Genomic DNA, 42,296 nt, shown 5'->3' with positions numbered 1-42,296 from the left:
TTCCCTGCCTTCTCCTCTGAGAGGAGATGGAGCAAATCCAAAAAACCACCTGAAACGGCACGGTGTAAATGCCAGTAGGTCGCGTTCAGAAGTGACGCCGAATGAATGGTTCGAGACCAAAGGCTCGAAGCCTGAAATTCGGGAACCGCCTAAGCGGCGGCACTTCGCGACGATCACCGCGGCCACTGAAACACGTCCATTCCACCCCTGCGCAGCCTCGATCTTCCAACAGCAGAAAAACGCAGGATTCCAAAGGGTTTCGTTTAAAACCCTTTGGGCCAGTGTGGGCGGCGAGCCCACGGTTCTGACCTTAAGGCCGGTGTGGCGGCAGCGCACGGTTTTGACCTTAAGGGTCGCAACCCCAAGCGTCCCGTGAAGACGCCTCTTCACAAAATTTTCCTGATGCACATCACACAAATCTTAATTAGAATGCAAACCGTTATCATTTGCATTTCAGGGAAAATCACGTGTCTACTCATAAAAAGAACCACTTCGCTACGAGCGGATTCAAAAAATCCGTACTGGCGTTGGCAGTATTGCATTGCTCTCCGCTGCTGGCGGCGACTGACGGATCCGCGCCGAAAGAAGATACCCTCACCGTTACCGCCGATAATCCGGCCTACTCCACGAACTACAGTGCCAGTGATGCTTCTGTTGCTGGCAAAAGCAAAACGCCGATTAACGAAATTCCGCAATCGGTAAGCGTCGTCACGCCTTCGATGATTAACGATTACCAGATAACGTCACTGGACGAGGCGATGAAGTTCGTCAGCGGCGTAACTCAGGGCAACACGCTGGGCGGGATTGAAGACGGGTTTGTAAAACGCGGATTCGGTACCAACAGCGACGGTTCAATCTTCCTCGACGGCGTGCGCAGCAATCAGGGGCTGGGATTTAATGCCACCACAGACCATGTCGAAGTGCTGAAAGGCTCAGCCTCCCTGCTCTACGGCATCCAGAACCCCGGCGGGATCATTAACGTGGTCAGCAAAAAGCCACAATATGACTGGAATACGCGCCTCAGCGGCAGCACCGGCGGGTTTGGTGGCGGGACGGGCGGGATTGATGTCACGGGCCCGCTGGGCAACGGTTTTGCTTTCCGCATGATTGCCGAACGTCAGTCGGAAGACTACTGGCGTAACTTCGGCAAAGACCAGCATAGCCTGCTGGCCCCTTCCCTCAGCTGGTATGGCGAAAAAGCCAGCTTCAACATCAGCTATCAGCAGTACAAATATGACATTCCTTATGACCGTGGCACCGCCTTTATCAACGGCAAGCCGCTGGATATCCCCTATGAGCGCCGTCTGGACGAACTCGCCAACCACGCCTGGGGCACCAATAAACGCCTGAACACCACCTGGGAATATGAGCTGAATTCCGACTGGAAAACGCGCCTGACCTACGGCTGGATGCAGCGCCGCTACGACAGTAATGAGGTTCGTGCCACCGCCGTCAATGTCGACACCGGCATTGTGTCGCGTCGCGCCGACGCCAACCGCGGCTTCAACCATCAAACCGATTACACCGCGTGGGACTGGATTGGTACGCCAGAAATCTTCGGCATGACCCACGACGTGCTGCTCGGCGTGGATTACGAGAAAGACGAAACCTACAAACAGTACTCCTATCGCGGCAAGGGCAATAACCCGCTGAATATGTACGACCCGGTGTATGGCGTCGAACCTATCACCAACAGCACTACCTACAGCGACGCGCAAAGTAACCTGCGTAACACATTGTTTAACAAATCGGTCTACTTCAAAGACAGTATTCACCTGACTGACCAGTGGATCGGCGTGCTCGGCGGGCGCTACCAGCACTACAACCAGAAAGCCTCCAGCGGATTTATCAATCCGACCGAAACGCTGGATAACAGTGACAACAAATTCCTGCCGCAGTTGGGGTTGGTGTATAAGCTGACCGACGATTTATCTTTCTACGGCAGCTACAGTCGCTCCTTCACGCCGTCGACCGATACGGACGATGACGGCAATGTCGCCCAGCCGGAAACTGGCACCACCTATGAAGTCGGCACCAAGTGGCAGGTTTCACCACGGGTTGATGCCACGCTGGCGCTGTACCGTATTGATGAAAAAGACATGTCGGTGTTTATCAACGGCGTGACGCGCAGCATTCCAAAAGCGCGTTCTAGCGGCGTGGAGCTGGAAGTGAATGGCGAAGTGGCGAAAGACTGGAACCTCAGCGCCAACTACAGCTATGACAAAACGGAGATCACCGAAGACATCAACTCGGCGAACGTCGGCAATCGTCTGGTTAACGCCCCGACGCAAATGGGTGGGCTGTATTTGAGCCACACCCTGCGCTGGGTACCGTTACAAGGGGATGTTCGCGTGGGCGGCGGAGCGCGCTACGTGGGTAGCCGCGCGGGTGACCCGGAAAACAGCTTCACCATGCCGTCTTATACCGTGGCTGATGCCTTTGTCGCTTGGGATACCCCGCTGTTGGGTAAACATACTCAACTGAAGCTGAACGTTAATAACCTGTTTAATAAGGAATATTACACGTCCAGCGCGGGGAATTTACGGGTTATCGAGGGCGAACCGCGCAACGTGGTGCTGTCCGCGGTGGTCGATTTCTAAGGGTTATTTCTTCTTAGTTGCTGCAATTAAGGTGTCAGCGTTAGTGATGTGTACTTTATGTTCGCCAGTGCGCTCATAAAGACAGAGTTTTCGCTCACGCTGCACCTTATTGTTTTTACTCGGAATAGTTCCTTCCAGCAACAGCGCCGAACCGACGTTGTCCTCAAAAAGCACGATATCTCCCAAGGGTTTCGCATTCTTCAACCCGCTGGCTTTGATGCAGGCGGCTTTGACGTCGGCGTCATGCTGCGCCCATGCATCAGAGCTTGAGGCCATAGCCTGAGTTGAGAGTAAAAGTGCGCCGGTCACCAGCGCCAATGATAAAGACTTCATAGTTACTCCTTGTTAATTAACGTCTACTTGGCCGGAAGCTGGCTCCAGTAGGTGCCGCTAAATGGGATCGGCAAGAACTGATCATAGATGGCTTTGACGGTTTGTTGTGGATCTACGTCAGCAAAAAGTTGCGGATAGAGCGTTTTGGCGAACACTTCCACATCCACCATATGATAAGGGCTTAGGTAGAAGTTGTGCCAGACGCTGTAAGCGCGGCCATTCTTTACTGCCTGCAAATGGGAGAGCAGCGGCTGCTGGTCCATCACCTGCCGGAAGCTGCTCTCGGCCTGCTCTTTCGACACCAACGGTCCGAGCTGAATATTGCCTTCCGACTTGCCGTCCGGCGTGCCCATGCCGGTACTGATATAGACATCAGGATTTGCGGCGATCACCGCCTCCGGGTTCATCTGACCATAAACGCTTTTGAAAATTCCTCCGGCAATATTGTCGCCACCGGCGAAGGCCAGCAAATCAGCCAGATTGCCATGTGAAACCGTGGTGCAGCAGGTCTGGCGGCGGCCAAGCTGGAGCTGCAGCATCACCGTGGCTTTCTTGCCGTGATAGCCCGCGATGCGCTCTTTAATCCGGTTCATATGCTGCTGGTAGAAAGCGATAAAACGCGCCGCTTTCTGCGGGTTGTTCAGCACCTCGCCCAGCAGTTTGATGCTCGGAATAGTGTTGTTGAGCTGGTCGATGCGCAGGTCGACGTAAATCACCGGAATGCCTGCCTGTGTCAGGCGGCCAAGCATTTGATCTTCGTCAGTGGGCGTTTTGGCGTAGCGCGGCAAAATCACCAAGTCAGGCTTTAGCGCAATCACTTTTTCCGCGTTGAACTGGGTGAAATTGTTTTTGCCCATTTGTGGAATTTGGGCGATTTGCGGGAAAGCTTTGACATACAACTGCCAGCTTTGCGGGTCGAGGTTCTGCATATCCCCGGGCCAACCGATAATATTTTTAGCCGGATTGCCATCCTCGACCAGCGCCAGCGTATAGAGCATGCGGCTTTCCCCGACCACGATGCGCTGCGGGTTATCAGGCACTTCTACAGTTCGATTAGAGATATCTACAACAGTTTTAGCACTGGCCAGCGCCGGGGCTAACAGGCTGGCAAGCAACAACATTCGGCAGGTGATACGCATAACGTCTCGGGATCAAATGGGCAGGGAAAAGATGATAATGATTATCGTTAAATTCCGCAATTGACTCTCATCTTGGGGCATTTTCGGCATTTATTCCTGTGAGGAATAAATGCTATTGCGCCCCGCTACCTTGTGCTGGTATTAAGGTGCGGTAACTCTATTTCCTCGGCATTTGAACTGAAGGACAGCGGCGCAGTGGACAGATTAATTGAGATGGAAACCTACATTCGCGTGGTTGAAGCGGGGTCATTTTCCATGGCGGCCAAGCAGCTCAATCTTGGGCAACCGGCGATATCCAAAACCATTGCCCGATTGGAAGAGCGACTGGGCGTTCGCCTGCTGCTGCGCTCGACTCGCGGGCTGACACCCAGCGACGTCGGGCAGCGATTTTATGAGCACGCCAAGCGCGCGGTGATAGAAGCCGATGAGGCCGAACAGGCGGTGCGCGATGCCTCTGCCGGGCTGTCTGGCACTCTGCGCGTCAGCGCGGCGGTGACTTTCGCACGCATGCACATCCTGCCAAAGCTGCCCGGGTTTCTAGAGCAGCACCCCGATTTGGATATTGATCTGCGCCTGAGTGACAGCAACATTGATTTGATTGTCGAAGGGATGGACGTCGCACTGCGCATGGGCGCGTTGCAGGATTCCGGCATGACCGCGCGACGTATCGCGCAAAGTCCGCGTCGGGTGGTGGGTACTTCTACCTATTTCGCCCGCGCCGGAGTTCCGCAAACCCCGCAGGAACTCAGCCAGCATCAGGCCATTATCTATTCACAGCGCGGCGGTGGCGAAAACTGGCATTTTCGTCAGAAAGATCAGCATGTTGAAGTATCACTTTCGGGCCGAGTTCGGGTCAGCGCCGCCGAAGGAATGCGCACTACCCTGCTGGCTCATCTTGGGTTGGCAGTGACGTCAGAGTGGATGTTCTCGCCGGAATTGGCTCAGGGAGAGGTGCAAGCCGTGTTGAGCGACTGGCAGTTGCCGCCGGTTGATCTGTGGGCGGTTTTCCCCTCGGGCAGACTGGTTTCCGCTAAGGCCCGCGCCTTTGTGGCTTTCGTCGAAAGCGTGTTGAACCCACCCGACTAAACCAACTCCGGCGCGAGTTTTGTTATTTGGCAGCTTGCTTAAGCACCGGCAGAAGCTCGCTTGGGTCCGGGCGCTGGGTGTAATCCGGGTTCACCTCGGCATACAGCACCACGCCATCCTGCCCAATGACATAGCGCGCGGGCATCGGTAGCGTCCAACTTGGATCATCATTGATCAGTGGCAGATCGTTCTTCAGATTGGCGTAAAGCTCAATCAGGTAGTCCGGCAGGCGGAAACGCAGGCCAAATGCCGCAGCAATCTCGCCGTTAACGTCACTCAAAACGGGGAAACTCAGCTGGTTATTACGCACCGCCTTGCGGCTATTGGGCTGTGTCTGCGGCGAAATCGCCACCACGCTACCATTCAGCGCCTGAATCTCTGACAGCACCTCATTGATAGCCTGCAGCTCCATGTTGCAATACGGGCACCAGGCTCCGCGATAGAAGGTCACAATCAGCGGGCCTCTGGCCAGTAATTCGGCGGAAGAAACGGGCTGATTATTTTCGTCCTGCAACAAGAAAGTGGGAGCGCGATCGCCAACCTTAACAGCCCTTTCAGCTTGTCCGCTGGCGATCAGTTCCGCCGTCGCCCGCGCCATAATCGGGTGAATTTCCGGCGGCGCGTTGTAAGGCGGTTTTCCGGCAAGAAAATCTGCTTTAAAAGCGTCGAGTTTGTCTTGTAGTGACATGGGGTATCTCCAGTGATAACGAGTTCGAATCGACAAGATTCGTCTGGAGGAGATACTGAGCGATTGCGGCAAGGCGAGGTAGACGCCTGCGATGAATAAAACCTATTCTCCGCAGGCATGCATGAGTAGAAGGCGCCGTTGGCGATTCACGACTTCGAAGTTGGAAGCGTGACGTCGCCCTCCCCTAACGCCAACTGAAGCAGCACGGTGTCCACCCAGCGGCCGTGCTTAAAGCCGACGCTTTTTAATGTGCCGATGGTCTGGAATCCCAGCGATTTATGTAGGCCAATAGAGCCTAGATTCTCGCTATTGCCGACGTTGGCAATCATCTGTCGCCAGCCGCCTTCGGTGGCGCGGCGAATAGCTTCCTGCATCAGCCTTTTACCAATGCCCAGCCCCTGCTGCCCTTCGGCAATATAGACCGAACTTTCGCAGGTGAAACGGTAGGCATAGCGCGGGCGATAAGGTGCCAGATAGCAGTAACCCAAAACCTGTTTATCCCGTTTGGCGACCAGATAGCACATGTCTTCGCTCAACACTTTTTCGCGCCGAGTGAGCATTTCGTCAAGGGATGGCGGCTCAGTTTCAAAAGAGGCGATGCCGTGGATCACGTGGTGAGCGTAAATCGCCTGCACCTGAACCATATCGGCCATCGTTGCGTCATGCAGAGTGATGGTATCGCGCATTAAAACAGACATGTTTTGTTCTCTCAGAAGCTAACATTTTCATTGTTAAACAAAAGAATATGCCTGTCGTGGCGAATTGGATAATAAGTAAATCTTATAGATGAAAGGGGCCGAAAAGGCGCTACACTGAAGGTCACTTTCCTCACACGGATGCACCACAATGAAAAGACTGACCCAGCAAGACATGACGGAAAGCGAACAGCGTGAACTCAAAACGCTACTTGATCAGAGCCGTAAAGCTCAAGGTCGTGATCTGACCAATTCTGAAACCAACCGCATCAAAGATAATTACATTGATAAATTGATGGAAGAAAAAGAGAAAGTTGCCGCTAAGGCGCGCGCCGAGAAGCGCCGTTTAAAAGCAGTACCAAGCTCGACGGCAACCTACGACTGGACCGCCAGAACGCATCCGCGCGGTCGTCGTTGATTGATATGTTGTTCACAGGGCTCAGTTTTTGAGCCCTAACTCTTCCCCGCTAAGCCTGCAATAACTTAAAGCCGTGTGTCCCGTCCTTTTCCAACTGCGCCACTAAGCCATATTCCCAGTCGAGATAATCCTGCATCGCCTGCGGGCTGACGTCAGTGCCTTCATAAGGGCGACGGTAGCGGTCTTGCGCATTCTCAATCCATACAGAATCACCGTGCTCCAGCGGCAGTCCCGCGTCAATCCAGCCCACCGTGCCTTTTTGCAATAAATAGGCCGGAGAGCCAGTGAGCGCCGCCACTTCGGTGACAGCGTAACGTGCTAACAGCCCGCTGGTGCAGGTCACCACCCAGCGCGACACTGCCGGATGGCGACGCACGGCCTGCGCGATGTTGGCGCGTGTGGTCCATAGCGCCCCCGGAATGCGGCGATTGCGGAAATTGGCGCTGGTTGTCAGGTCAATCACGCCGGTACTCCCCTCCTCCAGCCACTGCTGTAGCTGGGCAGGAAGCACTTCTTCGACAGCCGGAGCCGCCGCCGTTTTCGCCTGCCAGTTCCCCTGCTCGGTGAAATCCACCGCCGCGGCGTCAAGCACCGCAACCTCCCAGTTCATCTGTGCCAGCCAAGAGGCTGCCAGCTCGGCGCGAACCTGCTGGTCATCGGCTAGCACAATCCTTGCACCGCGCACGCTGGCGTAGTGGTCAGTTTCTTGCACTAATTGGCCGCCGGGCACGTGGCGCGAGCCGGGGAAATGCCCCGCCGCGTACTCTTCTGCCGTGCGCACGTCGAACAGATACAGGGTGCGGGAGCTCTCTTGCTGCCACTCGGCCAGCGTTTCGGCTGAAATGTATTTCACCCCAGCGCGACGGGCGACGTTTTGCGCATTGTCTGCCGCCGCCTGTTTTGAAGAAGCACTGAGCGGCGGGAAGCTGGCCTGCTGCTGGTGTGCCAAAGTCTGCCCCGCCAGCGTCCAGCCAATAGTGCCGTTGCGCAGCGCCGCCACCGGATTGGGAATGCCCGCGTTGATCAGCGACTGCGTGCCAATAATGCTGCGGGTGCGCCCGGCGCAGTTGATAATCACCTGCGTTTGCGGGTTCGGCACTGCGTCACGCAGACGCAGAACCAGCTCGCCGCCCGGCACGCTGACGCCGTCGGGAATGCTCATGGTGTTGAATTCGTCGAAACGGCGGACATCCAAAATTGCGATGTCAGCCCCTTGCTGTTGCAGCGCCTGCACCTGTTCGGCGCTGAACGATGGCGTGTGGTAATGGTGTTCGACCCATTCGCCGAAGGCTTTGCCCGGCGCATTCACATCAATAAAGATTTCGCCGCCCGCTTCGCGCCAACCTGCCAAATCCCCGGCCAGCAGCGCGATGTCGCGATAGCCCAGCGCCTTGAAGGTCGCGATGGCGCGAGTGGTTTTGCGAATGCCCTGCTCTTCGTCCCAAAACTCACCATTGTCATACAAGGTGATGGGCGTGTTGCGGCGCGGCAGACGATCCAGAGCTTCAATCTCGAGTTTGGACAGCGGCAGATTGACGGCAAACAGCGGGTGCCCGGTGGCAAAGGCGGCCTCTTCGCGCAAATCAATTAGGGCAACTTCTTGTTGATTGAGCAGCGCGTCGCGCAGTTCGGCGAAATGACGTAAAGGCGTGGGCGAAGTTTTAGTCATGTTGTTTCTCTTTCAATAGATGTTGCTCTTTCGACAGGTCCCAGAGATTGGGCAATGTGCGATTGGAGTATCCGGAGATGAAGGTTTTTTGCTGGCCGTCCGGCAGGTAAACCGCGCGCGACACCGCGCCAATGTTGCCGCCGTAAACGTGAATGCTGACCGAAACCCGGTCGCTGAAAGCATTGCTGACCTGGTGAATATCTAACTCGGACGGCGAGATCTTCTCGACGGACCCCGGCGTTAATCGCACCGGCTGGCCTTCTGCGGCCAACTCACCCAGCCCGTTTCGCACATAGTTTTGGCTGATCTCTTCCCCGCGCAGCATACCAATCAGCCCCCAGACGCGGTGATCGTGGATTGGCGTGACCTGTCCCGGCCCCCAGACAAAGCTCACCACCGAAAAGCGCGACAGCGGGTCGGCATAAAGAAGATATTGCTGATAATGGTCGGGATGCGGCACGGCAAATTCATCATCCAGCCAGACGTCATTGGCGACCAACTGGCCCAGAAGTTCCGCGCCCTGAGCCAACACTTCCTGCTCCCCGTGCGGCTCGCTCACCAGTCGAGTGAGTGACGCCAAAAACTCGCGTAGCGGCGCGTAATGTCGAGTTGTCATAATTGCCCCTTAAGATAAGCCCTTTTTGCAGGCTAGCATCGCCGCTGACCAAGCAAAATTCATTTTATGGATAAGCTAATATGCAAATCACACATAAAAATGTGCGGTGAGTGCCGACTTAGACGCCCGATTTGCTTTATGCTGGACTGATTGTCGTCTGCTAAGACGCGACTTAAAGGGACTGCTCCACCTATGAAAATTGAAGATCTGACGGCATTCGTCGCAGTGATCCGTCTGCAATCTACTCGCCTCGCCGCCGAAGAGTTAGGGCTGACCCAGCCCGCCATCACCCGCCGGGTGCAAAACTTCGAAGAGTCTCTGGGCATCGCGCTGCTTAATCGGCAGACCAAACCTCTCAAGCCGACATTAATGGGCAAACGCGTCTTTCAGCAGTGCCGCAACATTCTGCGCGAAGTCGAAGCTCTGAATGATTTGGTGGCGGCGGACCATCCGCCCTCCGGACTGCTGCGCCTGGCTGTGCCGCAAAGTTTGAGTGAAACCAGCCTGCTGCCCGCGCTGAAAATGCTCTCTTCGGACTTCCCGCAGGTGCAGCCACGCCTCTCCAGCGGCTGGGGTGAGGAGCTATTGCTTCGGGTTCAGCGCCAAGAGCTGGAAGCCGCAGTGGTGCTGTTCCCCGCCAGTAAGCAGTTCCCTTCCGGCTTGGAAAGTCAGGCACTTGGCTCGGTGGATTTGGTGGTGGTTGGGCCGAATGACCCCAATGTGCCGCCACTGCGTAAGCTGGAAGAAGGCTATCAGCGCGGCTGGATTTTGAATCCGGAAGGTTGTGGTTTTCGCGCCGCGCTGCAACGCGCGTTGACCGAGCAAGGGCTGCCGCTGCTGCTCAACCTCGAGGCTTTTGGCGTCACCTTGCAGCTTTCGCTGATTGCCGAAGGTCGCGGATTAGGGCTGATGCCCCGAGCCTTAGTGGAGCGCCACGCCCTGCGCCCGCAGCTACAAATTTACAGCTTGCAGGACTTCGCGCCGCGCAGCCAGCTGTGGCTGGTCTATCCAAACGTGCCCGCCAGCCAAATTCCGGCCATTGACGCTTTCGCGGCGGCCATTGCCCAAGGGTTAGATCTCGCCCCTCTGGCGGTCGATCAGCCGCAGGCATAATGTTCAATCCCTTTAATGCACAATTTTTATATTAACTTATGATAAAAATTAATTTCTAACATAGTAAAAGGCTGTCTAAGGTAATACGCTCCTGCCATCGCTTTTGCGCTGGCAACTTATGAATCCAGGAGTGACAGCCCATGAGCGTGCAATTCATTGGTATGATCGGCCATCGTTTGGCCTCCGAAATAATTCCCGCCACGGGGCCAATATTCGATAAGAAATATATCGCCGATTTTGCCAAAGCCCACGAGGATGCGGGATTCGATCGCATTCTGGTGGCTTACGCCTCCGACCAGCCTGACGCTTTTCTGGTCACCGCACACGCCGGTGCCAACACCTCGCGCATTCACTTTCTGTTAGCTCACCGCCCCGGGTTTGTTGCCCCGACCCTCGCGGCGCGCAAACTGGCGACCCTTGATCACCTGCTCGATGGCCGTTTGGCGGTGCATATCATCAGCGGCGGCAGCGATGCCGAGCAGCGCCGCGACGGCGACTTTGTGCCGAAGTCTGGCCGCTACGCCCGCACCGACGAGTATATCGATGTGCTGAAAAACGCGTGGTATTCGGCCAAAGGCTTTGACCATCAAGGGGAGTTCTATCAGGCGGAAAACGCCTTTTCGGCCATCAAACCTTTCAATCATCATCTGCCGGTATTTTTCGGCGGCTCTTCAGAAGATGCCATCCGCGTGGCGGGCAAGCAGGCAGACGTCTTTGCCCTGTGGGGCGAGCCGCTGGCCAGCGCAGCCGAAACCGTTCAGGCGGTGAAAGCCTCTGCCGCGCAGCATCAGCGCGAGATTGAATTCAGCATCTCCTTCCGCCCGATTCTTGGCCGCACTGAAGAAGAAGCTTGGGCCAAAGCCGAGGTAATCCGCGAAAAAGCCGCCGCGCTGATTGCCCGCAACGGCCAGTCTCAGGCAGCAAAACCGCAAAGCGTCGGTGCCGAGCGACTGCTCAACGCCGTGGCTCAGGGGGATCGCCTCGACGAGCGCCTATGGACAGGGATTGCGGGTCTGATTGGCGGCGGTTCAAACTCCACCGCACTGGTCGGCACGCCGGAACAGGTCTCCGATGCGCTGCTGAAATATTACGATTTAGGGATCCACACCTTCTTAATTCGCGGCTTCGACCCATTAAATGACGCAGTGGAATATGGCAAAGAGCTGATCCCGCTGACACGCAAAAAAATCGCCGCACGTCTGGCTCAAAAACACCCTCAACACGAATCGACGGTATAAAAATGACCATAATGAAATCATTGGGAAAATTGCTGGTTGCCACCACCCTGCTGAGCAGCATGAATTTGGCGTGGGCCGAACAAGTCACGCTGCGCGTCGCCGACCAAAAAGGCAATATGCGCGCCCAGTTGGAAGCGGCGGGTAAGTTGGATAACCTGCCGTACAAAATTGAATGGTCGGAATTCCCCGCCGCCGCGCCGCTTGCCGAAGCGCTCAACGCGCAGGCTGTGGATGTAGGAATAATTGGCGACGCGCCGCTGCTGTTTGCCGAGGCCGCCGGGGCGCAGGTTAAAGCTATTGCGGTTGATAAATCAGACGCCTACGGCACAGCGCTGCTGGTCAAGCCGGACAGTCCAATCAAAACCGCAGCGGATTTAAAAGGTAAAAGCATCGCCACTAACCGTGGGTCGATTGGTCATTTTGTCGCGCTGAAGGCATTGGCCTCAGCCGGGCTTTCCGCCAAAGATGTTACTTTCCGCTTCTTACCGCCGAGCGACGCCAAGCTAGCGCTGACACAGGGTTCAGTGGATGTTTGGGCGACGTGGGAACCCTACACCGCCTTTGCCGAAACGCAGGATCACCTGCGGGTGGTGGTGAACGGGCGCGGACTGTGGTCTGGCAACAGTTTCTTGGCCGCCACCGATTCTGCGCTGAAGGATAATGCCAAGCGCCAAGCCATTACTGACTACTTGCAGCGCCTGAGCGATTCGCAAGTGTGGGCTTATCAGCATCTGGATGAGTACAGTCAGCAGTTAGCCAAAATCATCGGCTTCCCGCTGCCTGCGGCCCGTCTCTCCTTTGAGCGCCGTAAGTCTTTCTGGCAATCCATTGATGAAGAGACCAAGACCCAGCAGCAGCAAACCGCTGATTTCTATCATGATCAGGGCTTGCTGCCGGTCAAGCTGGAGGTGAAAAACACTTTCGACGAAAGCTTTAAGGTCAAACAGCCCTAGTCACTGCCCTTCCCGCTGCGCCGCGCCCACCGGGCGTTCTCCCGCCGGAATTAACCTTCCGGCGGCGAGAGCAAACACCGAAATCACCGCCGCCACGATAAACACCCAATGCAGTGACGCCGCCACGCTGTCGGTAATAATGCCGAGCTGGGTGGAGTCGATATTGGCTCGCTGGCTTTTTTCCATCAGCTGCTGCACCGGATCGCTGATATTCGGCAGGCGTTTTTCCAGATTGAGATTCAAGGTCGCGCCAAGCAGCGCGGTGCCAATCGCCGACCCGAGCATGCGGGTAAATACCGTGGAGGCCGTGGCAATGCCGCGGATCGCCGGTTCAGCGGCGTTTTGCACCGAAACCAGAAACGTGGTGTTACACAGGCCCATCCCCGCGCCGATGGTCAGGGCCGCTAATCGCGCCCACCACAGGCCAGAAGATGGCGATAACAGCAGTAAAATCAGGCTGCCGCTGACCAGCAGCAGGCCGCCGATCATCGCCGTGGCGCGGTATGACGTCGCGTGCATAATTCTGCCACTCAGCATACTCGCCAGCGGCCAGCCGATAGACATCAGCGCCAGTGTTGTACCCGCCTCTAAGGGCGTTCCACCCATCACGCCCTGCACAAAGGTTGGCAAAAAAGCGCTAATTCCCATCATGGTGGCACCAATCACCAGCCCGCCAATGTTCCCGGCGATAATCACCTTGCTCTGCCACAGGGCCAGAGGGAAAAGTGGCTCCGGGGCTTTGCGCTCTTGGCGAACCAGCAGCCAGCCGGTGAACAGTGCAAATGCAACCAGCGCCAAGGCCCAATAGCCAAAGGCTTCAGCTTGCAGCATCGCCAGTAGTAGCGCGGCAACCGACAAGGTCAGATAGGTAGTTCCGGCCAAGTCCAGAATGTGCTGCTTACGCTGGCTCTCTGCAGGTAAGAAGCGCCACAGGATCGCCATGGCTAACAACCCCAAAGGCACGTTGACCCAGAAAATCACTGCCCAGTGGAAATGCGAAACAATAAATGCGCCGAGCAGCGGACCGGCGATCGCCGACACGCCCCACACGCTGGCCAAATAACCCTGCGCCTTGGCACGCTCCTGCGGGCCGTATACGTTGGCAATTAGCGTGGTGGCAATTGGGGTGATCGCCCCGGCGCCCAGCCCCTGCAGGGCGCGGAAGCCGATCATCCACGGCAATGACGGCGAAAAGCCGCAGAGCACTGAGCCAATCAGAAACAGCGTAGTACCAATGAAAAACACCTTTCGGCAGCCGTATAAATCCGCCAGTCGGCCATAAATCGGCACGGTGATCGCCTGAGTCAGCAGATAGACCGCAAACACCCAGCCGAGCAGTGAGAAGCCCCCCAAATCGGCAATAATCGTGGGCATGGCGGTCGCCACAATGGTGGCTTCGACTGCCGCCATAAACATCGACAGCATGCAGGCGATAAGGATAAGTGGGCGGCGTTTGTGGCTAACCAAAGGGACGAAAGCAGTCTGATTCATAGGGTTTAATCTGTTGTTCTTATGTTTCAGGCGATGAGGAATTTTTCAGTATATCAGCGGGATTGGCAGAAGGTTTATCGGTCACGTGCTAAGCAAAATGAAAAAGCCCCGGCAGATGTAAACCATCTGCCGGGGGTAAAGGGGGTCACCTTATCTTCACTTCAATGGATCAGGCAGTCTTGCTGTGACCAATAGGAAGTAGGGATAAATCGATATATTTCGCCATATCGCGAGATTCAGCACGCGGCAAATAGGGAATTTCCCCTAATAATGGCGCTGAAATATTGTGACTAATGGCGTCAATGGTTTGCTGATAATGCGCAAGGCAAGGATTAATACGGTTTGCCACCCAGCCCGCTAATGATAACCCATCGGCATTAATAGCTTGAGCACTTAATAAGGCGTGGCTTACGCAACCCTCTTGAATACCGACAACTAAAATAACCGGGATATTTTCCAAACGAACCCAGTCGGAATAAAAACGGTCTGGGGTGATCAACGTTCTCCAGCCATCACAGCCTTCGACCACCACCACATCACTCCCTTGGCGCATAAACTTCAGGCCAGAGGTCATTATTTCAAACACATTATCGGGCACATCGCTGGCGTAAATATCTTCATCGAGTAGTGCCAGCGGCGTTATTTTCTCATAAGGATAAGAAATAGAAGATGAATTTTGCAGTATGACCGCGTCTTTATTGCGAATACCCTCTGCGAGTTCCTGACTCCCGGTTGCAATAGGTTTATAGCCCAATGCGCAGTGCCCCTGCGCGGCTAAAGCCTGTAGCAAAGCACGCGTCACGATGGTTTTACCTACGCGAGCGTCCGTACCCGTGACGAAAAAGTGCGTTAACATGGAATGTTGGCTCCAGGATCTTCCGTTTAACTGAGGATTTATCTCCGGCGAGCGCGCCCGAGACAAAGTACAGGGGAAAGTCTAGGCGATACCAATCGATAACGATTTGCGTTAGCGCAATGTTTTGTCCACTGGCAAACAGAAGTTTGAATTTGGGATTTTTATTATATTGGCGGGAAACCGACAAGGCTAATTCACAACAATAATTAACCTTGTAGCAGTTTAATTAACAGGGAACCGTTATACAGCGCATCTTTGACTAGTGCCGCACCGGGCATGGTGCCTTTGTTATAAAACTCAGTGGATTCCAGTTTTATATTTTCGCTATAAGCTGGCAATGACTGCTGCTGGATGCAGGACATTATTGCCGGATGAAGAATTTCTTTGGCGAAATTAAGCGGCGAGCCGATCAATATTTTTTCAGGATTAAACAAGTTAACCATGATAGCCAAGATCCGCCCTACGCTGTGGCCGACATTAATAATCACATCGCGGGCTAGCTGGTCGCCGCGATTTGCCGCGTCGCACACGGCTTCAATTGTCAGCGGAATGCCCTGCAAGCTGGAGTTAACCGCCTGCGTTAAACGCTGGCGAACCAGTTCGAGAATATTATCGGTGCTGGCGACGGTTTCGAGGCAGCCGTGGTTACCGCAGTAACAGCGTTTGCCGTAAGGATCGACCTGCGTATGGCCCATTTCCACCACGCTGCTGCTGCCGCTGTGTAACACGCGACCGCCGGTGATCACCCCAGCGCCGACATTGTGATCAATAACCACCTGAATCACGTTTTGACTGCCACGAGATGCGCCATATAAGGCTTCGGCCATGGTCCAGGCACCAATGTCGTGCTGGACGAAAACCGGCAGGCCGGTGTGCGCTTCAAGAGCTGCGCCGAGCGGCATTTCATCGACATCCGCATAGAACGGCATGCGATGCACCACCCCTTCGCGGGCATTAATCATCCCCGGTAAGGTAATAGCGATGGCGGTGAGGCGTTCGAGTTTGCGCTGATGGCGAATAAAGAACTGGTCGATTTCAGCCACGATGCGCTCAAGCAGAGGTTTATCCGCGGCGGCGGGCAGAGGCAATTCCTCTTCTACTACCAGTTTACTGCTCAGATCGCGCAGCCCGAGGGTGATTGCCCCCAAGCTGATGCGCGCGGAGAGGTAGTGCCAAGCGTTGGTGTCCAGCACCAAGCCGATAGCAGGACGACCGCGACTGCCCGGTTCCTGAAACTCGGTTTCTTGCACCAAATGAGCTTGCAGCAGTTCGCGAACAATCTTGGTAATGCTGGCGGGAGCAAGCTGCGCTTTTTTCGACAGCTCGATACGCGAAACGGGTCCAAACTGATCTATTAGCCGGTATACGGCACCGACATTCGTTTGCTTTATTTGATCAATATGCCCAGGCTGCCCATCAGGGATCACAGAAAAAACTCCGTTATTTTTCGCGCTTCAAAATAAAGATTAATGGCTATGGTGGGGTTTTTGCTATATGTCGTCAACTATTTGATTCGTTATGTGATTCGGTGCACATATTGAATTAAAACCCGTTAAGAATTGACTGTAAAAACAGCGCTTTCACGGATTTTTATCCTGCATCATTAGTTTCATAAAAGCCGTCGCGGGAGCACTTAGCTCGCGATGGCGGTGATTCACCATCCAAACCTGCGTGGTTCCCTGCTGTTTGCCGAAGCGTAAATAGCGCACGCCGTCCACCTGAATGCGCAGATAAGCCGCAGGTAAAATCGACACGCCCAGCCCCGCCGACACCAGACCAATAATAGTCAACGGCTCGCCCACTTCCTGCGTAATAAAGGGGGTAATGCCGTGGGAACTGAGCAAGGCGCGGATATCGTCATACATCGATGTCCCCGAATCCTTGGAGAAAAACACAAAGGGCTGGTCCGCCAAATGGTGAAAGGTCAACTCGCCTTCGGGCAGATTCACCAGCGGATTGTCCTCATGCACCACCGCGACCAGCGACTCGGAGAGCAGCAGTTGATGATGTAAGACCTCAGGTAGCTGGCGATTACGCATGATCCCAAGGTCGATCCTTCCTTCCAATAAAGGTTCGATCTGCTGGGTGCTGTTCATCTCTTCGATCCGAATGTTCACTTCGGGATATTGCAGGTGAAAGCGCTGAATGGTGCGTTGAACGCGGCGCAGAAATGGCGCTGAAGAGGTTAAACCCAGACGCAAATTCCCGGCAATTCCCTGATGGATTTTCGAAGCTTGCAGCGAGGCGTCGTTGACCCGGCTGATTATCTGTCGCGCCTCTTTTAAGAACGCCTCTCCGGCTTCGGTCAGGCTCACATTGCGATTATTACGGTTGAGCAGCTTGGCGCCAATGGCGGCTTCAAGCGCTTGAATCTGCTGGCTTAATGGCGGCTGGGAGATATGCAATCTCTCCGCCGCGCGGCCAAAATGCAGCTCGTCGGCAACAGCAATAAAATAGCGCAAATGGCGAAGTTCAATATTAGTCATAGCGAACCATTGAGAGGTTAAACGTCTTAATCAACAGAGATTAATATATTAGACAAAAGATGTCTCACTGATAAAATTTTTACATCTTTTTTGTTTTAATTTGGCAATCGCTAAGGAAACCCAGTGAACATCGCAGGGCGAAAAACCGCCACTCCCAATGAAGATCGACTGTCAGTTAACGATGACGACTTAATGCCCGCCACGCCGACCACGCCTCTGAGCAAAACACCCTTTATTAAACGCGGAACGCCGCAGTTTATCCGCGTAACGCTGGCGCTGTTTTCCGCCGGTCTGGCGACCTTTGCCCTGCTCTACTGCGTTCAGCCGATTTTGCCAGTGCTGTCGCAAGAATTCGGCGTTTCACCGGCGGCCAGTAGCCTCTCTTTGTCAGCATCAACCGGATTGATGGCGATTGGCCTGTTGTTCACCGGGCCGGTGTCCGACGCCGTGGGGCGTAAATCGGTGATGGTGGTGGCTCTGATGCTCGCCGCAGGATGCACCCTGATTTGCGCCTTTATGCAGAGCTGGAACGGCATCTTGATGATGCGCGCGCTGATTGGACTTTCTCTCAGCGGCGTGGCTGCCGTCGCCATGACCTATTTAAGCGAAGAAATTCACCCAAGCGTGGTGGCTTTCTCGATGGGGCTGTATATCAGCGGCAACTCTATTGGCGGCATGAGTGGCCGTCTGGTCACCGGCGTATTAACCGACTTCTTCTCTTGGCGCGTGGCCGTCGCGGTAATTGGGGTATTTGCGTTGTGCTCCGCCATCATGTTCTGGCGCATTCTGCCCGCTTCTAAACACTTTAGAGCCAGTTCGCTGAAGCCTCGTAAACTGGTGATCAATTTCAAACTGCATTGGCGCGATAGCGGCCTACCGCTGTTGTTCCTCGAAGGTTTCCTGATCATGGGGAGCTTCGTCACCATGTTCAACTACATCGGCTATCGCCTACTCGGCACTCCTTATCATCTGAGTCAGGCCATTGTTGGTTTGCTGTCAGTGGTCTATTTGATGGGGACTTATAGCTCGCCGAAAGCTGGGGCATTGACCGGAGTCTATGGTCGCGGCCCTGTCCTGCTGGGGTCTATTGGCCTGATGCTGGTAGGCATTCTGATCACCGCTTTGCCTGCGGTTTGGACCATTTTCATCGGCATGGTGCTGTTCACCGGCGGATTCTTCGCGGCCCACTCGGTAGCCAGTGGCTGGATTGGCCGCCGCGCGCGCCGCGCCAAAGGTCAGGCTTCGTCACTCTATCTGTTCTCCTACTATGCCGGTTCCAGCGTGGCGGGGACTTTGGGCGGATATTTCTGGCACAGCTACGGCTGGAATGGCATCACCAGCTTCATTTGCCTGATGCTAGCCGTCGCGGTTTTGGTCGGTTTCCGCCTGATGCATCTCGCCGAATCCAAACAAGTCGCCGTTAAGTAACTTCCTCAATCTAAGGGCGTTCGCGCCCTTTTATCTCTGCTAAACAAAACTTTCCCCAATCTTAAAAACGACTCAGAAGATGAGTTGTGCACCTTTTTAGTTTTCGACTATATTGTATGTTGTAACTAAATGGAGGCGGTATGTCGAATTACGACCTAATTGGGCGAATGAACAGTTGTTTCAACGAGTTAGAACTGGCACTTGGCGATCTCAGTCGTTTGTTAAAGCAGTTGGAGCTTTTACAGGCGCGGGTATTCAGCCTGCCGGAGATCGCCAAAGGCGAGGAGCACAACCCTGCCGACCGTATTCAGGTGACGCCTTACGTCGGTGAAGCCGCGCAGCAGCTGGCGTTGCAGCATTTCCAGAATCTGTTTATTCATCATCAAGGTGAGAATGTCAGCAGTAAGTCCGCCGTCCGCCTGCCCGGCGTACTGTGTTATGCCGTTGATGCTTCTGAACATCAGGCCGCCCTGCTGTTGATAGAGGAAGTGAATAAGCTTAAGGCCGAACTGGAACACATTGTTACCGTGGAATCCGGCCTTGCCCGCGAGCAGCGTTTTGAATTCGTGCACACTCACCTGCGCGGTCTGATCACGCTGAACGCCTACCGCACAATTTCTTATTTGAATGACCCGGATTCAGTGCGTTTTGGCTGGGCGAATAAGCACATTATTAAGAATGTCAGTCGCGATGACGTTCTTGCCCAGTTAGATAAAAGCCTAAAAGCCGGTCGCTCCGTGCCGCCTTACAGCCGCGAGCAGTGGATGGATAACGTTACTCGTGAAATCAATGACGTAAAGCGTATTCCCGAGCATGCCATTTTGAAGATTAAGCGCCCGGTAAAGGTCCAGCCCATCGCCCGAGTTTGGTATCGCAACAGCCAGAAGCAAGTTCAACACCCCTGCCCACTGCCGCTCATCGCCCTCTGTTTGAAGTCACCCAATGTGCAAGTGCCCAAGCTTGGCGAGTTGAATGATTATGATGTGAGTGCCGTGAAGCACAAGTATAAGCCGGAGGCCCAGTCGCTGAACTTGCTGATAAAACGGCTGCATTTATATACCGATTGGTCGGCTGATCAGGTTGTTGAGAGCTGAGTTTGTGCGGTTGAAACCACTCCTCATCCCAGCCTTCTCCTCTGAGAGGAGAAGGAGTTAACCCACTCACAGACTGACCTAAAGCACTGAGTTTTCTGCAATACCCCCTCCCAGCCTCCCCCTTTTCAGGGGGAGGAGCAAAGACCAAGCCTGAGAAAAAATTACTGGAACGGTTCGGTTGAGATGCCTGTAGGTCGCGTTCAGAAGTGACGCCGAGGGAGTGGTTCGAGACCTATGGCTCGAAGCCCGAACTGAGGGAACCGCCTAAGCGGCGGCACTTCGCGACGATCACTAAAGTGCCTGAAACATGTCCATTCCGACCCGCGCAGCCTCGATCTCTCAACAGGAAAAACGCAGGGTTCCAAGGGAGGCGCGTTTACGCCTCCCTTGGTCGGTGTGGGCCGACGCCCACGACTTTGATTTTGATTTTGATTTTGATTTTGAACTTAAAGGGGCCAAAACTGCCCCCATCAGTCCAACTACTTCATGCTCCCAACCATATCCTCCGGCTTAACCCACTCGTCGAATTCAGCCTCGGTCAGATAGCCGAGTTTCAGCGCAGAGCCTTTCAAGGTTAGCCCTTCTTTGTGCGCTTTTTTGGCGATTTCTGCCGCTTTGTCGTAGCCGATATGGGTGTTGAGCGCGGTAACCAGCATCAGGGATTCGTTGAGTAGCTGGGTGATGCGGTCGCGGACGGGTTCGATGCCTACGGCGCAGTGCTCGTTAAAGCCGCGCATGCCGTCGGCCAGCAGGCGGATGGATTGCAGGAAGTTGTGGATCACCATTGGGCGGAAGACGTTCAGCTCGAAGTTGCCGGAAGCGCCGCCGATGTTGATTGCCACGTCGTTACCCAGAACCTGCGCGCACAGCATGGTCATGGCTTCGCACTGGGTTGGGTTCACTTTGCCCGGCATGATGGAGCTGCCCGGCTCATTTTCAGGGATAGAAATCTCGCCGATGCCGCAGCGCGGGCCGGAAGACAACCAGCGCACGTCATTGGCGATTTTCATCAGAGACGCTGCCAATCCTTTCAATGCGCCGTGGCCCTGCACCAGTGCGTCGCAGGTCGCCAGTGCTTCAAACTTGTTCGGTGCGGTGACGAAAGGCTGTTTAGTCTCTTCTGCCAAGGCTTTGGCGACGCGCACCGCGTACTCAGGATGGGTGTTCAACCCAGTGCCTACCGCCGTGCCGCCCAAGGCTAATTCTGCAATGTGCGGGATACTGGCTTCAATGTGCACCATGCTGTGGGCCAGCATCGCCACCCAGCCAGAGATCTCTTGGCCGAGCGTCAGCGGCGTGGCGTCTTGCAGGTGGGTACGGCCAATCTTGACGATATCTTTGAAAGCGTCGGATTTCGCCGCCAACGTCTTGTGCAGCTCTTTCAATTCAGGCAGCAGGGTTTCGCGCAGTTCGATAACGGCGGCGACGTGCATCGCCGTCGGGAAAACGTCGTTCGAGCTTTGGCTCTTGTTCACATCATCATTCGGGTGAACTTTGCGCCCTTCTCCTCGCTCGCCGCCGAGGATCTCACTCGCCCGGTTAGCCAGCACTTCATTCATATTCATGTTGGTTTGAGTGCCGGAACCTGTCTGCCAGATTGCCAGCGGGAATTCGGTAGGATGCTTGCCAGCCAGCACTTCGTCGGCGGCGGCGATAATCGCATCGGCGCGCTCTTTCGGCAGCAGGCCCAGATCCAGATTGACGCTGGCCGCCGCGCGTTTGGTCTGTGCCAAGGCGTGGATCAGGGCCTCAGGCATCTTTTCGGAGGAAATACGGAAATGCTCCAGAGAACGCTGGGTCTGCGCGCCCCAAAGTTTATCAGCCGGTACATCGATAGGCCCCATTGAGTCCTTTTCAGTGCGTGTTGCCGCCATAATATTTCTCCTAATTTCGTTTCTGGTGAAATTTAATATTTATGATTTGCAAAGGTTTACCGCCAAGAACTGCCACGCAGATCATCTTCAGGCGACTCGTCGAGTATAGGCCAGCCATTTCATTTCAGAATCCCTAATTGATAATTTCTCGCATTTACCGCACTTTTTCATCATCAGCAGTTGCTTAACCGCCCGTGCTCATTGTTTACTACGCCACAGTAATTTTCTTCACATCATCCCCTGCAAAACGGGGATTTCAGGACGAAATATGCAAAAAATGAACAACGGTGTACAAAACTACGCCTGGGGCAGCACCGACGCATTAACCCACCTTTATGGCATTGCCAATCCCGAAGGAAAGCCAATGGCTGAACTTTGGATGGGTGCACACCCAAAAAGCAGCTCTTATGTAAAAGGAAGCGACGGTCAGGAAATCGCCCTGCGCAGCCAAATTAGCGCCAATCTGGAGCAAGAGCTGGGGCCGAAAGTCGCCGCACGCTTTGGCGAGCTGCCTTTCCTGTTCAAAGTGCTGTGCGCCGACCAGCCGCTGTCCATTCAGGTTCACCCAAGCAAACGCGCTGCGGAACTGGGTTTTGCCAAAGAGAACGCTGCCGGTATCCCGATTGATGCCGCAGAGCGTAACTATAAAGATGCTAACCATAAGCCAGAGTTGGTTTACGCATTGACACCTTTCCAGGCGATGAATGGTTTCCGCGAGCTGCGTGAAATTGTGTCGCTGTTGCAGCCAGTTTCTGGCGCTAACCCGAATATTGCTGAATTCCTGACGCACCCTGATGTCGATCATCTGCGTACCCTGTTCGCTAGCCTGCTGAGCCTTGAAGGCGAAGCGAAATCTCTGGCACTAGGCGTGTTGAAATCAGCGTTGAATAACCAAAAAGGTCAGCCGTGGGACACCATTCGCAGCATCAGCGAATTCTACCCAGAGGACAGCGGCCTGTTCTCACCTCTGCTGCTCAACGTCATCACTCTCAAGCCGGGTGAAGGCATGTTCCTGTACGCCGAAACGCCGCACGCCTATCTCAACGGCGTAGCGCTGGAAGTCATGGCCAACTCGGACAACGTGCTGCGCGCAGGTTTGACGCCGAAATACATTGATATCGCCGAGCTGCTGGACAATCTGAAATTCACTGCTAAACCTGCTGGGGAGCTTTTAACCTCGCCGGTAGAGAAAGGCGCAGAGCTGAGTTTCCCAATTCCCGTTGAAGACTTTGCTTTCTCGATCCACAGCTTGTCACCTGAGCCACAAACGCTGGCGCAAAATAGCGCGGCGATCATCTTCTGTATTGAAGGGCAAACGGTGCTGGAAAAAGGTGAAGAGACGCAGGTGCTGAAGCCGGGGGAATCTTGTTACCTTTCCGCCAGCGAATCGCCGGTCGAGGTGAGCGGCAACGGCCGCATTGCACGCGTGTTTAATAAGCTTTGATGCTGCACGTGATGTAATTAAGCAGTAAATATAGGTGGAGCAATTGAGGCGATATGCTTCATTTTTGTGAAAAATTTGCCATTCATGCCCCACTTACACCACAATAAATCGCGCCGTAAGGCGTTTTTTATTTCGAGACATTATCTAAGGATGAACAGAACTATGAAAAAATCGTTAGTCGCTGTAAGCGTCATTGTGGTACTTGGCGCGGCCTGGACAGGCGTCTCGTGGTATACGGGCAAAATGATTGAACAGCATATGGCTGAAGTGGCGACCAACGCGAATAGCCAGATCCAATCCTCTTTCCCGAAAGCCGGGGTTAACGTCTCCTATCAAGACTACCAACGTGGGCTGTTCAGCAGCCAGGTACGCATTATTCTGAAACCTGATGCCGCGGCCGCTGCTGCTGGCACCAGCGCGCTGAAAACCGGTGATGAAATCTCCTTTATCGAAACTATCGATCATGGTCCTTTCCCCGCAGCTCAGCTGAAAAAATTCAATCTGATCCCAAGCATGGCGTCAGTTCACAGCGAACTGGAAAACACCGCCACGCTGAAAGCGCTGTTTGACGTGACCAAGGGCAAGTCTCTGGTGACTGCTGATACTCGCGTTTCCTATAACGGCGACAGCTCTTCGGCCATCAACTTTATTCCGGTTGATTACGATAAGAACAACAGCAAGCTGCAATTCGGCGGCGCGGACATCAATGTCGCCGTGGATAAAGAGCTGACCAAGATGAAGTTGGATGCGAAGAGCGACAGCATCGCCATCACTTCTCAGAACCAGTTCGGTCAGCAAGAAAAAGTAACTCTGAATGGCTTCTCTCTGGACAGCGACACCAATCAGGGCGCGTCTAAAGTGGGCATTGGCGATCAAAACCTGACCATCAAGCAAGTGGCAGTCAATGTTGATGGCAAAGACGCGGCTTCTCTGGATAACTTTAAGCTGGTCAGCAAGTTCAGCGAAGAAGGCAGCAATATCAAAGGCCAGCAGGACTACACCATTGATGCGCTGAAGATTCAGAACAGCGATTTTGGTTCCGGTAAATTGACGGTGAAAATCGACAAACTGGACGCCGCCGCGCTGAAAGCCTTCTCCGACAGCTACAACCAGCAGTCACAGCAGTTGCTGTCACAGGCTGGCGATATTGACCCGGCTGTCTACCAGCAGCAGGCGACCGAGCTGTTAGCCGCTAACCTGCCACTGTTGTTGAAAGGCAACCCAAGCATCAGCATCGACCCGCTGAGCTGGAAAAACAGCAAAGGTGAAAGTACTTTCACCCTTCAATTAGATCTTAAAGATCCGGCCGCCGGTTCTCAGGCACAGTCTGAAGATCAGCTGATTTCCCAGTTGGTGAGCAAGCTTGACGCTAAGTTGAACATTCCACTGGCAATGGCCACCGAGCTGACCACCCAAACTGCGAAAATCGAAGGTTACACCGGCGACGACGCAGAGAAACTGGCTAAGCAGCAGGTTCAAGGTCTGGCAGCCATGGGTCAGATGTTCAAGATCACCACGCTGAAAGACGACGCAATCTCCAGCAGCTTCCACTACGCCGACAATCAGGTTGATTTGAACGGTCAGAAGATGACCCTGCAAGAGTTCGCCGGTCTGTTCGGGATCTTCGGCGGTAACGCGGTTCAGCCACAAACTCAGGCTCCAGCAGCCTCGCCGTTGGCTCCACCGGTTGCGCCTGTAGCGCCTAATACACCGTAATAATTGAGTCTTATTTAGTCGCGAAAAAGCCCACTTTGGTGGGCTTTTTTTATTGTATCTTTTAATTCAATTGCATCTTTTTAAATCAACTTCAAGGTCAAGGTCAAAACCGTGCGCTGCCGCCACACCGGCCTTAAGGGGCGCCTATCGCCGCGCCCCTTAAGAATCCCCGGCTCTTTACTGCGCGCTGCCGCTCGCTGAGCGGACATGTTTCAGCTACTTCCGTTATCCACCGCAAAATGTCGCCGCTTAGGCGGTACCTTCGCTTCAGGCTTCGAGCCATAGGTCTCGAACCATTCGCTCAGCGCCATTTTTGACTGCGGTTTTGAGGCATTTCGACCGTGCCGTTTCAGTAGATTTAGCTTTGCTCCCTACCCTATTTAAGGGTGAAGCAGAACAGCACTCCACTGGAACGGTACGGTGTAAATGCCAGTAGGTCGCGTTCAGAAGTGACGCCGAGCAAGAGGTGGAAAACCGCGTGGCTTTTTACGCGGGTTGTAATCCCGCAGCGAGGGAACCGCCTAAGCGGCGGCACTTCGCGACAAACACTGTGGCCGCTGAAATATGTCCATTCCGACCCTGCGCAGCCTCGATCTTCAAGCAGCAAAAAAACGCAGGATTCCAAAGGGTTTCGTTTAAAAACCCTTTGGGCCAGTGTGGGCGGCGAGCCCACGGTTTTGAATTTGACGTTAAAGAGTTTAAAAGCAGGTCAGGGCTGCCGCCCATAAAACCCTTATGCTGATGCCCTCTCAATTAACCCTGGTGCCACAATAATATTCTGCGTTTCGAGGTTCTGCCCCCCTATCCTCAGCAACAACCTTCGGGCGGCGGCGTGGCCTATCTCGCGGGCGGAGCTGGCTATTGAGGTTAAGGGCGGTTCGGTGAGTTCGGCTTCGGGGGCGTCTTCCATGGCGATTAACGCGATTTGCTGCTGGAAGAAGTTATCTACCGCGCCGCCGCCGATCAGGTTGCCGGTGCGCATGATGCCGAAATAGGCGCCCATGGCAACTGACGACTTATGGCAGACGATGGCGCTGATCTTGGGATAGTGGCGCAATAAAGTCTCGGCGGCGTCGGCGGCGCACTTCTGCTGATAGTCACACTCGATGATCCATTCGCTGCGAAATGGCAAACCGTACTGCACCAGCGTGGCGCAAAAGCCGCCTAAACGCTCCGCGCGGGTGAGTGAATCACTTAGGCCGCCGAGGTAAGCAATCTGCTTATGGCCACGTTTGATTAAATATTCCGTCGCCATTTTTGCCGCCAGCATATTGTCAGGCCGCACCAAATCAACGCCGTCGATGCCGCTGGCGCGCGAGGCGCAGATCAGCGGCACGCCCTGCTCGCAGGCTTTCTCTTTCAGCCCGGCCGGGGCGTGCTCCCCACCAGCAATCACAATACCGTCAACGCCGTGGGTCAGCAGCGTCTCGAAGCAGCGCGCCAAACCTTTGCCTGATGAGCCACTTTGCAGCAAAAACAATACCTTACCCTGAGCTTCAAACATCTCACTCAGGCCAGCGGTCATCTCGGCATAGAAAGGTTCGCAGATATCACGCACGATCAGCCCCACCACGCCGGACTCTCCGCCGCGTAGCGTACTGGCCTGCCGGTTACGCACAAACCCCAACTGCTCGACGGCCTGATTCACCCGCTCGGCGGTGGCCGGGGAGATGCGCCCTTTCCCACTTAGCACCAAGGAAACGGTGGTCACGGAGGTGCCTGCATGCTGGGCGACGTCGGTGATGGTGACTTTTTTCTGGCTCATCCTGTAACTTCTTTCATTAAAACTCCATGAATGGCTGGCTTATTGCATCACCCGCCGCACGCTGAATAAATCCACTTTAGGTTAAACGTTTAATCTCCCGCTAAGCTTATCTTGCGGGCATGCGTTAGTAATGTGAACCAAAGCACGATTTATTTAGGTAAAACGTTTTATCTTATCCGCCATAAGATTAATCCGGTTCATTTTTCGCTTCAGGGGAACAAGTATGCCAGCCAATAAAAGACAACGCGTCACGCTTTGGGAGTTTTTCCAAAGTTTAGGTAAAACCTTCATGTTGCCAGTCGCCTTACTCTCCTTCTGCGGCATTATGCTGGGGATCGGTAGCTCATTAAGCAGCAATGATGTCACCACCCTGTTACCAGCTTTAGGTAACCCAATCCTGCAACTGATCTTCACTTGGATGAGCAAAGTCGGTTCGTTCGCCTTTAGCTTCCTGCCAGTGATGTTTGCAATTGCCATTCCACTGGGTATGGCGCGTGAAAACAAAGGCGTTGCGGCGTTCTCCGGCTTTGTCGGCTACGCGGTGTTAAATCTGGCGACTAACTTCTACCTGACCGCCAGCGGCGTGCTGCCGACGGTGGATCCGGTTATCCTCAAAGCCAATAACATTCAGATGATCCTCGGCATTCAGTCTATCGATACCGGTATTCTGGGCGCGGTCATTGTGGGCGTTATCGTCTATATTCTGCATGAGCGTTACAACACCATCCGCCTGCCGGATGCGCTGGCCTTCTTCGGCGGCACTCGCTTTGTGCCAATCGTCACTACCGTGGTGCTGGGCCTTGTCGGTCTGGTTATTCCGCTGATTTGGCCATTCTTCGCCGCCGGGATTAACGGTTTAGGCCGCCTGATCCACGACGCTGGTATCTTTGGGCCGATGATTTTCGGTTCCGGCGAGCGCCTGCTGCTGCCGTTTGGCCTGCACCACATTCTGGTTGCCCTGATCCGCTTTACCGAAGCTGGCGGCACCATGGATGTCTGCGGACGTGAAGTGAGCGGCGCGCTGACTATCTTCCAAGCGCAGCTCTCTTGCCCGACCACTCACGGCTTCTCTGAAAGCGCGACCCAGTTCCTGTCCCAAGGTAAAATGCCTGCCTTCCTCGGCGGCTTGCCGGGTGCGGCATTGGCGATGTACCACTGTGCTAAACCTGAAAACCGTCATAAAATTAAAGGGTTGTTGATTTCCGGCGTGGTGGCTTGCGTGGTCGGTGGGACTACAGAGCCAATCGAGTTCTTGTTCCTGTTTGTTGCGCCTGTACTGTATATCATCCACGCTATTCTGACCGGTTTGGGCTTCACCATTATGTCGGTACTGGGCGTGACCATTGGTAACACCGACGGCAACATCATCGACTTCGTGGTGTTCGGTATCCTGCACGGTACGGCCACCAAGTGGTATCTGGTGCCGGTGGTGGCTGCTATCTGGTTCGCCGCTTACTACGCGATTTTCCGCTTCTCTATCCTGCGCTTTAACATCAAAACGCCGGGCCGCGAATCTGAATCTATGCCAAGCGCAGCGCCAGTGGCCTCTAACAGCAAATCAGGCTACAACGTGCCGGTTATCCTCAGCGCGCTGGGCGGCGCAGACAATATTGTCTCACTCGACAACTGCATCACCCGTCTGCGTATGTCAGTGCATGATATGTCGCTGGTTGACGATGCGACGCTGAAAGCCAATCGCGCCATCGGCGTGGTGCATCTCAACGAGCACAACCTGCAAGTGGTGATCGGCCCTCAGGTGCAGTCCGTAAAAGATGAACTCGACTGGCTGATCCGCGAGGCGAAAAATAGCGCCGCGCCGGAACCGGCCACCATATAATCATCCAAGCTTACAGGGCGACGTTATGTCGCCCTTTTCACCTTCTAGAATGACCCGATTTCAGGGAGCGAAAATGTCGACAAACCTTTTTGATTTCTCCACAACGATTGACCGCCACGGCACTTGGTGTACCCAGTGGGATTACGTCGCAGACCGTTTTGGCAGTGCTGACTTGCTGCCTTTCACCATCTCCGATATGGATTTCGCCACCGCGCCGTGCATCCTCGAAGCACTGCAAAAACGCCTGCAACACGGCGTGCTGGGCTACAGCCGCTGGCAGCATGATGACTTTCTGGGCGCGATTGAACACTGGTATCAGCAGCGTTTTAACAGCCAGATTGACCGTAACATGGTGGTCTACGGGCCGTCGGTGATTTACATGGTCGCGCAGCTGATTCGCCAGTGGACCCAGCCGGGCGACGGCGTGCTGACCTTCACTCCGGCCTATGACGCCTTCTTCAAGGTGATTGACGGCAATCAGCGCAAGCTGGTCGCCTGTCCGCTGGAGAAACAGGGCAATGAGTGGCTGCTGAATAGTGATTTGCTCGAGCAACAGCTGGCCGCGCCTGATTGCACCCTGCTGTTGCTGTGCAGCCCGCACAACCCAACCGGCAAAGTGTGGAGCAAAGCCGAGTTGACGCTGATTGCTGAGCTGTGCCAGCGGCACAATGTGCGCGTGATCAGTGATGAAATTCACATGGATATGATTTGGGGCGACCACCGCCACACGCCGTGGAATGAAGTGGCAACCGGCCACTGGGCGCTGCTGACCTCTGGCTCGAAAAGCTTCAACATTCCGGCCCTGACCGGGGCTTATGGCCTGATTAGCGACCCGGCACAGCGCGACGCCTATCTGCACCAGTTAAAAGCCAGCGACGGCCTCTCCTCACCGGCGGTGTTAGCCGTGCTGGCCCACGTCACGGCTTATCGTCAGGGCGACGTCTGGCTCGACGCCCTGCGCAGCTATCTGGAGAGCAATCTGCACTATGTCGCCGACACACTCAATGCAGCCTTCCCCGAGCTGAACTGGCAACCGCCGCAATCCACCTATCTGGCATGGATTGACCTGCGCCCGCTGAAGCTGGATGACAAGGCGTTGCAGCGAGAGCTAATTGATAATCAGAAAGTCGCCATCATGCCGGGTTACACCTACGGCGCAGAAGGTGAAGGTTTCCTGCGTTTGAACGTCGGCTGCCCGCGTTCTAAAGTCGAAATGGGCGTAGAGAAGTTAATCGCTGGGATCCGCGCCCTTAAGGCGTAAACCACTGCAATTCTTCTGTTCTGCCCTATTTACGCGCAACAAAGTGCTTATTTCTCACTTTGTTGCGCAACAAAATTTCACAAATCCCGCTCAATGGTTATAATGCCCCGCACTTTTCAAACGATAATGAGTGCACACCATGATTGATACACGCCTCCCTCTGACTGACATTCATCGCCACCTTGATGGCAATATTCGCGCTCAAACCATCCTCGACTTAGGTCGCCAATTTAATCTTACTCTGCCAGCGACCGAGCTTGACGCCCTGCGTCCACACGTTCAGGTGACCAAGACTGAGCCAGATTTGGTCAGCTTCTTACAGAAACTCGACTGGGGCGTGAAAGTGCTCGGCGATCTCGATGCCTGCCGCCGCGTGGCGCAGGAAAACGTCGCCGACGCCGCCAATGCCGGCCTGCACTACGCCGAGCTGCGTTTCTCACCTTATTACATGGCGATGACCCACAACCTGCCCGTGGCGGGCGTGGTTGAAGCCGTGATTGACGGTATCCGTCGTGGTCGTCAGGAGCATGACATTGACGTGCGCCTGATTGGTATTCTCAGCCGCACCTTCGGTGAAGAAGCCTGTCTGCAAGAGCTGGATGGCCTTTTGGCCCACCGCGACGGCATCACCGCGCTGGACTTAGCCGGTGACGAGCTGGGCTTCCCCGGCAGCCTGTTCCTCAGCCACTTTAACCGTGCGCGCGACGCGGGCTGGCGCATTACCGTCCACGCGGGCGAAGCGGCAGGTCCGGAGAGCATCTGGCAGGCTATTCGCGAGCTGGGCGCAGAGCGTATCGGTCACGGCGTGAAAGCGGCAGAAGACCCAGAGCTGATGGACTTCTTAGCCAAGCACCAGATTGGTATCGAGTCTTGCCTGACGTCCAATATCCAAACCAGCACCGTGGCGGCGCTCGACAGTCACCCGCTGGCGACCTTCCTGCGTCACGGCGTTCTGGCGTCAATTAACACCGATGACCCGGCGGTTCAGGGGATTGAGATTGAGCACGAATACCGCGTTGCGGCTCCGGCAGCGGGGCTGACGTCTGATGAAATCCGTCAGGCGCAGGAGAATGGCTTGACCATGGCCTTCCTCAGCGAGGCTGAAAAAGACGCCATTCGCGCTAAAGTGAAAGCCTAATGAGACGGGGATGAGGCGGCAAACGCCTCATCCCCTCTTTCTAACTGACTGTTTTACTGCTCTAAAGCCGCTTTATTGCCTTCCCGCTCGACGTCTTCTTTTGCCACTTTCTTAGCGTAACGCTGAGCCAATACCGCGCAGACCATCAGTTGAACCTGATGGAAAATCATCAGCGGCAGCACCATCGCCCCCACCGCCGAGGCCGGGAACAGCACGTTGGCCATCGGAATACCGTTCGCCAGACTCTTCTTCGAGCCGCAGAACACAATGGTGATTTCATCTTTAGTGCTGAAACTCAGCCAGCGCGCCACCAGCGTATTGATGATCAGCACAATCGCCAGCAGCACCAGTGAGCAGACCAAGATAGCTAGCAGCGACCAGCCGTCGATTTGGCTCCAAATCCCCTCGACCACGGCTTCACTGAAGGCGACATACACCACCAGCAGAATCGAAGAACGGTCAGTGATATTGACGATTTTCTTATGGCGCTGCACCCAGCCGGCAATCAGCGGGCGGCACAGGTGACCGATGATAAACGGCACCATCAGTTGCAGCACAATCGAGCCAATGGCATGTAAGGTGTTGCTGCTGCCGCCCTGCGTGTGCATCAGCAGGCCAACCAGCACCGGCGAGAGAAACACGCCAAGAATGCTGGACGCCGAAGCACTACAGATGGCCGCCGCGATGTTACCGCCCGCCACCGACGTGTAGGCAATGGCCGACTGCACGGTGGCAGGCAGCGCGCAGAGATAGAGAAAACCGTAATACAGCGTCGGAGTTAAAATGCCCAGCGGCACCAGCCATTTCATCCCTAAACCGAGCAGCGGGAACAGCGCAAAGGTGCTGAGAAACACCACCAGATGCAGCTTCCAGTGGCTGATCCCGGCCATGATCGCTTCACGCGACAGCTTGGCGCCGTGCATGAAGAACAGCAGCGCAATGGCGGCGGTAGTCAGGTGTTCAAAAACCGTTTTGTAGATCCCTTCGCAGGGAAAGAATGACGCGATGACCACCACGCTGACCAAAATCAGCAGAAATTTATCAATACGCAGTCGCTGTAACCAAGACATGTAGAGTTCCTTGCAAAAAAATCGCCGCAATGCGCGGCGTCTAAGTCATCAATGTCGCTCAACTTTTCGGGACTTTCAAGGTGGCTTGCTGATGGGAAGAGTGAATACCTAGCTCAATCAACTCCATCACGCGGATAGCATCGCTGGCCGGAACCGGATTCTCACCCAGCCCGAGGATGGCGTCGCGCACTCCGGCATAGTAAGCCGGGTAATCGCCGGGCAAGGTGGGCAGAGGTTTATCCGCCAGCACGCCTTCATAACTCAAGGTCAACACGCCGTCGCGCGGGTCTTCTCCCCACTTGGCCTGCGGCGGGCGCTGCCCGGCTTTCAGGCACTCTTCTTGGGTGTCGAGGCCATACTTCACAAAACTGCCCTTTTCCCCCTGCACGATAAAGCGCGCGGTCTCTGCAGAGGCGTAAACCGTGCTGTGCAGCACCACGCGGCGGCGGCCGTAGGTCAGCGTGGTATTGAAATAATCCACCGCCTTGCCGCCCGGCCTGACCACGGCCAAGTCCGACTGAATGCTGTCCGGCAGGCCAAACAGCCGCAGCGCCTGATCCAGCAGGTGTGAACCTAAGTCATACCAGATGCCGCTGCCCAGTTCGTCATTCTCCCGCCAGCGCTGCTGCACCTGTGGCCTGAAACGGTCGTAATGGGATTCGAAATAGACAATCTCGCCCAGCGTACCTTCATTGATTAGCGCCTGCACGGTGAGGAAATCCGAGTCCCAGCGGCGGTTATGGAACACCGACAGCACCTTACCTTTCTCCTTGGCCAGAATATCCAGCGAACGCGCCTCGCCCAGCGTGACGGTAAAAGGCTTGTCGACAATCACGTGTTTCCCCGCCTCCAGCGCCTGCTGGGCCAGCGGGAAATGGGTGGCATTGGGGGTTGGGATCACCACCAGATCGATAGTCGCATCGGCGAAGATTTTCTCCGGGCTGTCTACCACTTGCACCGAAGGCCAGTCCGCCTGCACTTTGCTGGCATCACTGCTGGAGACCACTGCCAGCTCGAGGCCCGGCGTGCCGGCAATCAGCGGGGAATGAAAAGTTTTACTGGCAAAGCCGTAACCGACCAGCCCGACGCGCAGCGTTTCAGACATCTTCATCTCCTTCATCACAAACAAATCACCCTGTGGTTTTATTCACAACATGGATGATTACCTTGATAAACATCATAGACGCTATGTGCCTGAATTGTGCACAGTGCTTATCCATGTCGTTATTTACACAACATTATTAAATATTTCTGGGGATCTGAATCTATGTGGGACTTGCTTATAGGGCTGGTGATAACAGTTATCGTAGGCCGCTACATTATCAAAGGATATTCGCCCACCGGCGTGCTGATGGTGGGCGGGCTGCTGCTGTTAATCATCAGCGCCCTGATGGGCCACAGCGTGTTGCCGGAAGGCACTAATTCCACCGGCTGGAACAGCACCGACATCGTCGAATATGTCAAAATCCTGCTGATGAGTCGCGGCGGCGACCTCGGCATGATGATCATGATGCTGTGCGGTTTTGCGGCTTACATGACTCACATCGGCGCCAACGACGTGGTGGTGCGGCTGGCCTCGCGCCCGCTCCAGATGATCAACTCCCCGTATATCCTGATGGTGGCGGCCTATATTCTGGCCTGCCTGATGTCGCTGGCGGTGTCTTCGGCCACCGGCCTTGGCGTGCTGTTAATGGCAACCCTGTTCCCCATCATGGTCAATGTCGGCATCAGCCGCGGTGCGGCGGCTGCTATCTGCGCCTCTCCGGCGGCGATCATTCTCTCGCCAACCTCCGGCGACGTGGTGCTGGCGGCCCAAGCCTCCAATATGCCGCTGGTTGATTTCGCCTTCAAAGTCACCCTGCCAATCTCTATCGCCGCCATCGTGGTGATGGCCATTGCCCACTTCTTCTGGCAGCGTTTCCTCGACAAGCGCGAAGCCGGCACGGCGCAGATTATTGAAGATGCACCCGTCACCACCGTGGAAACCAATGCGCCGTGGTTTTATGCCATTCTGCCCTTCACACCGATTGTCGGCGTGCTGGTATTCGACGGCAAATGGGGGCCGAACCTGCACATCATCACCATTTTGGTTATCTGCATGGCGCTGACGGCGATTATTGAAACCTTCCGCAATCGCAGTGGCAAAGCCGTGTTCGCCGGGCTGGATGTCGCCTATCGCGGCATGGCGGACGCTTTCGCCAACGTGGTGATGCTGCTGGTCGCCGCCGGGGTGTTCGCCCAAGGCTTAAGCACCGTTGGCTTTATCAGCAGTCTGATTGGCTTGGCGCAAAATGTCGGTTCCGGCGGGCTGGTGATGATGCTGGTGTTGGTGATTATCACCGTGCTGGCCGCCATGACCACCGGCTCGGGCAATGCGTCTTTCTATGCTTTCGTCGAGTTGATCCCGAAACTGGCGGCGAAGATGGGTATCAATCCTGAGTATCTGGTGATCCCGATGCTGCAAGCCTCCAACCTTGGCCGCACTATCTCTCCGGTATCCGGCGTGGTGGTCGCGGTCGCCGGTATGGCAAAAATCTCGCCCTTTGAAGTGGTGAAACGCACTTCGGTGCCGGTGCTGGCTGGCCTGATTGTGGTAGTGGTCGCCACCGAGATTTTTGTTCCGCTGCACTGATAAGATTTCCCTTCCCCGCAAACAATAACGCCTGAGCAAGCTCAGGCGTTTTTTCATTTTGGTTTTCAACTAATTGGTTTTCAGCTAAACCCTCAGCGCATTGGCCTCTGGGTGCTAACCGACGGGTCAGCCGAGCCGTCGGCGGCTCCCTTGGCGGCCACGCGCTTCATGCGTGAAGATCCCCCTTGCTGGGTGCCGCTAGAGTAAATGCTTTCAGCCGAACAGTTTTGGTTCGAAGGGCAGTTGTACTGATAAGCACAACCGTTGATCAGCAGCGCAACCGCGCCCGTTGCCAATTTTTTCATCATTTTTGCGTCCTTTCATTGTCAGGGATTAACCAATATTGCTCATCCATAAGGCACTCAGCGTTCAATCACATGAATACGATAGAGCTGGCTTACATCTCAGGGTAAACTTCTGCGCCTTGAATAGGGCTATATCGCCCGTTTATTCGGCATCCAAAGTAACTTAAGGCTGATTATGTCTCAACAACCGATCTCCCGTGAAACGGAATATAAACGCATTGGCGGCTGGTTACTCGCTCCTCTGGCTTATCTGATTGTTACGCTGTTGAGCGTCGCGCTGACCTTGGTCCTGTTCTCGATGGCGCTGTTTGTGCCCGAGTCGCGCGAATATCTGATGACCAACTCGCAAGCCTTTACTTTGCAATGGTATTTCTCAGTGGTGACCTCGCTGGCAATGGGCGCATTTACCGTCGTGCTGCTGTTGCAGTTCTGCCAACGTCGCCGCGTGGTGCCGAAGGTGTTCACCATCTGGCTGCTGTGTACCGTGCTGCTGGCTATCAAAGCTTTCGCGTTTTCGCCCATCGATGACGATATGGCGGTGCGCAATCTGCTGCTGTCACTGCTGCCAGCGGCGCTATTAGTGCCCTATTTCAAACGTTCTCGTCGCGTTAAAGAGACGTTCACGGAATAACCCTACAATGACTCCGTTGTCTGTGGAGAGGTTATTTCAGACAATATTTTTAGCTTTAGCAGTTGTCGCGCCTGCCCTTCAGGCGCCTATCTCTCTACAGTAATTAACAGTAATCTTCAGGCAATGTTATGACTTCATACTTGTTACTGTTCGTCGGTACCGTACTGGTGAACAACTTTGTTTTGGTTAAGTTTCTCGGCCTCTGCCCATTCATGGGCGTGTCGAAAAAACTGGAATCCGCAATCGGCATGGGATTGGCCACAACATTCGTTATCACGTTGTCGAATATCTGCTCGTGGATTGTCAATACCTTCGTTTTAATGCCGCTGGGCTTGGTCTACCTGCGCACCATGGCTTTTATTTTGGTGATCGCCGTGGTGGTGCAGTTCACCGAAATGGTGGTGCGTAAAACCAGCCCGTCGCTCTATCGCCTGCTCGGCATCTTCCTGCCGCTGATCACCACCAACTGCGCAGTGCTGGGCGTGGCACTGCTGAACATCAACCAGGCGCACAACTTCATGCAGTCCGCGCTGTACGGCTTCGCCGCGTCGCTCGGCTTCTCGCTGGTGATGGTGCTGTTTGCCGCTATCCGCGAACGCTTGGTGGTCGCAGATGTCCCTGCGCCCTTCAAAGGCTCTTCTATTGCACTGGTCACTGCCGGTTTGATGTCTCTGGCCTTTATGGGCTTTACCGGTCTGGTGAAATTCTAATGTTTGAATTATGGGTTGCGATTGGTGCGCTCACTGCTCTGGCACTGGTCTTCGGGCTGCTGCTGGGCTATGCGTCACGCCGTTTTGCCGTCGAAGGCAATCCAGTAGTCGATCAGATTGACGAAATTCTGCCGCAGAGCCAGTGCGCTCAGTGCGGCTATCCGGGCTGCAAGCCTTACGCCGAGGCCGTCGCCAACGGTGACAGCATCAATAAATGCGTGCCAGGCGGCGAAGCCGTGATGCTCAAACTGGCGACCCTGCTGAACGTTGAGCCTCAACCGCTCGGCGACGACGCCGCGCCAGCCGTGCCCGTGCGCACCGTGGCCTACATTGACGAAAGCAACTGCATCGGCTGCACCAAGTGCATTCAAGCCTGCCCGGTTGACGCCATCGTTGGCGCAACGCGCGCAGTTCATACCGTGATCACCGATTTATGTACCGGCTGCGACCTGTGCGTCGCGCCTTGTCCGACGGACTGCATTGAAATGCTGCCAATTAAAACCACCACCGCAAACTGGAAATGGGATATGAAATCCATTCCGGTGCAAGTCATTCATGCGGAGTAAGCGGAACGCCATGTTTAATCTGTTTTCTGCGCTCAAGAAAGACAAACTGTGGGACTTCGACGGCGGCATTCACCCGCCAGAAATGAAGACCCAGTCAAGCCACGTGCCACTGCGCCGCGTGCCGCTGTCCGAGCGCTTTATTATTCCTCTGCAACAGCATCTCGGCCCTGAAGGCGAGCTATGCGTGAAATCGGGTGATCGGGCATTAAAAGGCCAGCCGCTGACCACCGGCCGTGGCCGCACCGTGCCGGTTCATGCCCCGACTTCAGGCGTTATTACTGCCATTGAGCCACACATCACCGCCCACCCATCGGGCCTGAAAGAGCTGTGCATTCTGATTTCCGCCGACGGTGAAGACCGTTGGTGTGAGCGTGACGTTGTCACTGATTACCACCAATTAGACGCTGCCGAGCTGAATGCGCGCATTCATCAGGCCGGTATTGCCGGGCTGGGCGGCGCGGGTTTCCCTACTGCCAGCAAGCTTCAGGGCGGACTGACCTCAACCCGCACGCTGATCCTCAACGCCGCAGAGTGTGAGCCTTACATCACCGCCGACGACCGCCTGATGCAAGAACACGCGGCTGAAATTCTCGAAGGCACGCGGATTCTCTGCCACATGCTCAAGCCAGAGCGCGTGTTGATTGGTATTGAAGACAATAAGCCGGAAGCCATTAGCGCCCTGAAACAGGCGATTAAAGCTGAACAAGCTGACGGCGTGAAGTTTGAACTGCGGGTGGTGCCGACCAAATACCCTTCCGGCGGTGCCAAGCAGCTCACCAAGATCTTGACCGGCCTCGAAGTACCGAAAGGCCATCACTCGTCACATATCGGCGTGTTGATGCAGAACGTCGGCACGGTGTTCGCCATCAAGCGCGCCATTATTGACGGCGAGCCGCTGATTGAGCGCGTGGTGACGCTGACCGGCGAAGCGATGGAAAAACCGGGCAACGTCTGGGCGCGTATCGGCATGCCGATTTCCCACCTGATGGTTGAAGGCGCGCTGCGCCCGCAAGGCCCGCAGAAGATGGTGATTATGGGCGGCCCGCTGATGGGCTTCACCCTGCCATCCCTAGACGTGCCGGTGGTGAAAATCTCCAACTGCCTGCTGGCACCTTCTGAAAGCGAAATGGGCCAGCCCGAGCCGGAAGAAGCCTGTATCCGCTGTAGCCTGTGTGCCGACGCCTGCCCGGCGGGCCTGCTGCCTCAGCAGCTTTACTGGTTCAGCCGTGGGCAAGAACATGAAAAAGCGCGCAACCACAACCTGTTCGACTGCATCGAATGCGGGGCCTGTGCTTACGTCTGCCCAAGCAATATCCCGCTGGTGCAGTACTACCGTCAGGAAAAAGCTGAGATCCGCGCCGTCGATTTAGAAACCGCTAAAGCCACCGAAGCCAAGGCGCGTTTCGAAGCCAAACAGGCGCGCATGGAGCGCGAGAAGCTGGCGCGCGAAGAGAAACATCAAAAAGCCGCCGTGAAGCTGGATACTCCAGCCGTGGATAAAGCCCCTGTAGAGAAAGCCGTCGAGGCTGCTGCCTCTGTTGCATCTCAAGAGAAAGCGGCGGAAACCGATCCGCGTCAGGCTGCTCTGGCTGCGGCGATTGCCCGTGCTAAAGCTAAAAAGGCCGCCAACGAAGGCGCAGAGGTTGCCGCACCAGAAGCTGCTCCTGCTGCTGCTCCAGCCGCAGAAAAAGCTGACAACGACGATGCCCGCAAGACCGCCGTCGCTGCCGCCGTGGCCCGCGCTAAGGCTAAGAAAGCCGCTGCAACACAGGAAACGCCGGTGGCCTCAGAAACTGTCGCCACGCCTTCGGCCCCTGTCACCAGCGATGACGACGCCGCGCGCAAAGCCGCCGTGGCTGCCGCTATCGCCCGTGTGAAGGCCAAGAAAGCCGGTAACAGTGGCGTGGTGGTTGAAGCCACCGACAGCACGCTTTCCGTGACAACGTCACCGAGCGAACCCTCGACTGATGATAAACGTAAAGCTGCCGTAGCCGCTGCCATTGCCCGCGCCAAAGCCAAGAAGGCCGCCGCGCAGGAAGACGCGTCTGAACAGACTGCACCAGAACCAACACAACAAGAAAGCGATCCACGCAAAGCCGCCGTGGCTGCTGCGATCGCTCGAGTTAAGGCGCGTAAAGCGGCTGCTCAGACTATGTCGAACGAGGAATAAATGGCTTTTAGAATCGCGAGTTCTCCTTTCACCCATAACCGGCAAAGCACCAGCGCCATCATGCTGATGGTGGTGTTGGCCTGTATTCCCGGCCTGCTGGCGCAGGTTTGGTTCTTTGGTTATGGCACGCTGGTCCAGCTGGCGCTGGCTATTCTGATTGCCCTGTTGACCGAAGGCGCGGTGCTGCAACTGCGCAAAATGCCGGTCAAAAAACGTTTGGGAGATAACACCGCACTGCTCACCGCCGTGCTGCTGGGCGTCAGCCTGCCGCCGCTCGGCCCGTGGTGGATGGTGGTGATTGGCACCATTTTCGCCATTGTTATCGCCAAACAGCTCTACGGCGGCCTCGGCCAGAACCCGTTCAACCCGGCGATGGTCGGCTACGTGGTGCTGCTGATCTCCTTCCCGGTGCAGATGACCACCTGGATGCCGCCGGACGCCTTGCAACATCACCCTGTTGGCTTTACCGACACCCTGCTGACCATCTTTGGCGGCCATAACAGCCAAGGGCTGACGGCTTATCAGTTGCAGATGAATGTTGACGGCATAACACAAGCGACGCCGCTGGACGCCTTTAAAACCGGACTGCGCTCCGGCCACAGCACGGATCAGGTGCTGGCCGAGCCGCTGTTTGGTGGCGTTCTGGCAGGTATTGGCTGGCAGTGGATTAACTTAGGTTTTCTGGCCGGTGGCCTGTTCCTGATGTGGCGCAAAATCATCAGTTGGCACATCCCGCTGAGCATGCTGGCGATGCTGACCTTCTGCGCCAGCATCGCGTGGGTTATCTCTCCGGAGGCTTACCCATCGCCGCTGATTGGCCTGTTCTCCGGGGCAACCATGCTGGGTGCGTTCTTTATCGCAACCGACCCGGTGACGGCATCCACCACGCCAAAGGGCCGCCTGATTTTTGGCGCGCTGATTGGCCTGCTGGTGTGGCTGATTCGCACCTACGGCGGTTATCCGGACGGTATCGCCTTCGCCGTATTGCTGGCGAACATTACCGTGCCGCTGATTGACCACTACACCCAACCGCGCGTTTACGGGCATCGCTGAGGACAGTATGGAAAAAGGTAAAATGCTTCAAACCATGCGCCGCCACGGTGTCACGCTGGCGGTGTTTGGCGCACTGATGACCGGCATGACCGCGATGGTTAACTTGCTGACCAAGCCAACCATCGCCCATCAGGCACTGTTACAGCAGAAAAGCTTGTTCGACCAAGTCATTCCTTCCACCGTCTATAATAACGACATGCAGAATGAATGTTACAACGTCACGGATGAATCACTGGGGACTGCCACCCCGCACCGCCTCTATCTGGCGCGCATGGATGGAAAACCGGTAGCCGCAGCGATTGAAACCACTGCTCCTGACGGCTATTCCGGCGCGATCCAACTGTTGGTTGCCGCTGATTTTCATGGCAAAGTTTACGGCTCGCGCGTGCTGGAGCATCATGAGACTCCTGGCCTCGGCGACAAAATTGAAATTCGCATCACTGACTGGATCAAAAGCTTTGCGAATCAGGTAATTAATGGCCCTGATGACCCGCGCTGGGCAGTCAAGAAAGATGGCGGCATGTACGACCAATTTACCGGTGCGACCATTACCCCGCGCGCCGTGGTGCGTTCAGTGAAACGCACGGCACTGTTTATCGAGACGGTACCGTCTCAGCTTTCAAACCTCACCCCTTGTGGAGCCCGTGATGAGTGAAGCCAAGAAGATAATTGTTCAGGGTCTGTGGACCAATAACTCCTCGCTGGTACAGCTACTGGGCCTCTGCCCGCTGCTGGCGGTGACCTCCACGGCGACCAACGCCCTCGGGCTGGGTCTGGCGACCACCATGGTGCTGACCTGCACCAACGCCATGATCTCCGCTTTCCGCCGCTGGGTGCCGAATGAAATTCGTATCCCGATTTACGTGCTGATCATCGCTTCGGTAGTAAGTACCGTACAGATGCTGATCAACGCCTATGCCTTTGGCCTGTATATGGCGCTGGGGATTTTCATCCCGCTTATCGTGACTAACTGTATTGTGGTGGGTCGCGCCGAAGCCTGCGCCGCCAACAGCCCGGTGCATTTGGCCGCCCTCGACGGCATGATGACCGGCCTGGGGGCCACCGCAGCGATGTTCGTGCTCGGCTCTATCCGTGAAATTCTCGGCAGCGGCGTGCTGTTCAACGGCGCGGATTTGCTGCTGGGTAGCTGGGCCAAGGTGCTGCGCGTGGAAGTGATCCACCTCGACAACCCGTTCCTGCTCGCCATGCTGCCTCCGGGCGCGTTTATCGGCCTCGGGCTGCTGCTGGCTGGCAAATACCTGATCGATCAGCGCCAGAAAGCGCGTCAGGCTGCTAAAGCCGAAGCGTCTCAGCAGGCGAACTTGCCGAAAGGCAGCGCGGGTAATGCGTCATGAATAAAGAGAAGCGCATCAGTATTCTCAGCCGGCTGCGGGAGAATAACCCACACCCGACCACCGAGCTGGTGTACACCACGCCATTCGAGCTGCTGATTGCGGTTCTGCTCTCGGCGCAGGCCACTGACGTCAGCGTCAACAAAGCCACTGCCAAGCTGTACCCGGTTGCCAACACCCCCGCCGCCATTCTGGAGCTAGGCGTGGACGGCGTGAAGGAGTACATCAAGACCATCGGCCTGTTTAATTCCAAGGCTGAGAATGTGATCAAGACCTGCCGCCTGTTGCTGGAAAAGCACGGCGGCGAAGTCCCCGAAAACCGCGAAGCCCTCGAAGCCCTGCCCGGCGTCGGCCGTAAAACCGCCAACGTAGTGCTCAACACCGCCTTCGGCTGGCCGACGATCGCCGTCGACACCCATATTTACCGCGTCTGCAATCGCACCAATTTCGCCCCCGGCAAAACCGTCGAGAATGTCGAAGATAAGCTGCTAAAAGTGGTCCCCGCCGAGTTCAAACTCGATTGCCACCATTGGTTTATCTTGCATGGGCGCTATACGTGTATCGCACGTAAACCACGGTGTGGATCGTGTGTGATTGAGGACTTATGCGAGTTCAAAGAAAAGGTTGAATAAGCTTTTTCAGCTTTTAGAAAGCTGAGGAAACTTTCTTTAAGGTCAAGTTCAAGACCTTGCGTTGCCACGCAAACTGGCCCAAAGGGTTTTAAACGAAACCCTTTGGAATCCTGCGTTTTTTTGCTGTTGTAAGATCGAGGCTTCGCAGGGTTGGAATGGACGTGTTCCAGCGGCCACGGTGTTCGCCGCGAAGTGCCGCCGCTTAGGCGGTTCCCTCAGTTCGGGTCTCGAGCCTTT

General features: G+C 55.3%; 38 protein-coding genes. 23 read left to right on the top strand and 15 right to left on the bottom strand.

The genetic code is table 11. The features are described from left to right. The coding region (locus GEAM_RS23350; RefSeq protein ID WP_210435884.1) for a hypothetical protein at positions 1–376 on the top strand (376 nt) is incomplete at its 5' end. A gap of 145 nt (positions 377–521) precedes the next feature. Beyond that, positions 522–2,600 (top strand): TonB-dependent siderophore receptor, encoded by a 2,079-nt coding sequence (locus GEAM_RS08130; protein ID WP_167333527.1) that lies wholly within the window; start codon positions 522–524, stop codon positions 2,598–2,600. Positions 2,601–2,603: 3 nt separating this feature from the next. Here the strand turns inward: GEAM_RS08130 and GEAM_RS08125 are convergent, their stop codons facing one another. Both GEAM_RS08125 and GEAM_RS08120 read right to left on the bottom strand, forming a co-directional pair. After that, a complete protein-coding gene (locus tag GEAM_RS08125) occupies positions 2,604–2,933 on the bottom strand; it encodes a hypothetical protein (protein ID WP_034790359.1) in 330 nt (109 codons plus the stop codon). A gap of 23 nt (positions 2,934–2,956) precedes the next feature. Then, positions 2,957–4,072, bottom strand: a complete 1,116-nt coding sequence (locus GEAM_RS08120) for an ABC transporter substrate-binding protein (protein ID WP_034790357.1) — start codon at positions 4,070–4,072, stop codon at positions 2,957–2,959. Positions 4,073–4,267: 195 nt separating this feature from the next. On the opposite strand from GEAM_RS08120, the gene GEAM_RS08115 reads away from it, so the two are divergent. Next, entirely contained in the window at positions 4,268–5,158 is an 891-nt protein-coding gene (locus GEAM_RS08115) for a LysR family transcriptional regulator (protein ID WP_034790364.1), read from the top strand. Positions 5,159–5,180: 22 nt separating this feature from the next. On the opposite strand, the gene GEAM_RS08110 is transcribed toward GEAM_RS08115, so the two are convergent. Together GEAM_RS08110 and GEAM_RS08105 are read right to left on the bottom strand one after the other, a co-directional pair. Beyond that, positions 5,181–5,846, bottom strand: coding sequence for a peroxiredoxin-like family protein (locus GEAM_RS08110; protein WP_034790356.1), 666 nt, complete (start codon positions 5,844–5,846; stop codon positions 5,181–5,183). 146 nt (positions 5,847–5,992) lie between these two features. Further along, complete coding sequence (locus GEAM_RS08105; RefSeq protein WP_419471221.1) at positions 5,993–6,544, bottom strand: GNAT family N-acetyltransferase; 552 nt, start codon at positions 6,542–6,544, stop codon at positions 5,993–5,995. Between the two features lie 148 nt (positions 6,545–6,692). Between GEAM_RS08105 and GEAM_RS08100 the strand changes: the two genes are divergently transcribed. Beyond that, positions 6,693–6,959 (top strand): YjbD family protein, encoded by a 267-nt coding sequence (locus tag GEAM_RS08100; protein WP_034790355.1) that lies wholly within the window; start codon positions 6,693–6,695, stop codon positions 6,957–6,959. Positions 6,960–7,008: 49 nt separating this feature from the next. Here GEAM_RS08100 and GEAM_RS08095 read toward each other — a convergent pair whose 3' ends face one another. Beyond that, positions 7,009–8,628 carry a rhodanese homology domain-containing protein gene (locus tag GEAM_RS08095; protein ID WP_034790354.1) on the bottom strand — a complete coding sequence of 540 codons (1,620 nt, stop codon included), beginning with the start codon at positions 8,626–8,628 and terminating at the stop codon, positions 7,009–7,011. After that, positions 8,621–9,244, bottom strand: coding sequence for a cysteine dioxygenase family protein (locus tag GEAM_RS08090; protein WP_034790352.1), 624 nt, complete (start codon positions 9,242–9,244; stop codon positions 8,621–8,623). Before GEAM_RS08090 ends, GEAM_RS08095 begins: the two co-directional genes overlap by 8 nt. 192 nt (positions 9,245–9,436) lie before the next feature. On the opposite strand from GEAM_RS08090, the gene GEAM_RS08085 reads away from it, so the two are divergent. The 3 genes from GEAM_RS08085 (at position 9,437) to GEAM_RS08075 (ending at position 12,548) form a co-directional block, all read left to right on the top strand. Further along, positions 9,437–10,357, top strand: a complete 921-nt coding sequence (locus GEAM_RS08085) for a LysR family transcriptional regulator (protein ID WP_034790351.1) — start codon at positions 9,437–9,439, stop codon at positions 10,355–10,357. Positions 10,358–10,497: 140 nt separating this feature from the next. Further along, positions 10,498–11,595 (top strand): LLM class flavin-dependent oxidoreductase, encoded by a 1,098-nt coding sequence (locus GEAM_RS08080; protein ID WP_034790350.1) that lies wholly within the window; start codon positions 10,498–10,500, stop codon positions 11,593–11,595. 11 nt (positions 11,596–11,606) lie between these two features. Then, positions 11,607–12,548 (top strand): ABC transporter substrate-binding protein, encoded by a 942-nt coding sequence (locus GEAM_RS08075; protein ID WP_150385427.1) that lies wholly within the window; start codon positions 11,607–11,609, stop codon positions 12,546–12,548. Here the strand turns inward: GEAM_RS08075 and GEAM_RS08070 are convergent, their stop codons facing one another. From GEAM_RS08070 to GEAM_RS08055, 4 genes are all read right to left on the bottom strand, one after another. Then, the gene (locus GEAM_RS08070) at positions 12,549–14,039 is read right to left on the bottom strand and encodes an MDR family MFS transporter (RefSeq protein WP_034790349.1); all 1,491 of its coding nucleotides are present in this window, start codon (positions 14,037–14,039) and stop codon (positions 12,549–12,551) included. A gap of 169 nt (positions 14,040–14,208) precedes the next feature. Continuing rightward, positions 14,209–14,895 (bottom strand): dethiobiotin synthase, encoded by a 687-nt coding sequence (gene bioD, locus GEAM_RS08065; protein WP_034790348.1) that lies wholly within the window; start codon positions 14,893–14,895, stop codon positions 14,209–14,211. Between the two features lie 206 nt (positions 14,896–15,101). Beyond that, on the bottom strand, positions 15,102–16,322 hold the full coding sequence (gene mlc / locus GEAM_RS08060; protein ID WP_034790343.1) for a sugar metabolism global transcriptional regulator Mlc: 1,221 nt from the start codon (positions 16,320–16,322) through the stop codon (positions 15,102–15,104). Between the two features lie 153 nt (positions 16,323–16,475). Then, positions 16,476–17,381: a LysR family transcriptional regulator gene (locus GEAM_RS08055; protein ID WP_034790342.1), complete on the bottom strand. Its 906-nt coding sequence runs from the start codon at positions 17,379–17,381 to the stop codon at positions 16,476–16,478. 192 nt (positions 17,382–17,573) lie between these two features. On the opposite strand from GEAM_RS08055, the gene GEAM_RS08050 reads away from it, so the two are divergent. Together GEAM_RS08050 and tus are read left to right on the top strand one after the other, a co-directional pair. Then, complete coding sequence (locus GEAM_RS08050) at positions 17,574–18,809, top strand: MFS transporter (RefSeq protein ID WP_084674080.1); 1,236 nt, start codon at positions 17,574–17,576, stop codon at positions 18,807–18,809. A gap of 140 nt (positions 18,810–18,949) precedes the next feature. Next, entirely contained in the window at positions 18,950–19,903 is a 954-nt protein-coding gene (gene tus, locus GEAM_RS08045) for a DNA replication terminus site-binding protein (RefSeq protein WP_034790340.1), read from the top strand. 479 nt (positions 19,904–20,382) lie between these two features. Here the strand turns inward: tus and fumC are convergent, their stop codons facing one another. Beyond that, positions 20,383–21,777 (bottom strand): class II fumarate hydratase, encoded by a 1,395-nt coding sequence (fumC, locus tag GEAM_RS08040; protein ID WP_034790339.1) that lies wholly within the window; start codon positions 21,775–21,777, stop codon positions 20,383–20,385. Positions 21,778–22,045: 268 nt separating this feature from the next. On the opposite strand from fumC, the gene manA reads away from it, so the two are divergent. Beyond that, a complete protein-coding gene (gene manA, locus GEAM_RS08035) occupies positions 22,046–23,221 on the top strand; it encodes a mannose-6-phosphate isomerase (RefSeq protein WP_034790337.1) in 1,176 nt (391 codons plus the stop codon). 162 nt (positions 23,222–23,383) lie between these two features. After that, positions 23,384–24,937, top strand: a complete 1,554-nt coding sequence (locus tag GEAM_RS08030) for a YdgA family protein (RefSeq protein ID WP_034790335.1) — start codon at positions 23,384–23,386, stop codon at positions 24,935–24,937. Between the two features lie 733 nt (positions 24,938–25,670). Here GEAM_RS08030 and malI read toward each other — a convergent pair. Beyond that, complete coding sequence (malI, locus tag GEAM_RS08025; RefSeq protein WP_034790334.1) at positions 25,671–26,702, bottom strand: Mal regulon transcriptional regulator MalI; 1,032 nt, start codon at positions 26,700–26,702, stop codon at positions 25,671–25,673. Positions 26,703–26,925: 223 nt separating this feature from the next. On the opposite strand from malI, the gene malX reads away from it, so the two are divergent. The 3 genes from malX (at position 26,926) to add (ending at position 30,938) form a co-directional block, all read left to right on the top strand. Then, positions 26,926–28,539, top strand: a complete 1,614-nt coding sequence (gene malX, locus GEAM_RS08020; protein ID WP_034790332.1) for a maltose/glucose-specific PTS transporter subunit IIBC — start codon at positions 26,926–26,928, stop codon at positions 28,537–28,539. A 73-nt stretch (positions 28,540–28,612) separates the two neighbouring features. After that, positions 28,613–29,800, top strand: coding sequence for a MalY/PatB family protein (locus tag GEAM_RS08015; RefSeq protein ID WP_034790330.1), 1,188 nt, complete (start codon positions 28,613–28,615; stop codon positions 29,798–29,800). A 139-nt stretch (positions 29,801–29,939) separates the two neighbouring features. Then, on the top strand, positions 29,940–30,938 hold the full coding sequence (gene add, locus GEAM_RS08010) for an adenosine deaminase (RefSeq protein ID WP_034790328.1): 999 nt from the start codon (positions 29,940–29,942) through the stop codon (positions 30,936–30,938). A gap of 53 nt (positions 30,939–30,991) precedes the next feature. Here add and GEAM_RS08005 read toward each other — a convergent pair whose 3' ends face one another. Continuing rightward, positions 30,992–32,008, bottom strand: a complete 1,017-nt coding sequence (locus GEAM_RS08005) for a bile acid:sodium symporter family protein (protein WP_034790326.1) — start codon at positions 32,006–32,008, stop codon at positions 30,992–30,994. A 58-nt stretch (positions 32,009–32,066) separates the two neighbouring features. Beyond that, the gene (locus GEAM_RS08000) at positions 32,067–33,113 is read right to left on the bottom strand and encodes an oxidoreductase (protein ID WP_034790324.1); all 1,047 of its coding nucleotides are present in this window, start codon (positions 33,111–33,113) and stop codon (positions 32,067–32,069) included. Between the two features lie 162 nt (positions 33,114–33,275). Here GEAM_RS08000 and dcuC point away from each other — a divergent pair, with 162 nt between their 5' ends. Beyond that, a complete protein-coding gene (gene dcuC, locus GEAM_RS07995) occupies positions 33,276–34,640 on the top strand; it encodes an anaerobic C4-dicarboxylate transporter DcuC (protein ID WP_034790322.1) in 1,365 nt (454 codons plus the stop codon). 92 nt (positions 34,641–34,732) lie between these two features. On the opposite strand, the gene GEAM_RS07990 is transcribed toward dcuC, so the two are convergent. Beyond that, positions 34,733–34,948 (bottom strand): hypothetical protein, encoded by a 216-nt coding sequence (locus GEAM_RS07990; RefSeq protein WP_034790320.1) that lies wholly within the window; start codon positions 34,946–34,948, stop codon positions 34,733–34,735. Positions 34,949–35,120: 172 nt separating this feature from the next. Here GEAM_RS07990 and GEAM_RS07985 point away from each other — a divergent pair, with 172 nt between their 5' ends. From GEAM_RS07985 to nth, 8 genes are all read left to right on the top strand, one after another. Beyond that, positions 35,121–35,576: a DUF2569 domain-containing protein gene (locus GEAM_RS07985; protein WP_034790319.1), complete on the top strand. Its 456-nt coding sequence runs from the start codon at positions 35,121–35,123 to the stop codon at positions 35,574–35,576. 128 nt (positions 35,577–35,704) lie between these two features. Then, on the top strand, positions 35,705–36,286 hold the full coding sequence (gene rsxA / locus GEAM_RS07980; RefSeq protein ID WP_034790318.1) for an electron transport complex subunit RsxA: 582 nt from the start codon (positions 35,705–35,707) through the stop codon (positions 36,284–36,286). Next, complete coding sequence (rsxB, locus tag GEAM_RS07975) at positions 36,286–36,852, top strand: electron transport complex subunit RsxB (protein WP_034790317.1); 567 nt, start codon at positions 36,286–36,288, stop codon at positions 36,850–36,852. Before rsxA ends, rsxB begins: the two co-directional genes overlap by 1 nt. Positions 36,853–36,862: 10 nt before the next feature. Further along, positions 36,863–39,022: an electron transport complex subunit RsxC gene (rsxC, locus tag GEAM_RS07970; protein WP_034790316.1), complete on the top strand. Its 2,160-nt coding sequence runs from the start codon at positions 36,863–36,865 to the stop codon at positions 39,020–39,022. Next, positions 39,023–40,075 (top strand): electron transport complex subunit RsxD, encoded by a 1,053-nt coding sequence (gene rsxD, locus GEAM_RS22985; protein WP_034790315.1) that lies wholly within the window; start codon positions 39,023–39,025, stop codon positions 40,073–40,075. A 22-nt stretch (positions 40,076–40,097) separates the two neighbouring features. Beyond that, entirely contained in the window at positions 40,098–40,730 is a 633-nt protein-coding gene (gene rsxG / locus GEAM_RS07960) for an electron transport complex subunit RsxG (RefSeq protein ID WP_034790361.1), read from the top strand. Beyond that, complete coding sequence (locus GEAM_RS07955) at positions 40,723–41,430, top strand: electron transport complex subunit E (protein WP_034790314.1); 708 nt, start codon at positions 40,723–40,725, stop codon at positions 41,428–41,430. The genes rsxG and GEAM_RS07955 overlap by 8 nt, the downstream gene beginning before the upstream one ends. After that, a complete protein-coding gene (gene nth / locus GEAM_RS07950; protein ID WP_034790313.1) occupies positions 41,427–42,059 on the top strand; it encodes an endonuclease III in 633 nt (210 codons plus the stop codon). Before GEAM_RS07955 ends, nth begins: the two co-directional genes overlap by 4 nt. Positions 42,060–42,296 lie beyond the last annotated feature (237 nt).

The organism is Ewingella americana ATCC 33852 (assembly GCF_000735345.1).
In the GTDB taxonomy this organism is placed as follows: Bacteria; Pseudomonadota; Gammaproteobacteria; order Enterobacterales; family Enterobacteriaceae; genus Ewingella; species Ewingella americana.
This window is presented reverse-complemented; position numbering and strand designations above follow the sequence as displayed.

Bases quoted from the DNA above. Each gene is read 5' to 3' on its own strand.
- nth (WP_034790313.1), top strand. From the start codon at position 41,427: ATGAATAAAGAGAAGCGCATCAGTATTCTCAGCCGGCTGCGGGAGAAT.
- GEAM_RS08095 (WP_034790354.1), bottom strand. From the start codon at position 8,628: ATGACTAAAACTTCGCCCACGCCTTTACGTCATTTCGCCGAACTGCGC.
- malX (WP_034790332.1), top strand. From the start codon at position 26,926: ATGCCAGCCAATAAAAGACAACGCGTCACGCTTTGGGAGTTTTTCCAA.
- GEAM_RS08090 (WP_034790352.1), bottom strand. From the start codon at position 9,244: ATGACAACTCGACATTACGCGCCGCTACGCGAGTTTTTGGCGTCACTC.
- malI (WP_034790334.1), bottom strand. From the start codon at position 26,702: ATGAGCCAGAAAAAAGTCACCATCACCGACGTCGCCCAGCATGCAGGC.
- GEAM_RS08125 (WP_034790359.1), bottom strand. From the start codon at position 2,933: ATGAAGTCTTTATCATTGGCGCTGGTGACCGGCGCACTTTTACTCTCA.
- GEAM_RS07985 (WP_034790319.1), top strand. From the start codon at position 35,121: ATGTCTCAACAACCGATCTCCCGTGAAACGGAATATAAACGCATTGGC.
- GEAM_RS08030 (WP_034790335.1), top strand. From the start codon at position 23,384: ATGAAAAAATCGTTAGTCGCTGTAAGCGTCATTGTGGTACTTGGCGCG.
- bioD (WP_034790348.1), bottom strand. From the start codon at position 14,895: ATGTTAACGCACTTTTTCGTCACGGGTACGGACGCTCGCGTAGGTAAA.
- tus (WP_034790340.1), top strand. From the start codon at position 18,950: ATGTCGAATTACGACCTAATTGGGCGAATGAACAGTTGTTTCAACGAG.
- GEAM_RS08110 (WP_034790356.1), bottom strand. From the start codon at position 5,846: ATGTCACTACAAGACAAACTCGACGCTTTTAAAGCAGATTTTCTTGCC.
- GEAM_RS07990 (WP_034790320.1), bottom strand. From the start codon at position 34,948: ATGATGAAAAAATTGGCAACGGGCGCGGTTGCGCTGCTGATCAACGGT.
- GEAM_RS07955 (WP_034790314.1), top strand. From the start codon at position 40,723: ATGAGTGAAGCCAAGAAGATAATTGTTCAGGGTCTGTGGACCAATAAC.
- rsxC (WP_034790316.1), top strand. From the start codon at position 36,863: ATGTTTAATCTGTTTTCTGCGCTCAAGAAAGACAAACTGTGGGACTTC.
- GEAM_RS08120 (WP_034790357.1), bottom strand. From the start codon at position 4,072: ATGCGTATCACCTGCCGAATGTTGTTGCTTGCCAGCCTGTTAGCCCCG.
- GEAM_RS08085 (WP_034790351.1), top strand. From the start codon at position 9,437: ATGAAAATTGAAGATCTGACGGCATTCGTCGCAGTGATCCGTCTGCAA.
- fumC (WP_034790339.1), bottom strand. From the start codon at position 21,777: ATGGCGGCAACACGCACTGAAAAGGACTCAATGGGGCCTATCGATGTA.
- rsxB (WP_034790317.1), top strand. From the start codon at position 36,286: ATGTTTGAATTATGGGTTGCGATTGGTGCGCTCACTGCTCTGGCACTG.
- rsxD (WP_034790315.1), top strand. From the start codon at position 39,023: ATGGCTTTTAGAATCGCGAGTTCTCCTTTCACCCATAACCGGCAAAGC.
- GEAM_RS08075 (WP_150385427.1), top strand. From the start codon at position 11,607: ATGAAATCATTGGGAAAATTGCTGGTTGCCACCACCCTGCTGAGCAGC.
- rsxA (WP_034790318.1), top strand. From the start codon at position 35,705: ATGACTTCATACTTGTTACTGTTCGTCGGTACCGTACTGGTGAACAAC.
- GEAM_RS08080 (WP_034790350.1), top strand. From the start codon at position 10,498: ATGAGCGTGCAATTCATTGGTATGATCGGCCATCGTTTGGCCTCCGAA.
- GEAM_RS08100 (WP_034790355.1), top strand. From the start codon at position 6,693: ATGAAAAGACTGACCCAGCAAGACATGACGGAAAGCGAACAGCGTGAA.
- manA (WP_034790337.1), top strand. From the start codon at position 22,046: ATGCAAAAAATGAACAACGGTGTACAAAACTACGCCTGGGGCAGCACC.
- rsxG (WP_034790361.1), top strand. From the start codon at position 40,098: ATGCTTCAAACCATGCGCCGCCACGGTGTCACGCTGGCGGTGTTTGGC.
- dcuC (WP_034790322.1), top strand. From the start codon at position 33,276: ATGTGGGACTTGCTTATAGGGCTGGTGATAACAGTTATCGTAGGCCGC.
- add (WP_034790328.1), top strand. From the start codon at position 29,940: ATGATTGATACACGCCTCCCTCTGACTGACATTCATCGCCACCTTGAT.
- GEAM_RS08050 (WP_084674080.1), top strand. From the start codon at position 17,574: ATGCCCGCCACGCCGACCACGCCTCTGAGCAAAACACCCTTTATTAAA.
- GEAM_RS08055 (WP_034790342.1), bottom strand. From the start codon at position 17,381: ATGACTAATATTGAACTTCGCCATTTGCGCTATTTTATTGCTGTTGCC.
- GEAM_RS08070 (WP_034790349.1), bottom strand. From the start codon at position 14,039: ATGAATCAGACTGCTTTCGTCCCTTTGGTTAGCCACAAACGCCGCCCA.
- GEAM_RS08000 (WP_034790324.1), bottom strand. From the start codon at position 33,113: ATGTCTGAAACGCTGCGCGTCGGGCTGGTCGGTTACGGCTTTGCCAGT.
- GEAM_RS08105 (WP_419471221.1), bottom strand. From the start codon at position 6,544: ATGTCTGTTTTAATGCGCGATACCATCACTCTGCATGACGCAACGATG.
- GEAM_RS08015 (WP_034790330.1), top strand. From the start codon at position 28,613: ATGTCGACAAACCTTTTTGATTTCTCCACAACGATTGACCGCCACGGC.
- GEAM_RS08005 (WP_034790326.1), bottom strand. From the start codon at position 32,008: ATGTCTTGGTTACAGCGACTGCGTATTGATAAATTTCTGCTGATTTTG.